The following is a 57,062-nucleotide window of genomic DNA, read 5'->3' as shown; positions in this document are numbered from 1 at the left end:
CGCTCGTAGGCGGCGCGGAAGGGGCCGTCGAGGGTGGCGGGAGCGCCGAGGCGGACCGCGGCGACCAGTTCGGCGATGATCTCGCGCTCGCGGGCCTGGTAGGCCACCGCCTCCGAGCGCGCCATGACGTAGTGGGCGGTCAGCGCCTTGAGCAGCGCGCATTCGAGCAGACTGCGGCGCGGGACGGCGAGGTCGGCGGCGTAGCGCGTGCCGGGTCCGGGCCCCCACGCGGCGCGGGTGGCCTGTTCGGCGGAGCGGCAGAGGCGCCCGATGAGCTCGCTGGTGAGGTTCTTCAGCGCCGCCAGCGAGCCGAGGTCGCCGGAGAACTCCTTGGGCCAGAACGCTTCGGCCATCAGCTCGGCGAAGACCTCCTCCAGTTCGCCCGCCCCGGCGTCGGTGTAGAGACCGGCGGCCACCGCGCACACCGCGTTGCGTTCGGCGGAGCTATGCAGCGCAGGCAGCCGGATCATGCCGGCATACAGCGCGTCCTCCAGGTCGTGCACCGAGTAGGCGACGTCGTCGGCCCAGTCCATCACCTGCGCCTCGAAGCAGATCGGCGGCGCGGCGCCTGCGGTGGCGGGCGGGGCGCCCGCGCGGATCCACTCGAAGACCGGCAGGTCGTCGGGGTAGCAGTTGAACTTCCCGCTGTCGCCGGCGCCGTCCCGGGCGTCGGCCGGACCGTCCAGACCGCTGCCGTGGCCGCCGCCTCCGTCCCGGGGCCAGGGGTACTTGAGGGTCGCGTCCAGTGTCGCCCGGGTGAGGTTGAGACCTGCGCTGGCCGGCTCGGCCGGCGGCGATCCGCCCGTCGGGCCGGCCGGGCCCGACCCGGCCGGGTCGGCGGCGCCGGCCACGACGATCTTGCCCTCCAGGCGGGTGAGCAACCGCAGGCTCTGCGCGTTGCCCTCGAAACCTCCGCAGGCCGCCGCGGCGGTGTCCAGCGCCCGCTCGCCGTTGTGGCCGAAGGGCGGGTGCCCGAGGTCGTGGGCCAGACAGGCGGCCTCGACCAGGTCGGGGTCGCAGCCCAGCGACCCGCCGAGCTCGCGGCCGATCTGGGCGCACTCCAGCGAGTGGGTCAGCCGCGTGCGCGGGAAGTCGCTTGCGCCCGGTTGCACCACCTGGGTCTTGGCGGCCAGCCGGCGCAGCGCGAAGCTGTGCAGCACGCGGGCGCGGTCACGCTCGAAGTGGCCGCGCGCGCGGCTCTTGGCGGGCTCGGGCGCCCAGCGCTGCAGGTCGCGGGCGGTGTAGCCGGGCGGTGGGGTCTCGTCGCTCGCTGACATGGTCACAGTCGACTCTACGCAACGGGAGCCCGGGACCGCCCCTGCCGGCACCGTGACCTGCCGGACTCCGCCGCGGGCGGCACCGGCCGCCCCGCCCGCACCGGCTTTACCGCCATCACACCGCGTCGACCTCGATGTCGCTGCTGTCGCCGAAGAGCCAGTAGTACCAGAGGGCGGCGGTCTCGCGGGTGATGTACCAGAGCTGGGTTTCGCGCTCGATCACCGCGGGTCCCGAGCGTGCCGGCGACGTGGCGGCCTCCAGGCCGCGGTCCTCGGCCATCAGGCGGGAGCGCAGGCTGTGCCAGGGGTCGCTGACGATCACCATGCTGGACCAGCCGTTCGCGTCGGCGACCGCGGAGACCGCCGCGATGCTCTGCAGGGTATCGTTGCCCTCCTCGACGGCGACGACGTCGCCGGCGGGCACGCCCTGTTCGACCAGCCAGGTCCGACCCGCCTCGCCTTCGGTGTGGTGGTCGGAGGGCTGGTTGCCGCCGACGGTGATGACGACGGGCGCCACGCCCTCGCGGTAGAGCTCCTCGGCGTGGGACAGCCGGGCCTCGAAGACCGGCGAGGGGCGGCCGTTGTACTGGGAGGCGCCCAGGACCAGGATCGCGTCGGATGCGGGGCGGTCGTCCATGCGCGCCGTGTACCACACCCACGCCCAGGTGGCGGGCGGAGTGCCCACCGCGAGCAGCAGCACGAGCGCCACGATCCAGCGGATGCGGACACGGCGGCGCCGACGGGGAGCCGGGGCGGGCGGGCCGTCGGGCGCATCACGGCCGCCTGGCTCGTCCGGGCCGTCCGATTCGCCGGATGTGCCGGCCCGGCCGGCCCGCCCAGGCCGACTGGGTTCCTCCGGCGGCCCGGGTTCCGTGGCCGGCGCCGGAGCGGGCCGCCGCAGAACGCGGGTCCGGTCGCCGCCGGTGCCCGCGGTCGCCGCTCCGCCCGCGCCGGTACCGCCACCGGATTCCGCGTGCGGTGAATCCGGGTGGTCCGACTGGTCCGGGTGGTCGGGGCGGTCGGGGCCGTCCGGGGCACCGTGTGCGGGTGCGTCCTCGGTGGTTGTGGCCGCGGCGCGGTCCCCGTGGAAGGGCCGGGTGTCGCCGGTGGAGACGCCCGGCTGTCCGGAGTGGGGCACGGAGCGGGCAAAGGCACGCGTGGCCTCGCCGCCGTTCCGTTCGTCCCCGTCCTGCCAGGCGGCACCGCGGCCGTCTCCCCCTGCTGGCACCTGTCACCCCCGGTTCGTGATCGTCGGACCTGCCTGACGATAATCGACTCCGGCGACCACCCAGCGCACACGCGCGGCCGTATCAGGACGGGGCCGCCGCAGGCCGCGCGCTGCGTTGCTCGCAACGCGGTGCGCGGCCTGCGGCGGCCATCCCCGGGGGCGGCAGGGGGCGTTGCCTCAGCCGCGGGCCGCCGCCCGGCCCGCCTCCAGCCGGGCGACGGGTACGCGGAACGGCGAGCACGATACGTAGTCGAGTCCGGCGCGGTGGAAAAAGTGCACCGAGTCGGGGTCGCCGCCGTGCTCGCCGCACACGCCCAGTTTGATGCCGGGCCGGGCGGCGCGCCCCTCGGCGGCGGCGATCTCGATCAGCCGGCCCACGCCCTCGATGTCCAACGACTCGAAAGGCGAGATTCCGAAGACGCCCTTCTCCAGGTAGGCGGAGAAGAACGAGGCTTCGACGTCGTCGCGGGAGAACCCCCACACGGTCTGCGTGAGGTCGTTGGTGCCGAACGAGAAGAACTCGGCGTTCTCGGCGATCTGCCCCGCCGTCAGCGCGGCGCGCGGCAGCTCGATCATCGTGCCCACAGGGAAGTCCAGCTCGACGCCGTAGGCGGCGCCGACCTCGCGCAGCACCTGTGTGGACTCCTCGCGGATGATCTCCAGCTCCTGGACGGTGCCCACCAGCGGGATCATCACCTCGGGGCGGGGGCGGCCGCCGTCGCGCAGCCGCTGGGCGGCGGCCTGGGCGATCGCGCGCACCTGCATGGTGAACAGGCCGGGCACCACCAGCCCCAGGCGCACCCCGCGCAGCCCGAGCATGGGGTTCTGCTCGTGCAGTTTGTGCACGGCCTGCAGCAGCCGCAGGTCGTTCTCGTGGCCCTCGCCGCGGGCCTCGGCGACGGCCACGCGCACCGACAGCTCGGTGATGTCGGGCAGGAACTCGTGCAGCGGCGGGTCGAGCAGCCGCACGGTCACCGGCAGGCCGTCCATGGCCGCGAAGGCCTCGGTGAAGTCGTCGCGCTGCAGCGGCAGCAGCCGGTCCAGGGCTTCCTGCTGCTCGGCATCGGTGTCGGCGAGGATGAGCTGCTCGACGAGCTGGCGGCGGTCGCCGAGGAACATGTGCTCGGTGCGGCACAGCCCGACGCCTTCTGCACCCATGCGCCGGGCGCGGGAGGCGTCCTCGGCATTGTCGGCGTTGGCGCGCACCCGCAGCCGCCGTGCGGCGTCGGCGTAGTGCATGATGCGGTCGACGGCGCGGACCAGGTCGTCGGCTTCGTCGGAGGCCGGATCGATCTCGCCTTCGAAGTAGCGCACCACCGGCGAGGCGACCACCGGCACCGCGCCGAGGTAGACCCGGCCGCTGGTGCCGTCGATGGAGATGACGTCGCCCTCTTCGACGACTTCGCCGCCGGGGGCGGTGAGCCGGCGGTTCTTGGTGTCGATGGAGAGTTCCTCGGCGCCGCACACGCACGTCTTGCCCATGCCGCGGGCGACGACGGCCGCGTGGCTGGTCTTGCCGCCGCGGCTGGTGAGGATGCCCGCGGCCGAGACCATGCCCTCCAGGTCGTCGGGGTTGGTCTCGCGGCGGCACAGCACGACGTCCTCGCCGCTGCGCGACCACTTGATGGCGGTGTAGGAGTCGAAGACGGCCTTGCCCACCGCGGCGCCGGGCGAGGCGTTCATGCCGGCACCCAGCAGGTGTCCCGCGGCGTCCTCGGCGAACCGGGGGAACATGAGCTGCGCGAGCTGGTCGCCGGTGACGCGCGAAATCGCCTCGTCCAGGCCGATCATGCCCTGGTCGATGAGCTGGTCGGCGATGCGGAAGGCCGCCGCGGCGGTGCGCTTGCCCACGCGTGTCTGCAGCATCCACAGCTTGCCGCGCTCGATGGTGAACTCGATGTCGCACAGGTCGCGGTAGTGGTTCTCCAGTTTCTCCATGATCGCCAGCAGCTCGGCGTAGCTGTCGGCGTCGAGGCGTTCCAGGTCGGCGAGCGGGACGGTGTTGCGGATGCCGGCCACGACGTCCTCGCCCTGGGCGTTTTGCAGGTAGTCGCCGTAGACGCCCTGGCGCCCGGATGCGGGGTCGCGGGTGAAGGCCACTCCGGTGCCGGAGTCCATGCCCAGGTTGCCGAACACCATGGCGCAGACGTTGACCGCCGTGCCCAGGTCGACCGGGATGCGTTCCTGGCGGCGGTAGAGCACGGCGCGCGGGGCGTTCCAGGATCCGAACACCGCCCGGACGGCCTGGTCCATCTGCTCGCGCGGGTCGGCGGGGAATTCCCGGCCGGTGTGCTCGGCGACGATGCCCTTGAAGACGTCGACCAGTTTGCGGTGGTCGGCGGCGTCCAGATCCAGGTCGCCGGTGACGCCCTTCTGCCGTTTGACCTCGTCGAAGGCGTCGTCGAACACTTCGCCGCCGATGCCTTGGACGGTTTTGCCGAACATCTGGATGAGCCGCCGGTAGGAGTCCCAGGCGAAGCGCTCGTCACCGGACTGGGCGGCCAGGCCGTGCACCGACTCGTCGTTCAGGCCGATGTTGAGGACGGTCTCCATCATCCCCGGCATGGAGAACTTGGCGCCGGAGCGCACGCTGACGAGCAGCGGGTCGTCGGCCTGGCCGAGCCGCTTGCCCATGGCCCGTTCCAGTGCATCGAGCTTGGCGGCGATCTCGGAGTCGAGCCCTTCGGGCATGTCGCCGTGGGTCAGGAAGTGCCGGCAGGCCTCGGTGGTGATCGTGAACCCCGGGGGCACCGGCAGGCCGAGGTTGGTCATCTCGGCGAGGTTGGCGCCCTTGCCGCCGAGAAGGTCCTTGTGGTCCTTGCTGCCCTCGGCGAATTCGTAAACGTACTTGGGCACGGTGGCTCCCTGCTGTCGGAAGGACCGGAAACGGCCGCTCGTCCTAGGATGCGCGCGACTCTACCCAGCGAACGCGTTCGGACCTCGCACCCCACCCTACAAACAGAGTTTTTGCAGGTAGAGTCATTCCAAAAGGTCTAAACCAATGGTCTGGACGAATATCGACGCTCCCTCGGACGAGACCGAACCGAAAGAGGCGCTACCAGGGACATAACCGCAGGTGGAAAAGGTATGCTCCGCTGCCGGACACGGCACCTGACGCGGTGGCGGGCGACGCGGCCGTTACTGGTCCAGTCGCCCGGGCCCCGGCCCCGCCGCTGCACCCCCGAACCCGGCGGGAAAAAAGTGACCAGTCGCACTATCCGCCCCGTGCCCAGCGGTGGTGTGCGGCGCCACAGTGCGCTGGGAGTATGTGGCCATGTCCGAATTCAACACACTGGTGCCAGTCTCGTCCGACTCCGAGCGCCAAGAGCAGATCACCGCAACCCTCGTCGACGCGTTCTCCGAGCTGATGGAGGCCGCACCGGACGCCTTCCGCACCAAGTTCCGCAAGATGGCGGCCGACCCCTTCGCCTTCTACCGCGGCAGCGCTTGCCTGTTCTACGCCGATGTCGACGGCCTCGAAGACCCGTGGGTGGACGAGCGCACCTCCCGGGTGTGGATCCAGGGCGACCTGCACGCCGAGAACTTCGGCACCTACATGGACTCCCAGGGCCGTCTCATCTTCGACGTCAACGACTTCGACGAGGCCTACCTGGGGCACTACACCTGGGACATCCGCCGGTTCGTGGCCAGTGTGGCCCTATTGAGCTGGCGCAAGGCGCTGTCCGACGAGGACATCAACGCGCTGGTGGGCACCTACGTGCGCGCCTATGTCGACCAGGTGCGCTGGTTCGCCGAGCACAGCGGCGACGAGGCGTTCTCGCTGCGGCTGGACACCACCGACGGCGCGATCCGCGAGGTGCTCCAGCACAGCAGGATGAACAGCCGCGTCGCGCTGCTGGACTCCATGACCCAGCTGGACAACTACGAGCGCCGCTTCCGCGACGGCTCGGGTGTGCGCCAACTGGACCCCGGCGAGCGCGACCGGGTGTGCGCGGCCTTTGACGCCTACCGCGCCACGATCCCCGACGACAAGCGCTACAACTCGATCGCCTACCGGGTGAAGGACGTCGTCGGCAAGAGCGGGTTCGGCATCGGCAGTGCCGGCCTGCCCGCCTACAACGTGCTGATCGAGGGCTTCAGCGAGGCCCTCGACAACGACATCGTGCTGTCGATGAAACAGGGCAACGTGGCCGCACCTTCCCGCGTGGTCACCGACCCCGAGATCAAGAACTACTTCCTGCACCACGGGCACCGCACCGCGGTGTCCCAGCGCGCGCTGCAGGCCCACGCCGACCCGCTGCTGGGCCACACCGAGATGGACGGCACCGGCTTCATCGTCAGCGAGCTCTCCCCCTACGTCTCCGACCTGGACTGGAGCGACCTGACCGAGCCCGACGAGATCGGCCCGGTCGTGGCCCACCTGGGCCGGGCCACGGCCAAGGCCCACTGCGTCTCCGACCGCGACTCCGACCAGTCGCTGGTGTCCTTCCAGACCGAGGAGGCCATCATCAACCTGCTCGACGGCCGCGAGGAGGAGTTCATCGCCTGGAACACCGCCTTCGCCCGCGAGTACGCCGAGCAGGCCCGCAAGGACCGCTCCCTGTTCGTCGACGCGTTCCGCAACAACGCCATCCCCGGCGTGAAGTCCACCCGCAGCGCGCGCAGCTACCTTTAGCTTCCCGCGCGCCGCAGGCCGGCCGGAGCCCCGTGGGCCCGGGTACCGGCCGGCCGCTGCGGAGCCCCCGGCCGGTACGGAGAGTGCAGAGAGCCACACCCCTACCCTTGGGTAACCTACGGTTGCGTAGGTTAGACTGACCAGCCAGGCGCCTACACCGCGGCGCGTCCGCCCGCACCGGCCCGCTGATCCCGGTTGGCTTGCACAGACGCCCGCGCCGCGGAGGGCACGAGGGAGGACGGAGCAGCCAGGTGTGCGCACAGCGGCCCGATGAGTCGGGGACGCGTCACGACCCCCGACCGCCCAGCCAGCAGCACGACGGCGCGATGGGGATCGCGGCCGACATCATGGAGGCGGTCAAGCCGCGGTTGCGCGGCTGGCTGCACCTGGGCACCGCACCGCCGGCACTCGCGGCGGGGATCGTCCTGGTCAGCCTGGCCCCCACCATGCCGGCCCGCATTGCGGCGGCCGTCTACGCCGCCACCGCGGTGCTGCTGTTCTCCACCTCGGCGATCTACCACGTGGGCCGCTGGTCCTCACGCGCGGTGGCGGTGCTGCGGCGGATGGACCACGCCAACATCTACTTGATCATCGCCGGCACCTACACACCGTTCGTGACCCTGGTACTCGGCGGCGGGCTGCGCACCGCGATGCTGACACTGATCTGGACCGGCGCCATTGCCGGGGTGCTGTTCAAGATGTTCTGGCTGAACGCGCCCCGCTGGCTGTCCACGGCGCTGTACCTGGCGATCGGCTGGGTGGCGGTGCTGTTCATCCCGCAGCTGATCGGCGGCACGCACCCGGCCGCCTGGATCCTCGTCCTGGTCGGCGGGCTGCTTTACAGCGCCGGCGCGGTGGTCTACGGCCTGAAGCGGCCCGATCCCTCGCCGCGGTGGTTCGGGTTCCACGAGGTCTTCCACTCGCTGACCATCGCCGCCTACATCTGCCAGTACATCGCCGTCTCGTTCGTCGTCTACACGGCGGGCTGAGCCGGTCTCCCGGCGGCGCGGCAGGGTTGCCGCGCGGGCCGGCGCGGGCGTGCGCCGACGGCGCCGGCGGCCGGTACGGCGCACGTCCGATCAATCACGATTCACTTACGGGAACGGACGAGCGGGCACGAAGTCCCCGCTCTGCCCGCATACCCGATATACCGTGAGAACCGGTACGCCGGGTGCAGGGCATCCGGCAGCCAGGATGAGGCGACCGGAGACCAATCCCCCCGGGTCCGGTCGCCTCTTCACGTTCTGCGGCCCGCCGCCGCACCGCCGCTGCGCCCCGGTCGGCGGGCAGCGGGGCGGCCGGGCGCCGCCCCGCGAACCGGACCGCGTCAGCAGCCGGGCAGGCGCTCCACCAGGTACATCTCGACCCGGTCCAGCGACACCCGCTCCTGGGACATGGTGTCGCGCTCCCGCACTGTGACCGCGTTGTCCTCAAGGGTGTCGAAGTCGACGGTCACGCAGAACGGGGTACCGATCTCGTCCTGGCGCCGGTAGCGGCGGCCGATCGCGCCGGCGTCGTCGAACTCGACGTTCCACCGCTTGCGCAGCGCCGCGGCAAGGTCGCGGGCCTTGGGCGAGAGATCGGTGTTGCGCGACAGCGGCAGCACGGCCGCCTTGACCGGCGCCAGGCGCGGGTCGAGGCGCATCACCGCGCGCTTCTCGAGCTTGCCCTTGGCGTTGGGGGCCTCGTCGACGTTGTAGGCGTCGAGCATGAACGTCAGCACCGCACGGTCGACACCGGCGGCCGGCTCGATGACGTAGGGCGTGTAGCGCTCCTCGGTCTCCTGATCGAAGTAGGTCAGGTCGGCGCCCGAGGCCCGGGAATGGGTGGTCAGATCGTAGTCGGTGCGGTTGGCGATACCTTCGAGCTCGCCCCACTCCGAACCGGTGAAGTTGAACCGGTACTCGATGTCGACCGTGCGCTTGGAGTAGTGCGACAGCTTGTCCTGCGGGTGCTCGTAAAGGCGCAGGTTGTCCTTTGAGATACCCAGGTCGGCGTACCACTGCATGCGGCCGTCGATCCAGTACTGGTGCCATTCCTCGTCGTCGCCCGGACGGACGAAGAACTCCATCTCCATCTGCTCGAACTCGCGGGTACGGAAGATGAAGTTGCCCGGCGTGATCTCGTTGCGGAACGACTTGCCGATCTGGCCGATACCGAACGGGATCTTCTTGCGCGAGCTCTGCTGCACGTTCAGGTAGTTGATGAAGATGCCCTGGGCGGTTTCGGGCCGCAGGAACGCCAGGCCCGACTCGTCGTCCTGCACGGCACCCAGATAGGTGCGCAGCATCGCGTTGAACATGCGCGGCTCGGTAAAGGACTTCTTCGCGCCGCAGTTGGGGCAGGCAAGGTCGTCGACGCCGTTCTCCGGCGGGTGGCCGTGCTTCTCCTCGTAGGCCTCGATGAGGTGGTCGGGGCGGAAGCGCTTGTGGCACGACTGGCACTCGGTGAGCGGGTCGACAAAGGCGTTTACGTGACCGGATGCCTCCCACACCTCGCGGGCGAGGATCACGCTGGAGTCCAGGCCCACGACGTCATCGCGCTCCTGGACCATCGAACGCCACCACTCGCGCTTGACGTTGCCCTTCAGCTCCACGCCCAACGGGCCGTAGTCCCACGAGGCGCGCAGGCCCCCGTAGATTTCGCTGGAGGGGTAGACCAGGCCCCGGCGCTTGGCGAGGTTGACGAGGGCGTCCAATGCCTCTGACTTGGCGGCCATAACTTCTCTCGATTCTCCATCCGGCTGGCGGTCGGCGGATCGCGCACAACGCGATGTACCTGGTGTACCTGGAATGCCTAAGGGTGAGTGCCCAGCTTAAGGGACTGGTGCGAGCGGGCGTGCACTAACGGCCATACGCGCCGCACCGGTATCGGCCGGGCCGGTATTCGGCCGGGGCCGATTCCCGCGGCGGCGGCTACCGTTCCGCGGGATCCCCGGGCCCGCCTTCGGCCGCCTCCGGGCCGCTGCGGGACGAGACCAGCTCGAAGGCGCTTGGCTCGTTGTGCGCCTCGGACAGCAGCGGTACCGCGGCAACACGCACGTCGAAGTTCGACAGCGCCCGGCGGTAGGCGCCGGGACCGTCCCATTCGGTCACCACCGACCACAGCTGCGGGTCGTCGGCGGCGCGGCCGATGCGCGAGGCGCGGAACCCGGGGCGCCGGGCGAGCGCCGCCACGGCGGTCTCGGCGCGGACGACGAAACCGTCCTCCTCGCCCGCTGGGACGGTGAAACGGGTGATGACGAACACCGGCACATCCTCTCACCCGCGGGCAGCCCCCGGAGCGGCGGCGCGGCCACCCGGCTCAGCCGGCGGCGCCGAAGACGCGGTCGGCCACGCGCGCAGCCGCGTTGCCGTCGTCCAAGGGGCAGAACCGGTCGGTGAAGGCCCGGTACTTGCCGCTGTAGGACTCGGCGACCCCGCCGGTGTCGAGCAGCGCGCCGATGACGTCGTCGGAGGTGGTCAGCAGCGGCCCCGGAGCGGTCTCCTCGAAGTCGAAGTAGAACCCGCGCAGGTTGTCGCGGTAGCCCTCGATGTCGTAGGTGAAGAACAGCATCGGGCGGCCGGTGTTGGCGAAGTCGAACATCATCGACGAGTAGTCGGTGACCAGCACATCGGTGATCAGGAACAGCTCCATGATCTCGGGGTAGAGCGACACATCGTAGACGAAGTCGCTGCCCACGGTCGGCACGCTGTCGACGACGCGCGGGTGGCGCCGCACCAGCAGCACGTGGTCGTCGCCGAGCTTTTCGTACATCCGGCGCAGGTCCAGGTGCAGGTCGAGCTTGTGCTTGCCGCGGGTGTAGTACTTGTCGTCGCGCCAGGTCGGTGCGTAGAGCACCACCTTCTTGCCTTCGGGCAGGCCCAGTCGGCGCCGGGTGCGTTCGGCGATGGCGCCGCGCTCGGGCGAGAAGAAGATGTCGTTGCGCGGGTAGCCGGTTTCGAGGATCTCGCCCTCGAAGCGGAACGCGCGCCGCAGGATGGGGGTCGCCCACGGGCTCGGTGAGACCAGGTAGTCCCACTGCTTGGTCTCCCAGGCCAGTTTCTCGTGGTAGTCGCGGGACTTGCCGCGGATGTTCTCGATGTCGAAGCCGATGCGCTTGAGCATCGAGCCGTGCCAGGTCTGCACGACCACCTGGCCGGGCCGGCGGGTGAACCACGACGGCTGGCGGGAGTTGGTGACCAGGTAGGAGCTGCGGGCCAGCGCCTCGTAGTAGTCGCGGCCGTTGTGGCGGACCTGGGCCAGGTCGCCGGGCAGGTTCACCTGGCCGTCCTTGACCAGCCACGACATCGGGTGGTCGGCCCAGTCGCCGCGGGAGCGGAGTTCGGCGTAGATGCTGTGCGGGCTGTCGGAGAGCTGGCGCCCGGTGTAGCTGTCGAACAGGATGCCCGGTTGCAGGGGTTCGCTGCGCAATGCCGGGTAGACGGTCTCGCGCAGCCGCTGCTGGGCGAAGGTGCCTTTCTCCTCGGGGCGGAGGTCGCTGCCGACCCGCAGCACGGGCATCTCGCTGCCGGAGTCCTCGAACGTGAAGGTGCGTTCGGGGGTCTCCATGCGCAGCGGCAGCCGCCGCAGCAGGTCGGAGGCGATCTCGCCGCCGATGTCGGTGGAGGTGCCGTCGTCGCGGCGCACCCGCGCCCACAGTTGGTAGCTGCCCGCGGGCAGCGGCAGTGTGCCCGAGAGCGTGGGGATGTCGGCAGGGGTGAAGTTCGCGCGGAACCCGCCGGCCTCGCGTTGGAGCGCAACCGGGTGCTCTTCGTCGCGTCCCAAGGCCTTGAACACGAGTTCGGCACGGGCATCGGCGCAGTAGCCGCCCTCGAGCACCAGGTTGCGGCCCGACCAGGACACGTCGCGCACCACGGGGTGGGCCCAGCCGCCGCGCAGGCGCAGGTAGCCGGTGCTGGTGCGCTGCACGGCGACCTCGTGGTAGCCGTCGACGGCCTCGTAGGCCGCGGACTCGATGGCGTCGGGCAGCACCACGGGAGCGGTGCGGCCGTCGGGCGTGACCAGCTCGGCGTGCCAGTGCTCCTGGCGCAGCAGCCGGGTGCCCTCGTCGACCGCGTTGTCGACCAGGTCGTCCATCGGCACCCGCGCGCTGAAACGCGCGCCGTCGACCTCCAGCGGGTACTCCAGCTGCGCCGTGCCGGGCGAGCGGACCAGCCGCAGCCGGCGGGTCTCGGCTGCGGGCGGTGCGACGAAGTCGCCGCTGAGCGCGAGTTCGGGCCCGGCGCCCACACGGGTGATGCGGTGTTCGGTCAGGCGGGCCTGCACCGGAGCGACCGCGATGGTGAGCTGCCGGCTCTGGTTCCAGCTGGGGCGGACCCAAACGTCCTCGGCCACCTGGTGGTAAGGCGGGCGCTCCGGGGGGCCGCTGACGGGGTTGCCCACAGTGCGCCGGCGCACCAGGCCGCGGTTGACCACGACCAGTTCCAGCCGCCAGTGGGCGGGTTCCCACCGCCCGCCGGTGCGCAGGCGTTGCGGGTCGACGCTGATCTCGAAGCCGCCGAAATCGTGCCGGGCGGCCGAGGGCAGGTCGGGCAGCCGGTACTCGGCGGCCCGGCGCACTTTCACGGGCACGGGGATGCGCCGCCCGGTGCCGCGGTCGACGGCAAAGGCGGCCACGTGCTGGTGCCAGCGGCGGGCCGCGCGCAGGTGCGGGATACCCAGCCGGCCGGAGACCACCAGCCGGCCGTCGCGCCATTCGATGGACTCGGTCTTCTGCCGGACCTTCAGCTCGGTATCGGCCCGGTAGATCTCCCGTGGCACGCCGGCGTCGGTGTCCTCGAAGAACGGGTAGCGCATGTAGTAGTGCAGCCCGCGCCGCACGACACGCGCCTTCTTCAGCTCGACGCTCTTCTGGAAGGTGACGGCCTCCAGCAGGCGGGCTTCTTGGCGCTTGCGGACCAGGAAGTAGTTGAGCCGGTGCAGCGGGGCGAGGGAGTCCAGGACGGTGCGCGAGACCGTGCCCAGGTAGGCGTTGGCCAGGTCCAGGAACAGTTTGCGGGCGGCGTCGTCGGCGTCGTCCAGCCGCAGCAGGACCGAGCGCACGTCGCTGCGCAGCGCCCGGGAGTCCCACAGGTCGCGGTCGGGGCCGCTGAGAGCGGCGGAGAGTTCGGTCAGCGCGGCGAGCCGGCGGGCGAGGGCCGGCGCCGAGCTGAGGTCGTCGGTGGCGGTGCGGTCGCGCAGCAGGTGGACCGGCGCGGCGAGCACGTCGACCGAGCGGGCGGCGAACAGCGCGCGGACCACGTCGAGGTCGGTGTCGTGGTCGGGGTCCTGGCCGGATTCGGGGGCTGGGGCGAACGTGCCGGCGGGCAGCCGGTCCCAGAACGACCGGCGCCACAGCTTGTTGCCGTGGCGCCGGTCGGACAGCAGCCCGGGCAGTTCGTGGGCGTCGACCCCGGTGCGGGTCGTGGCGAAGAGCTTGCGGTGGGCCGCCGACGGGCGGGTGCCCAGGTCGTTGAAGCGGTAGACCCCGCCGGCGGCGATATCGGAGCCGGAGGAGTCGAGGCTGCCCGCCAGGTAGGACAGCGCATAGCTGCTGAGGGTGTCGCCGCCGCGCACGAACATCAGGTATTCGCCGCTGGAGGCGGTTGCGCCCCGGCTGCGGGCCTCGCGGTGGGATCCGGCGGGGTCCTCGCGCAGCGACACCGCAAGCCCGGTGGGCGGGGCCGCGGCAAAGGCGCGTGCGGCGGCGAGCCCTTCGTCCCGGACGGTGTCGACGGCTTCGTCGCTGTCTTCGTCGGGGGTGTCCTGGAGGCGCTCGGCGTCCTCGCCGCCGTCGGTGTCGGCGGCGGCGTCGGTGTCGGGGTCTTCGTCGTCGGTGTCGTCGGCCTCGGCCGCGGGGGCGCCCGCGGGGTGGTCCGCGGCGCCGGCCGCGCCCTCGGCGGGCTCGCCCGAGGCCGCAGGCTCCACCGCGGCGCCGCCGGCGCCCGGACCGGTGTGGTGTGCAACCGGCACGAGGACGAGCTCGATGTCGTCGCGGCCCTGGTCCTGGCGCGCCAGGGAGTCGAGACTGTCCTGCAGATGCGGTTCGGTGACGTCGAAGGTCACGATGACACTGAACTTGGGCACGGAAAAACTACTCTCCCGACGTTGCTGCTGCGGAGCCCGAGGATTCGGACAACGGGTGTCCTGCGGCGGTGGAGGAGTCAAACCTAGGTCACCGTGCGTAAGTGACCGGTAAATCCGAGTCAGGTGAATCTCTACCGGGCCGCTGCCGCCGTTCCTGCGGTAGGCGCCCATACAAAATAACGCGGTCCGCGAGTCGGCACCGCACAGGCCGCCTGGTCGGTGCGGCGCAGCACCCGCCCGTCCCGCGCACCGCGGCGTCCCGCACATCCCGCGCGGGCACGCACGAGTGCGCCGCACGCTACGGACGGACCCGCCGCACACGCCCTAGGCTTCACCAAAGGAGCCGCCGCGGCAGGGCGCGGCGGCGGGGCGACGGCGGAGGAGACAGTGGCAGCCAAGCGCAAGAATCGGGCCGCGGGCCGGCCCCGCAGCAGTACGGCGGGCGCGGCCGGGGCATCGCGGCCCCTGCCCTCCGGTGACACGTTCTACACCCCCGGCGCGAGCCGGCTGCGCAGCGAGGTCGAACGCCGCAGCGCCGCCCCGCTGGTCTGGCTGCACAACGCGCCGCGCCTCCTGCTTCCGGCGGTCATGGGCGCGGTGCTCATAGCGGGCCTGGCGCTGGCTGGCGCGGTCGGCGCGGTGCTGCTGGTGCTGCTTGCGGCGTTCTTCGGCTGGCTGGCGTATCTGACCTGGCCCCGCCTGCGCACGGGCGAGCGGGCGATGCGTGCGGGGGCGGTCGCGGTCCTGCTGGGGCTGGGTGTGGTGCAGAGCGGGTTGTTCTGAGCCCTGTTTGATTATGTCGCGGGTTTCCGGCGATGATCATGGCGAAATGCCCATCTCAGCTTAGATTCTTGAGCATTTCCGCAGAGTCGGCCACCCGCCCCGGCCGCATGCGGCGGGAAGCCGGACCTGCCGCGCCGGGCACCGCCGGTCCGGGCACCGCGGCTGCCGGGCCGGGAGGCGCTCGGCTCAGGCGCGGCGGCGGTGCCAACCCCGCCGGTGTACCGCAAGGCCTGAGGGTCACATTTTGACAACCGTTTTCGTTTTCTTCCATACTTGGGGAGTGCCCACCCTTACCGCCACCGGCTCCGCCGCCGGCCGCACCTCCTCCGGTGCCGCGCCGGCCATCCGCGTGGTCGACGCCGCGGTCGCCTACGACCGCGTCCCCGTCCTCGACGGCCTGAGCCTGGAAGTCCCCGCGGGCCAGACCCTGGCCATCCTCGGCCCCAACGGCTCGGGCAAATCCACGCTGATGCGCGCGATGCTGGGCCTGGTCCCGCTCACCGCCGGCCGTGTCGACCTGCACGGCACCGCCCTGCGCCGCTTCCGCGACTGGCCCCGGATCGGCTATGTGCCCCAGCGGCTCTCCGCCGGCGGCGGCGTGCCCGCCACCGTGCGCGAGGTCGTGGCCTCCGGCCAGGTGTCGCGGCGGCGCCGGCTGCACCGCACCACCGCCGCCGACCGCACCGCGGCCGCCGAGGCGCTTGAGGCGGTCGACCTCGCCGACCGCGCCCGCGACTCCGTGCACGAACTCTCCGGCGGCCAGCAGCAGCGGGTGCTGATCGCCCGCGCCCTCGCCGCCAAGCCCGACACCTTCCTCATGGACGAACCCATGGCCGGGGTCGACTCCGCCAGCCAGCGGGCGCTCGCCAACACCATCACGCTGCTCGGCCGCCAGGGCGCCACCATCGTGCTGGTGCTGCACGAACTCGGCCCGCTGGAACCGCTCATCGAGCGCAGCATCACCCTTTCCGGCGGGCACATCACCCACGACGGCGCGCCTCCCCCGCCCGAGGGCGACTGCGCGCGGCCGGGCCACGAGCACGTGCACCCCCACGCCGATCCCCCGTCCGCGGCTGCGGCCCTGCCCGGCATCGAGGTCTCCCCCCGTGGCTGAGATGCTCCAGCTCGACTTCATGCGCAGGGCGCTGCTGGCTGCGGCACTGGTGGGCATGGTCGCGCCGATCATCGGCACGTTCCTGGTGCAGCGGCGGCTGGCGCTGCTCGGCGACGGCATCGGCCACGTCGCCCTCACCGGCGTCGCGCTCGGCTTTCTCACCAGCACCTCCCCGGTCGCCACCGCCGCGATCGTGGCCGCTGCGGGTGCGGCGCTGATCGAGCTCGTGCGGGTACGTGCGCGCACCAGCGGCGACCTCGCGCTGGCGCTGCTGTTCTACGGCGGCATCGCCGGCGGGGTGCTGCTGATCGGGCTCGCGCCGGGCGCCACCACCGCCACCCTGACCGCCTACCTGTTCGGATCGGTCAGCACGGTCAGCAGCGGCGACATCGTGCTGGTGATCGCGCTGGCGGTGCTGGTGCTGGGCACCATCGGCTACTTCGGCCGCGAACTGTTCGTGCTCTGCCAGGACGAAGAGGTCGCCCGCGCCCACGGCCTGCCGGTGCGCCTGCTGAGCCTGATCCTGGCCATCACCGCCGCCCTGACCGTGGTCCTTGCGATGCGGGTGGTGGGTGTGCTGCTGGTCAGCGCGCTCATGGTGGTGCCCGTGGCGGCCGCGCAGCAGCTCAGCCGCAGCTTCCGGGTCACCCTGGCGGTGGCCGTGGCCATCGGCACGGTTGCCGCGCTGAGCGGGCTCTCGACCGCCTACTACGTCGACGTCGCCCCCGGGGCCGCCATCGTGCTGATCGCGCTGGCCGTATTCGCGGTTGCGGTCGTCGGCGGGTACCTGCTCCGCAGTATGCGCGGAGCCGTCCGCGCCACAGGGCGGAGCGCCGACCCGCCGGATCCGGGTACCATTCCCCAGACCGATGAGGGGGGCGTAACACCATGAGCACACGACGCGAGACCGTACGCCAGGCCCTCAATGAGAGCACCGGGTTCCGCAGTGCCCAGGACCTTTACGCGGACCTGCGCTCCGAGGGCTCCAAGATCGGCCTGACCACCGTCTACCGGGCGCTGCAGGCCCTCAGCGACTCCGGCGAGATCGACGTCCTGCGCACCGACGACGGCGAGGCCGTTTACCGCGCCTGCATCACCGAGTCCCACCACCACCACTTGGTCTGCCGCAGCTGCGGCAAGGCCGTCGAGGTCGAGGGGCCGACCGTCGAACGGTGGGCCGAGACCGTGGGCACCCAGCACGGATTCACCGACGTCACCCACACCGTCGAGGTCTTCGGTACCTGCGGCGCCTGCGCCGCGCGCTGATCCCGCCGGCGCGGGCGGTTTTGCGCGGCGCCGCTAGGGCGCCCTGCCGGCCCGCCTGCAGAACCGGGCCGGCGGAACAAGTGCGGGCAGGTACGCCCACGGCCAAGGGCCGCGGGGCTCAGCCTGACCGCCGCGCGGGCTGCAGCCGCTCGAGTTCGGGGCGCTTGGCCGCACGGCCGTCGCCGGAGGAACGCCCGGTCAGCCGGCGGCCGATCCAGGGCACCAGGAACTCCCGGGCCCAGTGCAGGTCCTCCTGGCGGGCCGCGCTCCAGGGCCGCGGCTGCTCGGCGGGCCAGGGCTCGCGCCAGTCGGCGGTGGGGCAGGCGTCCAGCAGCTCGCAGACCCGCAGCGCGATGCGGCGGTGCCCCTCGGGCGAGAGGTGCAGCCGGTCGCCGCTCCAGGCGCGGCGGTCCTGCAGCACCCGCATTCCCCACAGGTCCACGACGTCGCAGCCGTGGTCGTCGGCGATCGCCCGCAGGTTCATGTTGTAGGTGGCGATCTTGCCGCGCAGGTGGCGCATCACCGGTTGGAAGCCGGTGTCCATCCCGGTGAAGATGACGATGTGCGCCCCGGTGGCGGCAAGCTGCTTTACCGCGGCCTCGAAGATCCGCGCGGTCAGGTCGGGGTCGCCGCCGGGGCGGATGATGTCGTTGCCGCCGGCGCACAGGGTGACCAGGTCGGGGCGCAGCTCCACGGCGCGCGGTACCTGCTGCTCGACGACCTGGCGGATGAGCCGCCCGCGCACGGCGAGGTTGGCGTAGCGGACCTCGCCGCAGGTGGTGGCCAGATGCTCGGCAAGGCGGTCGGCCCAGCCCCGGAAACGTGCCGGGTCGGTCTCGGCCGTGCCGGGGTAAGGGTCGTCCATGCCCTCGGTGAAGCTGTCGCCCAACGCGACGTAGGAGATGATGCCGCTCCCGTTCGCAAAACCGCTCATGTCAATCGATGATGCACCTCGGGCCTCGGGTTACGCGACGGTAGGTTCCGGGGTCGGGCGCATACTGTAACGACTCTCACGTGCGGTCGGGCGGTGGCCGCACCGGCGGCGGCTACTCGGTTCGGCGGTCCGTGCGGCCGCCCTCGGCGGCGGGCGCACCGGTGTGCTCGGGCGGGGCGACCGGCTCCAGATCGGGGCGCTTGGCCGCGACCGAGTCGCCGGAGGAGCGCCCGGTGAGCCGGCGCCCCACCCACGGCACCAAATGCTCGCGGGCCCACTGCACATCGGCGCGGCGCGCCGAACGGCGGTCCGGCGCAGGCGCCGGCGGCCAGGCATCGTCGCCGCTGCCCTCGACCGGGACACCGAGGGTCTCGCAGACCTTCAACGCCAGCCTGCGGTGGCCCTCGGGCGACATGTGCAGCCGGTCGGCGTCCCAGGCCCGGGGGTCGGTCAGCGCTTGCATGGACCACTGGTCGACCAGGTAGCAGCCGTTGCGGTCGGCGATGGCGCGGATGTTCAGATAGTAGCGGGCGAACATGCCGATGCGCAGCCGCATGTAGCCGGCGCTGAAGTTGACCCCGGTGAACAGCACGACGTCGGCTCCCGCGCCGCGCAGGCGCCGCACCGCCTGCTCCAGAACGCGGGCGAGCTGGTCGGGGTCGGCGCCGGGCCGCAGCAGGTCGTTGCCGCCGGCGGAGATGCTGGCCAGATCGGGGGCGAGTTCGGCGGCGCGGGGAAGCTGGTCGGCCACGACCTGGCGCATCACCTTGCCGCGCACGGCGAGGTTGGCATAACGCAGGCCCGGCACGCGCGCGGCCAGGTGTTCGGCGGTGCGGTCGGCCCAGCCGCGGTAATGCAGCGGCCCGCCGCCGGGCCCGCCCGGGTAGGGGTCGCCCACGCCTTCGGTGAAGCTGTCGCCCAACGCGACGTAGTCGAGGGTGCGGCGGCTGGGGTCGAGCAGGCTCATTGCGCGTCCTCAGCGCTCTGCGGCTGCGGTTCGACCGGGTTGGGCACGGCGCCGCCATAGCGGCGGTCGCGGCTGGCGTAGATTTCGCAGGCGTGCCAGAGGTGGCGCCGGTCGAAATCGGGCCAGAGGGTGTCCAGGAACACCATTTCGGCGTAGGCCGACTGCCACAGCAGGAAGTTGGAGATGCGCTGCTCGCCGGAGGAGCGCAGGAACAGGTCGACGTCGGGGATTCCGGGCTCGTCGAGCTGCTTGGCGAGCATGGACTCGGTGATGCGGTCGGGGTTCAGGCGGCCTTCGGCTGCCTTGCGGGCAAGAGCCGCCGCCGCGTCGGCGATTTCGGCGCGGCCGCCGTAGTTGACGCAGAACTGCAGGGTCAGCGCGGTGTTGTCCTTGGTCATCTCCTCGGCGTCCTCAAGCTCGGAGATGACGCTCTTCCACAGGCGCCCGCGCCGCCCGGCCCAGCGGACCCGCACCCCCATGGAGTGCAGCTCGTCGCGGCGGCGGCGGATCACCTCGCGGTTGAAGCCCATGAGGAAGCGGACCTCGTCGGGCGAGCGTTTCCAGTTCTCGGTGGAGAACGCATAGGCCGACAGGTTGCCGACGCCCAGTTCCAACGCGCCTTCGACGACGTCGAACAGCGAGCTTTCGCCGGCCCGGTGGCCCTCGGTGCGGGCGAGGCCGCGTTCCTTGGCCCAGCGGCCGTTGCCGTCCATGACGATCGCAACGTGGTCGGGTGTCAGCTCCTTGGGCAATTGCGGCGGCCGGACCCCGCTGGGATGCGGGTTGGGCGGCCGGTAGGCCCGGGCTGATGTATCGAACAGGCTCAAGAGCGCTCCACAAGACGCAGCGATCGGATTCCGTTCTCCAGGTGCCACTGGAGGTAAGCGGCCACCAGCCCGCTGCACTCGTTGCGGTGGCGCTCCTGGCTGGTGTCGGCCGCGGGCCAGTCGCCGCCGAGCAGGGCCAGCATCAGTTGGAGGGTCTCGCCGGCGGGGTGGGTGGCGCCGTGGGGACGGCACACCGAGCACACCGACCCGCCGGCGTGCACGGCAAAGGCGCGGTGCCGGCCGTGCGAACCGCACTGCGCGCACTCCTGCAGCGCGGGGGCGTAGCCGGCGACCGCGAGTGAACGCAGCAGGTAGGCGTCCAGGACCAGCCGGGAGTCGTGGGTGCCCTCGCCCAGGGTGCGCAGTGCCCCGATGAGCAGCAGGAACTGCCGCAGGGCGGGGTCCTTCTCGACCACGACGACCTTCTCGGCGGTCTCCAGCATGGCGGTGGCCGCGGTGTAGCGCGAGTAGTCGCTGACGATGGACTCGCCATAGGCACGCACGGTCTCGGCCTGAGTGATCACGTCGAGTGTGCGGCCGGTGTAGAGCTGCAGGTCGACGTGGCTGAAGGGCTCCAGGCGGGCGCCGAAGCGCGATTTGGTGCGCCGGACGCCCTTGCCCACCGCCCGGACCAGGCCGGTGCGCCGGGTCAGCAGCGTGACGATGCGGTCGGCCTCGCCCAGCTTCTGGGCGCGGAGGACGACTCCTTCGTCACGGTAAAGGCTCACCCTTCCATTGTCGCGGATCCGCGGGCCCGAACGTGCACGTCGGGCGGAACGGACGCGCCGCGGGCGCCGGAACGCGGGCCCGCGCGGCCGTTGCGGGCCGCGGGCGGCCGCCCGCGCACGAAACCGCCCCGCTTATCACCCGAGACAAGCGTAAATCCGGCAAATCACGGCTAATACTCCCCTTCTATCTCGATTTGCTCTACGATCACGGCCTGGCAGCTCACAATTCCCGACCGGACAGGGGCTCGACGCCATGGCACGAGGACGGCGCCGACAGCGCAGGACGAGTGGCAACCGGGACCACGAGCGGACCCCGCGCCGCCCTTCCGCACCGGAACCCCGCAGCGGGCGCGGCCTGCGGCGGCCGCTCATCGGAGCACTAGTGGCCGTACCGGTGGGCCTGGGACTCGCGGCCGCGCTGGTCATTGCCGCCGGGCCGCCCACCGCCAACCCGCTGACCCAGGGCGCCCAAGCCGGAGCGGGCGCGCCCAACGGGGCCGACGAGGCCCTGCCGCCGACCGCTCCGGACGACTTCTTCGATGACCGCGGCGACGGCGGCCAGAGCCCGGCACCGGGCGGCGGCGCGGGATCGGGCCCCGGTTCGGGCACCGGCGGTGGCGGATCCCCCACACCCGACGGGGTGGCCGAGGGCGGCGCCACCATCGCTCCCTCGCAGCAGCCCGACGGCGAGCAGGAGGACTCCGGTTCCGGGGACTCCCAGCAGGATTCCGGCGGCTCCCCGGGCTCCGGCGGCGGCCCCGGCGGCGGCTCATCGGCCTCGCCGCTGGCCAAGCAGGTCGTGGCCCTCGCCAACGACGAGCGCGCCGAGGCCGGGTGCGGGCCGCTGTCCCTGGATCCCAAACTGACCGCCGCATCCGAGGCCCACAGCCGCGACATGGCCGAGCACGACTACATGGCCCACGAGAGCCTCGACGGCGAGAGCCCCGCCGAGCGCGCCGCAGCGGTCGGCTACCAGGCGTGGTCCGGCGAGAACGTCGCCGCGGGCTACTCCTCGGCCGAAGCGGTGATGGAGGGGTGGATGAACAGCCCCGGCCACCGCGCCAACATCCTCAACTGCGACAACACCGAGGTGGGGGTCGGCGAAACCGACACCAAGTGGGCGCAGAACTTCGGCCGCGATTAAGTACCGGCCGGCGGCGCGGTGACCGTTTCCGCGGCGCTGCGGTGGCGCCGGCGCGGGCCGCCGGCGCCACCGTGCGGCGGATCGGCCTGCCGATCCCGCCGGATCAGCCCTGCCGGGTCTTGGCGGCTTCGGCGTGGGCCCGGCCGATGGCGCTGCACACCGCCTTCAGCGACGCCGTGGTGATGTTGTGGTGGATACCCACGCCCCACACGGTGCGCCCGTCGATCTCGGCCTCGACGTAGGCGGCGGCGCGCGCGTCGCTGCCCACGTCCAGCGAGTGCTCGACGTAGTCCAGCACCTGGACCTTGATGTCGACGTCGGTCAGCGCGTCGCAGAACGCCGAGATCGGCCCCTGGCCGGTACCGGCGACCTCGCGGATCTCATCGTGCACCCGCACGTCGGCGCTGATGCGGTAGGCGCCGTCGCCGGCCGGCTGCGAACGGTGCGCCAGCACGCCCACGGGCCCGTCGTCGCCGAGGTAGGTGGCCGAGAAGATCTCCCAGATCCGGTCGCCGGTGAACTCGCCGCCCTCGGCGTCGGTGAACTCCTGGACCTGGTGGGAGAACTCGATCTGCAGGCGGCGCGGCACCTCCAGCGCGTGGTCGCGGTACAGGATGTAGGACACCCCGCCCTTGCCCGACTGGCTGTTGACCCGGATGACGGCCTCGTAGTCGCGGCCCACGTCCTTGGGGTCGATGGGCAGGTAGGGCACCTGCCACGGGTGGTCGGCCACCGGGGTGCCCGCGGCGGCCGCGTCGTCCTCCAGCGCGCTCAGGCCCTTCTTGATGGCGTCCTGGTGGGAGCCGGAGAAGGCGGTGTAGACCAGGTCGCCGCCGTAGGGGTGGCGCGGCGCGACGGGCAGTTGGGTGCAGTGCTCGACGGTGCGCCGCACGGAGTCCAGGTCGGAGAAGTCGATCATGGGGTCGACGCCCTGGCTGAACAGGTTCATGCCCAGGGTGATCAGGTCGACGTTGCCGGTGCGCTCGCCGTGGCCGAACAGGCAGCCCTCGACCCGGTCGGCGCCGGCCATCACGCCCAGCTCGGCCGATGCGATGCCGGTGCCCCGGTCGTTGTGCGGGTGCACCGACAGGCACACGTGCTCGCGCCGCGACAGGTTGCGGCTCATCCACTCGATCTGGTCGGCGTAGACGTTGGGGGTCGCCCGTTCGACGGTCGCCGGGAGGTTGAGGATGATCTCGCGGCCGGGTCCGGGCCGCCACACGTCCATGACGGCCTCGCAGACCTCCAGGGCGAAGTCCAGCTCGGTGTCGATGAAGATCTCGGGCGAGTACTCGTAGCCAACGTAGGCGGAGTCGCCCAGGTAGCGCTCGATGCAGTCCATGACCGCGCGGGTTCCGTCGACGGCGATGGCCTTGCAGGCGTCGCGGTCGACGCCGAAGACGACGCGGCGGAACTCCGGTGCGGTGGCGTTGTACAGGTGCACGGTCGAGCGCTCGGCGCCCACCAGGCTCTGCACGGTGCGTTCGATCAGGTCGGGGCGGGCCTGGGTCAGCACCGAGATCTGCACGTCATCGGGGATGAGGTCGCCCTCGATCAGGCTGCGTACAAAGTCGAAGTCGGTCTGGCTGGCGGCCGGGAAGCCGACCTCGATCTCCTTGTATCCCATGCTGACCAGCAGCGCGAACATCTCGTGTTTGCGCTGGGGATCCATCGGTTCGATCAGCGCTTGGTTGCCGTCGCGCAGGTCGGTCGACAGCCAGCGCGGGGCGGCGGAGATGGTCTTGGCCGGCCAGGCGCGGTCGGGCAGATCGACCGCGGGGAAAGGGCGGTAGCGCTGGAAAGGCATGGAACTGGGTTGCTGCTGCGGGACCATGGAAAAGGCTCCTTGCGAGGGCTCGCGGTGTGACGGCCGACCTGAACACGCCAAAGCTCCGCGGCGAGGGAGCCGACCTGTCTACCGACCCCCGCCGCGGCCACTAAGGAGGAGCAGCTCACGCAGCATAGTGCCCGCCACACTAGCAGACCCCCGGGCGCCGCTTCGCCGACCGGGGGCCGCTGCGCCTGCTGCGCCCGCCAACGGGGGTTCCGGCCGCGGCCCGCTCGCCGTTCGGGCCGCGGCCGGACCGCGGTCAGCCGGCGGCGCCCGGCAGCGGTTCGAACTCGCTGACGGCGTCGATGGCCGGTCCGTGCGGCGTGTTGGCCTCGCGCTCGATCATGACCTCCACCAGCACCGGCCGCGACGTGCGCCGGGCCTCCTTGCGCGCCCAGTCGATCGCGCCGCGGATGGCGCCGGGCTCGGTGACCCGGCACCCGGTGCACCCGTAGGCCGCCATGATCGCGACGTTGTCGGTGCCGTGGGTGTCGTAGTGGATGTCGACCTGGTAATTCATGCCGTAGGGGATCTCGGCCTGGCGGATCAGCCCGAGGTATTCGTTGTTGAGCATGATGACCACGAACGGCACGTCGTACTGGGCGGCAACCGCCAACTCCTCCACTGTGTACTGGAAGCTGTAGTCGCCGACGACCCCGACCACCTCGGCTTCGGGATCGGTGCGCGCCAGCGCCTTCTGCACGCCGATGGCCGCGGGGATCTCCCAGCCCAGCGGACCGGCCTGGCCGCACACCTGGTAGTGGCGCGGCAGGTGGGCCTTCTGGTGCTGGCCGCCCCAAATCTGGTACAGGCCGATCGCGGTGACGAAGTAGGTCTCCGGCCCGAACGCCTCGTTGATCTCCTTGTAGACCCGCGGCGCCTTGATGGGGACCGAGTCGAAGTCCTCGCGGCGGCCCAGTTCCGCCTTGAGCCGGCCGACCCGCTGCACCCACCGACCGGACTCGCGGGCGCAGCCGCGCCGGGCGGCGCTGCGGGCCAACTCCCGCAGGAACACCCCGGCGTCGGAGACCACGCCCAGGTCGGGCTCGAAGACCCGGCCGATCTGGGTGGGTTCGACGTCGACGTGGATGAACGCCCGCTCGCCGCGGTACACGTCCAGCGTGCCGGTGTGGCGGTCGCCGAAACGCGCGCCCACCGCCAGGACCAGGTCCGACTCCAGGAACGAGGCGTTGCCGTAGCGCTGCGACGTCTGGATCCCGGCCATGCCGGCGAACAGCGGGCTGTCCTCGTCGAAGGCGCCCTTGCCCATGAGCGTGGTCTGTACGGGCACGCTCAAGTACTCGGCGACCGCGCGCAGCGCGTCGGCGGCCTCGGCGATGACCACGCCGCCGCCGGCCAGGATGAGCGGCCGTTCGGCGGCCAGCAGCATGTCCAGGGCGCGTTCGACGCGCGGCGGGTGCGGCAGCACCGGGTGCAGCCCCAGGGGCGCGTCGATGGCCGGGTCGTAGGTGATGGTCTGCTGCGCGATGTCCAGCGGCAGGTCGACCAGCACCGGCCCGGGGCGCCCCTGGCGGGCGATCCGGAACGCCTCGCGGAAAATCCACGGTGCCTGGCCCGCTTCCTTGAGCTGGACCGCCCACTTGGTCACCGGAGCGGCGATCGCGGTGATGTCGACCGCCTGGAAGGCCTCCTGGTGCAGTTTGGTCGAGACGTTCTGGCCGGTGATGCAGACCATCGGGACGGAGTCGGCCATCGCGGTGTAAAGGCCGGTGATCATGTTGGTCCCGGCGGGACCGGAGGTGCCGATGGCCACCCCGACACCGCCGGTGGTGCGTGCCCAACCGTCGGCCATGTGGGTGGCGCCCTCCTCGTGGCGGACGGTCAGGTGCTCGATACCGCCCACCTCTTCGAGTGCCTTGTAGAGCGGCAGGACGGCTGCTCCCGGACAACCGAACGCGGTGTCGACGCCCTCGGACTTGAGGACTTCGACCACGGCGTTCATCGCGGGCATCTGTACCATGGTTTGCTGCGCCTCTCTGTTGCCAGTGGTTCTGTTCAGTGGGGGTGCCGGGGCCGCCGGCGGATCACCGGGTGCGGCCAACACCCGGGGCGCCCGGCCGCGGACACCGCGGCACGGGTCCGCTCCTGCCGGCGGCCCTGTCCGTACTGCTGCTTCTGCTACTGCTGCTATTTCTGCTCGGCTGCGAGCTGGTCGACCACCTTGAGCAGCGCCGAGTGGTCCAGGCCGCCGTGGCCCTGGGCCTTCAGCGCGCCGATGAACTGCGCCACCAGCGAACCCATCGGCACGGGCACGCCGGCCGCGCGTGCGGCGGCGGTGACGATGCCCATGTCCTTGTCGTGCAGCTCGATGCGGAATCCCGGTTCGAACCGGCGGTGGCGCATGGCCTCGCCCTTGCGGGTGAGCACGGTGCTGCCCGCCAGTCCCCCGTTGAGGACGCGCAGGCCGGCCTCTGTCTCGACACCGTGCGCCTCCAGGAACACCAGCGCCTCGGCGACGAGCTGGATGTTGCCGGCGACGACGAGCTGGTTGGCCGCCTTGACGGTCTGCCCGGCGCCTGCCGGACCCACCAGCACGGCGGTGCCCAGCGGGGCGAACACCTCCGCAGCGGCGCCGAAGTCGGCCGGGTCGCCTCCGGCCATGATCGACAGCACTCCTTCGACCGCCCCGGCCTCGCCGCCGCTGACGGGCGCGTCCAGCACCCGCAGGCCGCGCTCGGCGCCCTGGGCGGCCACGGCGCGCGCCGTGTCGGGTCGGATGGTGCTCATATCGACGACCAGCGTGCCGGGGGCCGCGCTGTCGAAGACGCCGCCCGCGGCGAACATGGCCGCTTCGACATCGGGCGAGTCGGGGACCATGGTGATGACGGTGCCGGCGCCGGCGACCGCTTCGGCGGGAGTCCGGGCCGGGGTGCCGCCCTTGGCGGCGAGGCGGTCGGCCTGTTGAGGGTTGCGGTCGTAGCCGCGTACGTCGAACCCGGCCGCGGCCAGGTTGGCGGCCATGGGCAGGCCCATGATGCCGAGCCCGATGAATGCGATGGTGCGGGATTGGGACATGGCTGTTCCTCGCCTTTCTCCTGCGCAGAAGCGCCGGGGGTGGGGGTGGGAGCGGCGGCGGGCGGTGCCGGGCTCAGCCGCGCAGCCAGCCGAAGCTTTCGGCGGTGGCGACCGTGGGCTTGTACTCCAGGCCCACGTGCCCGCTGTAGCCGTTCTCCTGCGCCACCGCCAGCAGGTCCATGAGCGGCAATTCGCCGCTGCCGGGCTCGCCGCGTCCGGGCACGTCGGCAATCTGGATGTGGCCGAATGCGGCGGCGTGGTCGCGCACGACGGCCGCGACGTTGTCGCCGTTGACCGCGAGGTGGAACAGGTCGGCCAGCAGCGCGACGTTGGCCGCGCCGGATTCGCGCGCGGCGGCCGCAAAGGCGAGCCCTGCGACGGCGGTGGTCAGGGGGTAGTCGGCGGCGCCGCTGATGGGCTCGATGAGGACGGTGCCGCCGGCGGCCGCCAGGGTCTTGGCCGCGGCGGCGGTGTTCTGCAGTGCGGTCTCGGTGTGTTCGGCGGGGTCGACGCCCTCCTGGCGCAGACCGTAGAGCGCGTTGAAGGCCGTTGTCCCGGTGCGTTCGGCGATGCCGGCGACGACGTCGAGGTTGTCGCGGAACTCGGCCACCCGGTCGGGATGGCTGAGGATCCCGCGATCGGGCCCGGGCAGGCGCCCGGCGAACAGGTTCAGCCCGGTGAGGCGGACGCCGGCGTCCTCGATGGCGGCGACGAACCCGTCGACCTCGGCGTCGGGGGGCACGGCGGTCTCGAAGGGCCACCAGAACTCGACGGCTTCGAACCCCGCTTGCCGGGCGGCGGCCGGCCGCCGGTGCAGCGGGAGTTCGGTGAACAGCAGCGAACAGTTGACGGTGTAGGACAGCGAGTGGCTCATCGCCCGCCTCCTCGAATGGGCATCCGGGGCAATCATTGATTCCTTGTTAGTTTTCGTAATGTGGAATTCACTTTTCACTTCAAGGAATCAATCGGAGTTTGCGGCACGCCCGCAGGGTTGTCAACCATCCGCGGTGGTTTCCGCGGCGCCCGATCCGTCCCGCCACCGGCAGGCGCCTCCGCCCGACCGCCTGCCCGCCCGGACCGCCCGCAGCGCCTGATCCGGCCGATCCGCGTGACGGCACACGGCCGGGACTCCTAGGGTCGCGACCGGCCGCCACCGGATCCGCGGGCGGACTCGGGCGGACACCGGCAGGCCAAGGGGCCGCTAGAGAGGCCGGTTGGCGCCCCGCTTCCATATGGCGAACGGCGGCTTTTACAATTCGAAAAGGATCGAACTGCGCAACAGACACAGCGGCCGGCGGGCCCTCGCTGCGCACCGGGCGCCGCGACCGCCGGCACCGAGCGGATGGGAGCAGCAACGTGGCTACGTCACAGGCGGCGGCCGGCGCCGACCCCGAACCCAAGGTGCGCTCGGGCGGTGTGCAGTCGCTGGACCGCGCGTTCGCCCTGCTGGAGATCATGGCCGATGCCGGCGGCGAGGTCTCGCTCAGCCAGCTCGCCGAAACGTCCGGGCTGCCGCTGCCCACCATCCACCGCATCATCCGCACCCTGCTCACCAACGGGTACGTGCGCCAGCTCCCGTCGCGGCGCTACGCGCTGGGGCCGCGCCTGATCGGGCTGGGCGACAGCGCCTCGCGGATGCTGGGCACCTGGGCGCGGCCGCATCTGAGCCACCTCGTCGACGAACTCGGCGAAACCGCCAACCTCGCCATGCTCGACGGCGACAAGGTCGTCTACGTCGCCCAAGCGCCGTCCCCGCACGCGATGCGGATGTTCACCGAGGTCGGCAGACGCGTGCCGGTGCACTCGGCGGGCGTGGGCAAGGCGCTGCTCGCCCAGCTCCCCGAGCAGGAGGCGCTGGCGGCCCTGCGCCGCACCGGCATGCCCGCCGCCACCGACCGCACCATCACCACCGCCGACACCTTCCTCGCCGAGATGCACCGCATCCGCGAGCGGGGATATGCCATCGACGACGGCGAACAGGAGATCGGGGTGCGCTGCGTCGCCGTTCCGGTGCAGGGCGGCCCGGCGATGATGGCGGTCTCCATTTCGGGACCCGAAGCCCGGGTGAGCTGGGATTTCGTCGACCGGGCCGCGCCGATCGTGCGCCGGGCCGCACTGGCCCTGGCCGGCGACCTCGACCACCGCGATTGACCGCGGCGCCCTGGCCCCAAGTCCAAAGAGTCGGCGGAGCGCCCGACCAGAGGTACGGCGCCGCCCGCCCCCAGCCGGCCGCGCCCGGCCGCGAAGGACCGAGCCCCGCAGCGGTGCCGCCCTGCCGGCGGCTCAAGCGGCTCAACCGGCCGGGCCGGCGCGCGGCCCGGCGCTCAGGTCTGCTGGTCGAACCCGAGCCGCCGCAACTGCTTGGGGTCGCGCTGCCAGTCCTTGGCCACCCGCACCCGCAGGTCCAGGTACACCTTGCAGCCCAGGAGCGCCTCGATGTGGCGGCGCGCGACCGAACCGACCTCGCGCAGCCGCGCCCCTTTCGCGCCGATCACGATCGCCTTCTGGCTGGGGCGCTCGACGTACAGCGACGCATAGATGTCGACCATCTCGCGCCCCGGGCGGGTGTCGGCGCGCATCGCCATTTCCTCCACCACGACCGCGATGGAGTGCGGCAGCTCGTCGCGGACGCCCTCCAGCGAGGCCTCGCGGATCAGCTCGGCCACCAGCATTTCGTCGGGTTCGTCGGTGAGGTCGCCGCCGGGGTAGAGCGGCGGCCCCTCGGGCAGGTGCCCGCAGAGCACGTCGGCGACCGTGTCGGTCTGGAAACCGGACTCGGCCGAGACCGGCACGATGTCGGCCCACTCGCCGAGCTGCGACACGGCCAGCAGCTGCGCGGAGACCGCCGCCCGGTCGGTGCGGTCGGTCTTGGTGACCAGCGCGACCACCGGGGTCCGCCGCTGCGCCGCGAGTTCGCGGGCGATGTAGGTGTCACCCCGCCCGATCGGTTCGTCGGCGGGGATGCAGAACCCGATCACGTCGACCTCGACCAGCGTCGACCGCGCCAGGCTGTCCAGCCGCTCCCCCAGCAGCGTGCGCGGCTTGTGCAGTCCGGGGGTGTCCACGACGATGAGCTGGGCGTCGTCGCGGTGCACGATCCCGCGCACGGTGCGGCGGGTGGTCTGCGGCTGGGTACTGGTGATGGCCACTTTCTGGCCCACCAGCGCGTTCATCAGGGTCGACTTGCCCACATTGGGCCGGCCGACGAAGCAGGCGAACCCGCTGCGGAAGCCCTCGGGGTAAGAGGGCATCTCCAGCGGGGTCCGCAGCTTCTCCAGGTCGAGGTCGTCCATCTCTCCAGTCTCGTCTGCTACCGCGGCGGACGCCACCGCCGCGGGTCGGGCGCCGGTGCGCTCAGGTGCGCAGGGCGGCGGTGGGTGTGCCGTCGGGGGCGGCGAGGACGACCAGGGGCGTCTTCATGTCGGCTGCCGCCGCCCGATCGGCGTCGGCGACTTCGGTGGCCTGGGTGACCACGGCCGCGGCCTCCAGTGCGCCGGCCTCGCTGGAGACGGCAGCGGCGATGGCGGCCTGCAGCGCGGTCAGTTTCAGCGACGGCAGCGCAACCGTGCACGCCGTGTAGGTGCGGCCGGTCTCGTCGCGCACGGCGGCGCCTTCGACGGCCTGGGTGCGGGCGCGGGAGCTGCGCGCGAGGGTGATCAGCTTCTCGTCCTCGGGGCCGATTTCATCGGGGACGGCGGTTTCGGTCACGGTCTGCACTCTCCTTGCAGCGGGTTCGCGGTCACGGGGCGGCGGTTGGCGGGCCCGCGGGTGCACCCGGTTTGCACCGGCCCGTACGGGCCTGCCGGTTGCACCGATACGGGCGCGGTCGGAAACGTTGGCGCCCCGCACGGCGGCACCGCCGGCGGCGGTAGGACGCCGCAGGCGGCGGGAGCCGGTCTCACTCCTCTTCGGTGTGCGCGGGCTCCAGTTCCTCGACCAGGACGGTGGCGGTCTGGTTGCGGCGTCCCACCGTGTCCTCGGCGGTCAGCCGCAACCCAGCGTAGACGGCCTGGGACCCGGTGATGGGCACCCGCCCCAGGGCATAGGCCAGCAGCCCGCCGACGGTCTCGACGTCGGGCGCATCGAGCTCGGTCCCGTACAGCTCGGCCAGTTCGCCCAGCGGCAGGCGGGCGGTGACGCGGGTGCGGCGCTCGTCCAGGCGCTCGATGGGCGGGACCTCGTCGTCGTACTCGTCGGTGATCTCGCCGACGATCTCCTCGACGATGTCCTCGATGGTGACCAGTCCGGCCGTGCCGCCGTACTCGTCGATGACCACCGCGACGTGGATGCGCCGCTGCTGCATGTCGCGCAGCAGTTCGTCGATGGGCTTGGTGTCGGGCACGTAGGAGGCGGCGCGCATCACTTCGCCGACCGTTTCGGTGCCGCCTGCGGCGCCGGGGTACTCCCCGGCCGGGGCCGCCGGCTCCGGGACGGTCCCGCGCCCCCACTCCCGGCGCAGCCGGGCGATCACGTCTTTGAGGTAGACGATGCCGACGACGTCGTCCTCGTCTTCGCCGGTGACCGGGATCCGGGAGAACCCGCTGCGCAGCGCCAGGGAGAGCCCTTCGTCCAGGGACGCGCCGCGTTCGACGAAGACGATGTCGGTGCGCGGCACCATGACCTCGCGCACCGAGGTGTCGTCGAGTTTGAACACCGAATGGATCATCTGGCGTTCGTCGGCGTCGATGACGTGGCCGCGCTCGGCCAGGTCGACCAGGCGGCGCAGTTCGCTCTCGCTGGTGAATGGGCCGCTGCGGTCGCCGATGTTGCGCGGCGTCAGCGAGCGCCCCACCTTGACCAGGCCCTGTGCGAGGGGCCCCACCACCGGTGCGGCGGGGGCGAGGACGTTCACGCTGGCCGCCGCCACCGAGGCGGCGAACTGCCGGCCCAGGATGCGCGGGGTGACCGCGACGAACACGTAGTCGACGACGATCATCAGCAGCACCGTGCACAGCGCCGCCGCCCAGCCCGCGCCCAGCCAGCCGATGAAGCCCACTGCGAGCGAAACCGCCGCCAGTACCTCGCAGGCCACCCGCAGCAGCAGCACCGTGTTCAGGTGCGCGGTGGGGTCGGCGGCGACCTTGCGCAGCCGGCGGGCGCCTGCGCTGTCGTCGTCGGGGGTCTCGCTCTCCATCCCGGCGGTGCGGGTGACGGCCACTTCGGCGCTCACGAAGAACGCGGCGGCCAGGGCGAACACCGCCGCGGCCGGAAACGCGTAGACCGGGTCGAACGGAGCCTGCGCCGCGGCTGCGGCCAGGTGTCCCGGGCCGGCCGCAGCGGCCGGCCCCGGTGATCCGGGGATCATCGGGCGGTGTCTTCCCTCTCCTGCTCTCGATCGGCCGCGGCGGTGTCAGCGGCCCGCCAACCCGTCAGCAGTTCGGCCTGCAGCCCGAACATCTCCTTGTGCTCGTCGGGTTCTGCGTGGTCGTAGCCGAGAAGGTGCAGGATGCCGTGCGTGCACAGCAGGTCGATCTCCTCCTGCGTGCTGTGGCCGGCCTTGTCGGCCTGGCGCTCGGCGACCTGCGGGCAGATGATGACATCGCCCAGCACGCCCGGCTCGGAGACGCGCTCCTGCCCGCCGGGGCGCAGCTCGTCCATTGCGAACGAGAGCACATCGGTGGGGCCGGGCTCCTGCATCCAGCGCACGTGCAGCTCCGTCATCGGTTCCTCGTCGACGAGGACGAGCGACAGCTCCGCCAGCGGGTGGATCCGCATGGCGTCCAGGACGTAGCGGGCCAACCGGGCCAGCCGCTCCTCGTCGGCGGGGACGCCGGACTCGTTCGCGACGTCAATACTCATTGCTCAGTGCGCCTTCGTTTCGTGGTCGGTACCGCAGACGGGAACGCGTGGGCGCCCCGACCGCGCTGTGCGGCGGGGCGCCCGCGCCGGTCACCCCGGGGTGCCGGTGCTCGGTTGGGACCGGGCCGCGCCTGTGCGCCCGCGCGCGCCCTGGGAGCCGTTCTGCTGGCTGTCATACCGACCATAGGCGTCGACGATGGCGCTGACCAGCTTGTTCCGCACCACGTCCGTGCTGTTCAGCCGGCAGAACCCGATGTCGTCGACACCGTGCAGGATGTGCTCGATCGTGCGCAGCCCGCTGGAGGTTCCGTTGGGCAGGTCGACCTGCGTGACGTCGCCGGTCACCACGATCTTGGAGTCGAAGCCCAGGCGTGTCAGGAACATCTTCATCTGCTCGGGCGAGGTGTTCTGCGCCTCGTCGAGGATGATGAAGGAGTCGTTGAGCGTGCGCCCGCGCATGTAGGCCAACGGTGCGACCTCGATCGTGCCCGCCGACATCAGCTTGGGGATCGACTCCGGCGCCAGCATGTCGTGCAGGGCGTCGTAGAGCGGCCGCAGGTAGGGGTCGATCTTCTCGTAGAGCGTGCCCGGCAGGAACCCCAGCCGCTCGCCGGCCTCGACGGCCGGCCGGGTCAGGATGATCCGGTTGACCTGCTTGTTCTGCAGCGCCTTGACCGCCTTGGCCATGGCCAGGTAGGTCTTTCCGGTACCGGCCGGGCCGATGCCGAAGACCACCGTGTGGCGGTCGATGGCGTCGACGTAGTGCTTCTGGTTGAGGGTTTTGGGACGGATGGTGCGCCCGCGCGCCGAGAGGATGTCGTGCGTGAGCACGTCAGCGGGGCGTTCGCCGCCGCCTGGGGACCGCAGCATGCCCAGTGTGCGGTCGATGGCATCGGGGGTGACCACGGTGCCGTTCTTCACGAGTTCGAGCAGCTCCTCGATCAGCCGCACCACAACCGAGGTCTCCTCGGGACTGCCGCTGATCGTGATCTCGTTGCCGCGAACATGGATGTCGCTGTCGAACGAACGCTCCACGGTGCGGAGCAGCTCATCGCCCGAGCCCAGCAGGTTGACCATCATGTGCTCTTCGGGCACCGCGATCTTGACCTGCGTGCTCTGTTGTGTTGACTCGACCATGATGTGGCCTTGCGGCCGTCTCGCCCCTGCCTCTCGCGATCTGGAGTCGGTTCGCCCCGTCGCACGGCCCCGTTGTGCGGGGGACGTGACCACCGTGGCCGCAGTGATCGCAGCGAACTCTGTCGTCGTATCCGAGTCTACCAACGGCGCCGCAACGCTCCCGAGCGGTTTATCCGGGGGGCCATTCCATCCCGCGGCCGCCGAGCAGGTGGCAGTGGAGGTGGAATACGGTCTGCCCGGAACCGGGCCCGGTGTTGAAGACAAGGCGGTAGCCGGTCGAGTCGATGCCCTCGGCCGCGGCGATGGCGTGGGCCTCGCGGGCGATCTCGTCCATGACGCCGGTGTCCTCCCGCGCCGCCGAGACCGCGTCGGGATAGTGCCGGCGCGGAATGACCAGCACGTGCGTGGGCGCCTGCGGGTTGATGTCGCGGAACGCCAGGACTCGTTCGCCCTCGCGGACGATCTCGGCGGGCACTTCGCCTGCGGCGATCTTGCAGAACAGGCAGTCGGGCTCGGTCGTGGTCACCGTTGGGCCTTTCCGTGGTCTGGGTGCAATCTACGGCCACTGGCCGCCGGGCGTTCGCCGCCGCCGGTGCGGCCGGGCTGCGCCCGGGCGTGCAGGCCGCGCCTCCATGATGCCCCAGCAGGGGGTGGTGCACAGCGCACCAGGTGCTGCGGCCGGGTTCCGTTCCCGCGGCCGGCGCCCCCGTTGGCGGCCCTGTTCGACGGTCCTGCTGCCAAGCGCGTGCACGATCTTCTACGGTGTGCGTCGTGCCGTCGTCCCCTCAACAGCCGTCCCCTCGGCCAGGTGGTGCTTCCGTGAGGCCTCCCCGCACGCCCGCCCGTCCACCCGTCCGCTCCCCCGCCGGCGCGGGCGAGCGGCCGGACGCCCGGCCGCGCCGCAGCCGCCGGGGCTCGGGCTATTCTGTTGCTCCGCGCAACTTCGGGTGCAGCCGCCCGTACGGTCGGCGGTTCGGTGGAGGGACTCAGGCGGTGGGGCGATGTCGTGCCGCGTGCCAAGGACAGGATGCGGTGGCCGGTCGACGGCACCGCGTCTCGGCGACAACGAGGCGGAACGAGAAGTACAGGTATGCCCTTTCGTAAACCGGACGACAAGGGCGCGCGTCAAACGGACGTGACTGAAACAATGGTCGCAGGGGCCCCCGCAGCGCCGGTAGCGGTCGATTGGGATGCCGACCAAGCCGTCACCCAGCTCTACAGCACGCAGTACCGCCCGCTGGTCCGGCTCGCCACCCTGCTCGTTCGCGACATCGCCACCGCCGAGGAAGTCGTCCAGGACGCCTTCGTCGCGATGCACGGCGCGTGGCGGCGGCTGCGCGACCCGAACAAGGCCCTGTCGTATCTGCGCCAATCGGTCGTCAACCGGGCCAGGTCTGTGCTCCGGCACCGGGCCGTGGTAGAAAAGCACGCGCCCAAAGCCATGCCCGACGCTCCCAGCGCCGAACAGGGCGCCATGGGCGAACTGGAGCGAGCGGCCGTCATCGACGCTCTGCGCGACCTGCCCACCCGCCAGCGTGAGGCGATCGTGCTCCGGTACTACGGCGACCTCTCCGAGGCGCAGATCGCCGATGCGATGGGCATCAGCCGCGGCGCAGTCAAGAGTCATACCGCACGGGGGATAGCCGCGCTCCGCTCGGTTCTGGAGCAGACGACATGACCGAACCACCCGACGACTCCATCGAAGAACGGCTCCGCGCCATCCTGCGCGCCGAGGCCGGTTCCGTCGATTCCTCCCCGGAGGCGCTGAACGCGATCCGGGCCCGCACCCAGCAGCGCAGCGGCTGGTTCGCCGCGCTGTTCAACGCCCCGTGGCTGCGCCCTTCGCTCGCGGTGGGGGCCGCTGCGCTGATCGTCGGCTCGGTGCTGATGGGCGCGCCGCAGGTTCGCGACCAGATCCTGCCGCAGTCGCTGACCTCACCGGCCCAAAGCGGCCAGGGCGGCTCGGGCGGCGGCGACAACGGCGCCAGCGACAAGGACGCCCTCACCGGCGAAACCCCGCCCGAGCAGGAAGACCCCGCCGACCGCCCCAGCGGCGGCGCCGAACCCACCGCCGACCCCGGCACACCCGCTGATCCCGACGACGAAACGCAGTCCTACGGAACCACCGAGCACTGCATCTCGGGCACCGAACCCACGCACAACCCGAAACCCACGTCGTCGGCAGGCGGCACGGCAACGGGCGGTCCCGGCGGGGGATCCGGCACGTCCGGCTCCCGCTCCGGGTGCGGCCCTAGCGGCCGGCCCACCGCCCCCGGCGAGCACCCCCCGCCGGAGCAGCCCGGCGACGGCTCCACCGGCGACTCCACCACACCGCCCGGCGACACCTCCGGCGAGGACGACTCCGCCGGCGATGGCGGCACGCCCACCACCGGCCCCGACGACACCGCCACCGGCGACGACCCGATCCTCGACACCGAGTGACCCCCCGGACCGCCGCGCCCCGCCGGAACGCGGTGCATGCGGGGCACGCGGCGACGACCGAACGGTTGTCCGCCGGCTAAGCGGGCGGCGCGCGGCCGCGTGTGCTGCGGCCGACCGGGCCGGTGTCACCACCGGCCGCAGCGGGCCTGCAGCACGGCCAAGGCGGCCACCCCCGCTGTCGAGGTGCGCAGCACCGTCGGGCCCAGCAAGGCGCGCATCGCTCCGGCGGTGTCCAACGCGCGCAGTTCGCCCTCAGCGAAACCGCCTTCGGGGCCGACCACCACGACGATCTCATCGGCAACCGGATCGCCGCCGCTTCCCGGGCCCTCCGGCGCGACCAGCGGATCGGGCAGCGGCACGCCCGACAGCCGGCTGCCGGCGTCCTCGTGCAGCACGATCCCGGCTCCGGCCGCCGCCACCCGCGCACAGACCTCGCCGATCCCGGCCGGCTCGGCCACCTCGGGGATCCGGCTGCGCCGCGACTGCTTGGCGGCCTCGCGGGCCGTGGAGCGCCACTTGGCCAGCGACTTGGCCGCGCGCTCCGGTTTCCAGCGCGTGATGCACCGCTCGGCGGCCCAAGGCACGATGCGGTCGACGCCCGCTTCGGTCATGACCTCGACCGCGAGTTCCCCCCGGTCGCCCTTTGGCAGCGCCTGGACCACGGTCAGGCTCGGACTGGGCCGGGGGTCGGCACCGCGCTCCTGGACCGCGCAGACCACGCGGTCGCCGCCGGCCTCGACCACCCGGCAGCGCGCCCGGGTGCCCGCGCCGTCGACCAGGTGGATGGTCTCGCCCGCCGCGACACGGCGCACCGCAGCGGCGTGCCTGCCCTCGGGTCCGGACAGCACAACGGTGTCGCCGGCCAGTTCACCGGGCTCGCTGAGGAAGACCGGAGGTGTCACGCTTACCCCGATTCCACTGACGGGCGCTCCTGCCGGGCGCAACGGCCCGGCACAAGTGCGGGCCGGCGCCGCGCGAAGGGCGGCACCGGCCCGCTGTAGTCGGCAACCCGGCAGCAGGTCGCTGCTGTTGTGGCGGGCAGATGGTCAGCGCGCGCCGAAGGCGTCGCGCAGCTTGGAGAACAGGCCGCCGTGGCCGGGGCTGAACTTGCCGGGCGGCTGGTCCTCGCCGCGAAGCTCGGCGAACTTGCGCAGCAGCGCCTCCTGCTCCTCGTCCAGCTTGGCGGGGGTCTCGACGTCGACCTGGATCATCAGGTCGCCGCGCCCGCTGGAGTCGAGGTGGCGCGTACCGCGGCCCGGCAGCGTGATGACGTGCCCGGAACCGGTACCCGGCCGCAGGTCGATCTGCTCGGTGCCGTCAAGGGTGTCGAAGGTGAACGAGGCGCCCAGGGCCGCCGCGGTCATCGGCACCGTGATGGTGCAGTGCAGATCGTCGCCGCGCCGTTCGAAGGTCGGGTGCGGCCGCTGCACGATCTCCAGGAAGATGTCGCCGCGCGGGCCGCCGTTGGGTCCGACCTCGCCCTCGCCGGCGAGCTGGATCTGGGTGCCGTCCTCGACACCCGCAGGGATCTGCACCTTGCGGGTGACCTTCTCGCGCTGCCGGCCCTCGCCGGAGCAATCAGCGCAGGGGTCGGTGATGATCGTGCCCTGGCCGGAGCACTGCGGGCACGGCCGCGTGGTCATGACCTGGCCCAGGAAGGAACGCGCGACCTGCGAGACCTCGCCGCGGCCCTGGCACATGTCGCATGTCTTGCGCTGGCTGCCCTTGGCCGTGCCCTCGCCCTGGCAGGTGTTGCACAACACCGCTGTGGGGAAGGTGACGTCCTTGGTCACGCCGAACGCGGTCTCGGAGAGGTCCATCTCGATGCGGACCTTGATGCTGCGCCCGCGCCGCGCCCGGTCGCGGGGGCTGCGCCCGGCACCGCCGGGCTGGCCACCGCCGCCGAAGAAGGCGTTCATGATGTCGTCGAAGGGGAATCCGCCCGCGGCGCCGAACCCGCCGGCGCCTGCGCCGCCACCCCCGCCGGAGGGCGCGAAGGGGTCGGCGCCCATGTCGAACATCCGGCGCTTGCTGTCGTCGGAGAGGACCTCGTAGGCCTGGGTCACTTCCTTGAAGCGATCCTGCGTGGCCGGGTCCGGGTTGACGTCCGGGTGGAGTTCGCGGGCGAGCCGCCGATACGCCTTTTTGATCTCGTCCTTGGATGCGTCGCGCCGCACCCCGAGGATCTCGTAGTAGTCTCTCGCCACTTACTGCCCCGCAAGTATCTGTCCGAGGTACCGAGCCACAGCGCGTACCGCTCCCATCGTTCCTGGATAGTCCATTCGGGTCGGGCCCACCACACCGATCTTGGCCAGAGGCTGGTCGCCGATTCCGTAATCGGCGGAGACGATCGACGTGGTCCGCAGACCCTCGTGAGAGTTCTCGGCGCCAATGCGCACTGTCAGCATGGATGATGCGTCGCCCATCTCCCCGAGCAAACGGAGCAGGACGACGTTTTCTTCCAATGCCTCGAGTACTCCCCGCAGGCTAGCCGAGAAATCCATCGCGGCGAGATTCGAAGTCCCGCCTAGCACGATCTTCTCGTCGTGACGCTCGACCAGACTCTCCAGCAGTACCGAAAGCACGGCGACCGCAAGCGCGCGGTCGTCCGGCGGTACCTGAGCAGGCAGGTCCTCGACCGCGAACGGGACGTCGGTGAGCCATTTGCCCACCAGCGCCCGGTTGAGCATTTGGCGGAGGCTGTCGACGGCCTCCTCGCCGACTCCCTCCAAACCGTCGATCACCCGCTGCTCGACCCGGCCGGTGTCTGTGATGAGAACCATCATCACGCGCTGGCGGCCCAGCGGGACGAGCTCCACGTGCTGCACTGAAGAGCGGGTGAGGGACGGGTACTGGACCACCGCCACCTGGCGGGTGAGCTGTGCCAGCAGGCGCACGGTGCGCCCCACGATCTCGTCGAGGTCGACCGCACCGCCGAGGAAGGTCTCGATGGCGCGGCGCTCGGCGCCGGAGAGCGGCTTGACCGTCGACAACCGGTCGACGAACAACCGGTAGCCCTTGTCGGTGGGGATCCGGCCTGCGCTGGTGTGCGGCTGGGCTATGTAGCCGTCCTCCTCCAGCGCCACCATGTCGTTGCGGATGGTGGCGGGGGAGACACCGAGCGTGTGCCGATCCGAGAGCGCCTTCGACCCAACGGGCTCGTTCGTGGACACGTAATCCTCGACGATCGCCCGCAGCACAGACAGCTTCCGGTCGTCGAGCACGCACTCACCTCCTGGCACTCCATGGTCTCAAGTGCTAATTCTATGCCGTTCCGCAAGGCGGCCGGGAAAGCAGGTCGCCGGAAGCCGCGGCGCGCCGGGGGTGTGCGGGGGCTGGTCGGGCACGGCCCGCGGCCCGGAACGCGCCGGCGGCACCCGGCGCACCGGCACCTGCACCGGTACACTCCCGCCGTGCGCACCAATTCCGGCAAGGGTGACGACGGTTCAACCGGCAGCCCGGGCAAACGGTACAGCGGCGATGTCCTGGCGCAGGACTGGCGCCGGCCTCGCAAAGGGGCCGTCGCCGAGGTGGCCCTGGAGCGCGGACTCGTCCTGGAGTCCGCCGACGAAGGGTTCTGCGGCGCGGTCGTCAGCTGGGACAAGCGGACGGTGACCCTGGAGGACCGCAACGGCCGCCACCGCGTCTTCGACCTGGAACCCGCCGGGTTCCTCGTCGACGGCCGCCCGGTCACCGCGGTGCGGCCGTCGGCGGCGCCCGCGCGCCCTGCCCGCAGCGCCTCGGGCTCGATCGCCGTGCGGGGGGCGCGCTCGCGCGTGGCCCGCGAGAGCCGCATCTACGTCGAGGGGGTCCACGACGCCGAACTCGTCGAGCAGGTGTGGGGACACGACCTGCGCGTCGAGGGCGTGGTCGTGGAATATCTGGAAGGCGTGGACAACCTGCCCGCGATCGTCGCGGATTTCGAGCCGGGTCCGCAGCGCCGGCTGGGGGTCCTGGTGGACCATCTGGTGCCGGGCACCAAGGAGAGCCGGATCGCCGAGCAGATCTCTTCGCCCCATGTACTGGTCACCGGCCACCCCTTCGTCGATGTCTGGCAGGCGGTCAAGCCGGCGGCTCTGGGAATCACGGCGTGGCCGCAGGTGCCGCGCGGCATCCCGTGGAAAGAGGGTGTGCTGCAGGCGCTGGGGAGCAGCGAGGAACCCGGCGAGGCATGGCGGCGGATCCTGGGTTGCGTGCGCAGCTTCGCCGACCTCGAACCGGAGCTCCTCGGCCGGGTCGAAGAGCTCATCGACTTCGTCACGGCGGCGCAGGGGGTGCAAGACTAGGCGTGTCCGGAGAGTACCGCGCGCCCCGGGCGCGGGGTGGCCTGCAGGGGCACAGGATGGCACTATCAGCCCAACGCAATCGGCACAGCCAAGGGACAAGATGAGCGAGACCCCGCCCAACCGACCACAGCCCCAGGAGGGGCCCTCCGGTGAACAGCCGGCGCCCGGCCGCGCTCCCTCTGACGGGCAGCCCGGCCAGGGGCAGGCGGGCACCGAAGAACAGCCGCCCGGATATGAACGGCCCGGTTACGGACAGCCTGGATACGACCAGGCGGCCGGATACGACCAAGCGAGCGGCGGCCAGCCGGGATACGCGCAGCCCGGGTACGGCCAACCCAGCGGCAGCCAACCCGGATACGGACAACCGGATTACGGCCAACCGAGTGGCGGGCAGCCCGGGTACGGCCAGCCTGCATTCGACCAGCCCAGTGGCGGGCAGCCCGGATACCAGCAGCCGCAGCAGCCCCCACCCGGGTACGGCCAACCCAGCGGCGGCCAACCCGGATACGGACAACCGGATTACGGCCAGCCGGACTACAGACAGCCCAGCGGCGGCCAACCCGGATACCAGCAGCCGCAGCAGCCCCCACCCGGGTACGGCCAGCCCAGCGGCGGCCAACCCGGATACGGACAACCGGATTACGGGCAACCGGACTACAGACAGCCCAGCGGCGGCCAGCCCGGATACGGGCAGCCGAGCGGTGCCCAGCCCGGCTACGGCCAACCCACGGGCGGCCAGCCCGGGTACCAACCGCAGCAGCCCCCGCCCGGCTACGCGCCCGAGCAGGCGCCGCAGCCCGGCTATGCGCCGCCCGGCTACGGCCAGGCGCCCTATCAGCAGCAGCAACAGCCGCCCGCGGGATACGGACAGCCCCAGCCCGGCTACGCGCCGCAGCAGCCGCAACAACAACCGGGCGCGCCGCAGTCCCCCCAGCAGGGCTATGAGCAGCAGCAGGGCGGTTTCCCCGGCGCTCCGCAGGGCGCGGCGCCCGGCGCCATGCCCGGCCAACCCGGCCAACCCGGTGGTCACCCCGGCCAGCACGGCTACCCCGGCGCCCCGCAGGGCTACCCGCCGCAGTCCGGCGCCTCCGACGATGCAACCTGGGCGATGATCGCCCACCTCTCCGGCGTCATCCTCTCGTGCTTCGGCTGGCTGCCCGCCCTCATCATCTTCGCGGTGAAGCGCAACGACTCCCCGTTCGTCCGCAGCCAGGCCAGCGAGGCGCTGAACTTCCAGCTCACCCTGCTTATCCCCTACCTCATAGCCTGGGTGGTCTACATCGGGCTCGGCGTGTTCGTACCCGGGATTTCCTGGATCGGTTCCGTCGTGATCGCCGTGATCTGGGTAGCCTCGATCGTGTTCGGCGCCTTGGCCGCGCTGAGCGTCAACCGGGGAGTCCAGTACCGCTACCCGGTGTCGATCCGCATGGTGAAATAACCCGCTGGGACAGGCGGCCGGCTGAGTCTTCGTCCGCCCCGCAGCGGAACCGCGGCCCCCGTGGAAGCGTCTCACCAGCGAGACCTCCAGCAGCCGGGGTGTTCGGGCAGCGACGGGAGAGCCCGCTGCCGGATGCCCCGGCCGCATCGCCCCGGCGGCCGCTGGGGCAGACCCGACAGAGGAGACCATGAGCTACCCACCTCAGCCCAACCAGCCCAACGGCGGCCAAGGCGACTACCAGAACTACCCCGGCGGTTACGGCCCGCCTCCCGGGGTCGACCCCAACTACGGCCCCCAGTCGGGGCCCCAGCCCGGCTACGGCCCGGGCTACCCCGGCCAGCAGTCCGGGCCGCAACCCGGCTACGGCCAGCACCCCGGCTACGGCCAGCAGCCGGGTTACCCGCCGGTGCCGGCGGCCGGCTACCAGCAGCCCTACGGACAGCCCGGCGGCGAGTACCCGCCCAACTCCGAAGAGCGCACCATGGCGCTCATCGCCCACCTGGGCGGGCTGTTCACCACCTGGCTGCTGCCGCTGATCCTCTACTTGGTGAAGAAGGACGAGTCGCCCTTCGTCCGCAATCAGGCGGCCCAGGCGTTCAACTTCCAGATGACCATGTTCATCGGACAGGTCGTCTCGTGGGTGCTGATGTTCGTCATCATCGGCATCTTCACCTGGCTGGCGGTGATCGTGGTCGCGATCATCTTCAGCATCATGGCCGCCGTGGCCGCCAACAAGGGCGAGTGGTACAAGTACCCGATGACCATCCCGATGCTGAAATAGCACCCGGCACCGCCGCCGAGCGGGGGGGACGCCGCGGCCTGCCCGGGCCGCGGCACCGGCCCGGATCCCGGGCGCGGTCAGGTGAGGTCGCGCACCACGGCGTCGGCCAGTAGGCGTCCGCGCCGCGTGAGGACGGCGCGGCCGTCGGCGTGTGCGGCCGCATCGAGCAGTCCGTCGCCCACCGCCCGTTCCGCGGCGGCCCGCCCCTGCGCGTCGAGCAGGTCCAGCGGGCACCCTTCGGCCAGGCGCAGCTCGAGCATGATCCGCTCGAAGCGGCGGTCGGCGGCGCCGAGGATCTCGCGGGCGTGGCCGGGCGAGCGGTCCTCGGCCAGCCGGGCCGCGTAGGCGGCCGGGTGCTTGACGTTCCACCAGCGGGTGCCGCCGACATGGCTGTGGGCGCCCGGCCCAACGCCCCACCAGTCGCCGCCGGTCCAGTAGAGGCGGTTGTGGCGGCTGCGGGCGGTGTCGCCGCGGGCCCAGTTGGAGACCTCGTAGGGATGCAGCCCGGCGGCGCCGAGCATGTCGTCGGCCATGGTGTAGCGGTCGGCCAGCACGTCTTCGTCGGGCCCGTGCAGCTCGCCGCGGCGCACCCGCGCCGCCAGCCGGGTGCCGTCCTCGACGATCAGCGAATAGGCAGAGACGTGGTCGACCCCGGCCTCGACCGCCGCTTCCAGCGACCCCTTCCAGTCGGCGTCGGTCTCGCCGGGCGTGCCGTAGATCAGGTCGAGGTTGACGTGGTCGAACCCGGCCTCGCGCGCCCACTGCGCGCACTGCTGGGGGCGGCCCGGGGTGTGGGCGCGCTCCAGCACGGCCAGCACGTGCTGCTGCGCGCTCTGCATGCCGAAGGAGATCCGGTTGAACCCCTGCTCGCGCAGCCGTGCGAGGACGCCGGGGTCGACGGTCTCGGGGTTGGCCTCGGTGGTGACCTCGGCGCCGGGTTCCAGGCCGAACTCGGTGCCGACGGCGGCGAGGATGCGCCCCAGATCCTCGGGCGGCAGCAGCGTGGGGGTGCCCCCGCCGAAGAAGACGGTGCTGACGGGGATGCCGGCGGCGCCCAGTACGCGGCGGGCCAGGCGGATCTCGGCGACGGCAAGGTCGGCGTAGCCCTCGCGGGTGGCGGCGTGGCCGCCTTCGCGCGAACGCAGTTCGGCGGCGGTGTAGGTGTTGAAGTCGCAGTAGCCGCAGCGGGTGGCGCAGAATGGCACGTGCACGTAAACGCCGAAGGGGCGGGTGCCCGCACCTGCGGCGGCGCCGGCAGGCAGGGCGCCGTCAGCGGGTACGGGATCGCCGTCGAGAGACACGGAAGGCATGTACCCAGTGTCGGCGATGGCGCCGACCGGACGGGTCGCCGCCGCCGCGGCTCAGTCCGCGGTCGGCCCCGCTCCAACGTAGGCGGCCGACTTCTCCCACACCGCCGAGCGGCCCGGGATTTCCAGGATGCGGCGTAGATCTCCGGCTTCCGGTACTCACCGATCGGCGTCGGAGAAAGAGCCCGCAGCGGTTGCGACCGAGCCTCACTCAGGGCCCGTTCAGCCGAAACCGGGTGAGGCTGATCGACTGGGCTTCTCCGGCCCCGCGTATACGAGTTGTTATATACTTTCCGTATGTCGGCTGATCCGGACGTGCCCAGCGGTGTCGATGTCGCGATGCTGCTGCGGCGGGCACAGATGCGCAAGCAGATGGCCTGCGAAGCCGCGCTCGCTCAGGTCGGGTTGACATTGCCGCAGTGGGGCATGCTGTACGCCGTCGCAACCGAGCCTGATTCCTCGACCCACGCGCTTGCCCTGTTCATCGGGCAGTCCGATCAGTCCGCGGGCGCAGTGGTCGCCCGTCTGGAACAGCGCGGGTTGCTCGAACGCCGGCCCGGAGCCGGCAAGGCGATTCTGCATCGGATCACGCCGGACGGCGAGAGGCTCGTGCGACGCTGCGACACCCTGGTCGAGGACGTGATGACCCAGCTGCTCGCCGGCCTGTCCGATCGGGACCTCCGGGCACTGCGGGCCTCGTTGCAGTCGATCGCGGAGGCCGCCCTCCCGGCATGACCAGGCCGGGCGCCTGAGATCTCAGCGGTCCGCCCTGGCTCCGCTCCGCCACACGTCCCTGATCGACAGGGTGTCGGCGATCCTGCGGGTGGGATCGCCGTCGACCAGCAGCAGATCCGCGCGCGCACCCGGGGTGATGCGGCCGCGGTCGTGCAGGCCGAACGTCGCCGCGGGCACGCTGGTGGCGGCCCGCAGCGCCTCGGTCGGAGTGAGGCCGGCCCGCACGAGCAGCCGCAGTTCGCCGTGCAGGCTCGCACCGTGGGCCATGCCGAGCGCACCGAAATGGTGGTTGGCGTCCGAGCCGGCCAGGATCGGCACGCCGGCCGCATGCATCGCCTTCACCGCGGCCAGGGCGGCGTCGAAGTCGCCGTCCGGGAACGTGTTGAACTCACGGCCGAGGTTATCCAGCCAGGGCTGCGGTAGACGACCGGCGACCCGGGCATCGCCCGCCAGCTCGGCGCCGATGTGCTGGTTGGTGAGCGAAGCCAGCAGGTTCAGCGTCGGGGTCAGGTACACCCCTCCCGCACGGAACGCCTCGATCAGATCGGGCGTGCACGGACCGTCGATGAACAGGTGGGCGAACCCGTCGACACCGGCGGCCAGCGCCTGCTGGGTCGCCTCGATGGTCAGCGCGTGGGCGATCACCATGCGGTCGCGCTCGTGTGCGGCGGCCACCGCTGCCCCGACGATGCGCACATCGACGACGGGGACGTTCTTGCCGAGTGTCGAGCCGCTCTCGATGAGCACCTTGATGTAGTCGGCGCCTTCCGCGATCCGTTCGTCGACGAAGCGGGCGGCGTCTTCGGGCCGGCCGACCGTCGGCAGCTCGGGGTCGTTCAGGCCGCCGTGCAACTGGGTCGGATGCCCGTCAGGTGCCGTCAGACCCATCGAGGACGAACGGACATCCGCGATGTCGGTCCGTTCCGCGGCGGCGCGGCGAACCTCCGCCATCTTTTGCGGGAACGAGAACAGGTCGAACTCGGTGGTCACGCCGAACCGCACGGCATGGCCGAGTGTGTCCAGGTCGGCGTGGGTGTGCGCGTCGATCAGGCCGGGCAGCAAGGTGGCACCGCGGCCGTCCACCCGCTCGGCCGCCGCGGACACCGGCGCGCCGACCGCGACGATCCGCGAATCCTCCACTTCCACGCTCCGCACGCCGATCGGCTGCTCGCCGTCGAACACCCGGGCGCCCTCGATGGCATATCGCGCCATGACCCCTCCTTTATACGTGTTCGTATATACTAACCCATATACGAAGACGTATGGTGCCAAAGTGACACGGCAAGGTCCGGTCCGAGCAATGAAAGGTGTGCGCTGCCCATGCCCGAGAGCGACTCCGACCTCGTGAACGTGCTGGCCCTGGTCGCCCACGAGCGGCGGGCCCGTGACCGGGGCTGGTGGTCCAGCCTCGCGCGGTGCTACACGCCGGAGGCGACAATCCAGACAAGCTGGTTCGACGGCACCGCGGTGGAGTACATCGAGTCGTCCAAGCGAGTGTTCGGCCACACCCCGTCCAACCACCGCCTCGGACTGCCCGTCATCGACGTCAGCGCCCCCCGCGCGATCGCCGAGGTGCCGATGACCATCGAGATGCGGGGCACTTTCCGCGGCGTCGGGGCCGACCTCACCGCGCACCTGCGGATGCTGCACCGCGCCGAGAAGAGGGACGGCGGCTGGCGGTTCGCCGCGTCCGTCGCGATCTTCGAACACGACACGTTGACCCCGGCCGTCCCCGGAACCGCGCCGGCGCCGACCCCGGACGACCTTGAGGGCACTCGGCCCTCCTACCGCATGTTGAGCCTGTGGATGAGGGAGCGGGGTTACACCGTCGCGGCCGATCGCTACGGCGTCGACCGGCCCGCCGAACTCGCCGCACTGTACGAGGACGCCTACGCCTGGGCCGCCCTGCCACGCTGACCCGGCCTGTTGCGTCCCGGGCCCCGTCCACACGGGACCGCGCTGACCTTGCGCCCCGGAACGCGCCCGGACGGCGGACATAGCGGCCCGGGGTGAGCCGAGGGCGTTTACATGGCGGTGCACCGCCCCGAGCCGCAGGCCGCGGCGGCTCAGTCCGCGGTCGGCCCCGCTCCAACGTAGGCGGCCGACTTCTCCCATACCGCCGAGCGGCCCGGGATTTCCAGGATGCGGCGCAGCAGTTCGCGGTCGCGCTCGTAGTTCGCCCGGAAACCGGCGGCGATGGTGATTCCGTGGTCGGGCCGGTGCTGCACGCTGATGCCGTCGCCCGCACTGATTTCGCCTTCGGCCAAAACACGCAGGTAAACGCCGGTGCGCCCCTCGTTGGTGAAGCGCTTGACCCAGCCGGTCTCGTCCATCCACGCCTTGAACACCCCGCAGGGGCTGCGCGGCAGCGCCGCCTCCAGCAGCACCGTGCCGGCGCGCCAGCGTTCGCCGATCAGCACCGCGTTGAGGTCGATGCCGCGTGTGGTCAGGTTCTCACCGAAGGCGCCGTCGCGCAGCGGCCTGCCCAACCGGTCCTGCCACAGGTCCAGGTCCTCGCGGGAGTAGGCGTAGACGGCCTTGTCGGCGCCGCCGTGGTTGTCGAGGTCGGCCTGGTCATCGCCTGCCAGGCCGAGGGAGTGCACTGCGACCGGGCCGATGGCCGGGCGCTTGTCGATACCGGTGCGCTTCAGCCGTCCCGCCCAGTCGGCGGGGACGGCGCGGCCGGTGTTGACCGAGGCGATGCAGGGCGCGGGAGTGGGCATGGACGCCAGATTAGACGATCGGGGTACCGGCGCTGCGGCGCGGGCGGGCCGGGAGGAGGCCCGCCAAGGTGTCAGGAAGCGGCGAGCGGGCCGGGGCGGGCGGGGGCTGCCTGCGCGGATACCGCCGGCGCGGCGGGTACGGCCGGTGCTGCGGCGGTGGAGCCGCGCACGACCAGTTCGGGATCGAAGAGGTACTCGGTGTGCGAGACGCTGTGGCCGGCGATCTCGTCGCAGAGCGTGCGCACGGTGGCCGCGGCCATGGCCGCAACGGGCTGGCGCAGGGTGGTCAGCGGCGGGTCGGTGAAGGCGATGAGCTGGGAGTCGTCGTAGCCCACCACCGAGAAGTCGCCCGGCACCGCAAGCCCGCGCTGGCGAGCCGCCCGCACCGCGCCCAGCGCCATGAGGTCGGATCCGCAGACCACGGCGGTCACGCCGCGGTCCAGCAGCTTGGCGGCGGCGGCGTGGCCGCCTTCGACACCGAACAGCGACAGCTCGACCAGGCCGTCGCAGTCGAGGCCGTGCGCCGCCATTGCCGAGCGGTATCCGGTGAGCTTGCGCCGCACCGGCACGTAGCGCTCCGGTCCGCTGGTGAACCCGATGCGGGTGTGGCCGAGTGCGGCGAGGTGGTGCACTGCCAGCCGGCCGGCTTCGCGGTCGTCGCAGGAGACGAATGCGGCCGGGACCTCCTCGGCGTAGCCGTTGACCAGCACGATCGGTAGTTTCTGGCTGATCAGGCGGTGGTAGCGGCCGTGGTCGGCGGTGGCGTCGGCGTGCAGCCCGGAGACGAAGATGATTCCCGAGACGTTGCGTTCCAGCAGCAGCTCGACGTACTCGTCCTCGACGATGCCGCCGGGCGGGCGGGTGCACAGCACGGGGGTGTAGCCCTGGCGGGCCAGCGCGCCCTCGGCCGCCTGGGCGAACATCGGAAAGACCGGGTTCTCCAGTTCGGGCACGACCATGCCGACCAGTCCGGCGGAGCGGCGGCGCAGGCGTTCGGGGCGTTCGTAGCCAAGCACGTCGAGCGCGGTGAGGACGGCCGAGCGGGTGTCGGCGCCGACACCGGACTTGTTGTTCAGCACTCGGGAGACCGTTGCCTCGCTCACGTCGGCATGGCGGGCTATGTCGGCCAAACGTGGACCCATGTGGGCACTCTAATGCAGTTCCCCGCACTTCAATTGCAACCGGTGGGTAATCTTGCGCAAGAGTTTGCAGCCCGCTTAGGCACATGGAGGGACCGACGCCTATGCCAAACCCCCCTTATCCTCCCGAGCCCGCACCGGCCCCGGCCCCCGCAGCGAGGCAGCCCAGGCAGTGGTGGCGCGATGCCGTGATCTACCAGGTCTATGTCCGCAGCTTCGCCGACGCGGACGGCGACGGCGAGGGCGACCTCGCGGGCGTGCGCAGCAAGCTGCCCGAGCTGGCCGCGCTGGGCGTCGACGCCGTCTGGCTGACCCCGTTCTACGTCTCGCCGCTGGCCGATGGCGGCTACGACGTGGCCGACTACCGCGACGTCGACCCCCGCTTCGGTACGCTCGCCGATTTCGACGGGCTCATCGCCCGCGCCCACGAGCTGGGGCTGCGGGTCATCATCGACATCGTGCCCAACCACACCTCCTCGGCCCATGCCTGGTTCCGCGCCGCAACGGCCGCGCCGCCCGGTGACCCGGCGCGGTCGCGCTACGTCTTCCGGCCCGGGCGCGGTCCGCAGGGCGAGCTACCGCCCAACAACTGGCGGTCGGTCTTCGGCGGGCCGGCCTGGACCCGGCTCAAGCGGCCCGACGGGACGCCTGAGGAGTGGTACCTGCACCTGTTCGACGCCGAGCAGCCCGATCTGGACTGGACCAGCCCCGAGGTGCACGCGGAGTTCGACGACGTGCTGCGCTTCTGGCTCGACCGCGGGGCCGACGGGTTCCGTATCGATGTCGCCCACGGCATGGTCAAGGACCCTGCGCTGCCCGACCTGCCCGAGGGCCAAAAGGCCGACCTGCTCGACGGCTCCACCCGACTGCCCTATTTCGACCAGGACGGCGTGCACGACATCTACCGCAGGTGGAACGCCATTGCGAGCGCCTATCCCGGCGATCGGGCGCTGGTGGCCGAGGCCTGGGTCGAGGACGCGCAGCGGGTGGCGCGCTACCTGCGGCCCGGCGAACTGCACCAGGCGTTCAACTTCCAGTACCTGACCGCCGGCTGGGATGCCGCGGCGCTGCGGCGCGTCATCGACGACTCGCTGGCGGCCAACGGGGCCGTGGGGGCGCCCACCACGTGGGTGCTGTCCAACCACGATGTCGTGCGGCACGTCACCCGGTTCGGCGGGGGCGAGCGCGGGCTGCGCCGGGCGCGCGCGGGCGCCCTGCTCACCCTGGCGCTACCGGGGTCGGCCTACCTGTACCAGGGCGAGGAGCTGGGCCTGCCCGAGGTCGACGACCTGCCCGAGGATGCGCTGCAGGACCCCACCTGGGAGCGTTCCGGGCGCACCGAGCGCGGGCGCGACGGTTGCCGGGTGCCGCTGCCCTGGGAGGGCACGCGGCCGCCCTTCGGTTTCAGCCCCGAGGGCGGCTCGCCCTGGCTGCCGGTGCCCGCCGAGTGGGCGCGCTACACCCGCGAGGCGCAGCGGGCCGATCCGGATTCCACCCTGGCGCTGTACACCGCGGCGCTGGCGCACCGGCGCGCGGCCATCGACCCGGCGGCGGAGCCGTCCTGGGTGGATACGCCTGCGGGGGTGCTTGCGTTCCGCCGCGGCGCGGGGTTCGGCTGCGCGGTGAACCTCACCGGTGCGCCCGCGGAGGTCGCCGCCGGCGCGTTCGGACCCGGCGCTCGGGTGCTGCTCGCCAGCGGCCCGGTGCAGCAGCGGGCGGGGACGCTGGTGCTGCCGCCCGATACGGCGGTGTGGCTGGTGTCGGCGGAGGACTGAGCGCCCGCCGGGCCGCCGCAGGCGCGTCCGGCGGGCTCGGCGGGTGAAGGCGGACGGCGGTCCGGATGCCGCGGCGGCGGCGCCGGGCCGCCGTTTGGTATGTCCGCGTATATCCGCGTATATCCGCGGCTGTCCGGCCGCAGGCGGCGACCCGCGGGAGGCGGGACCGCGAGCGCCCGCATCACGGCGGATGCGGGAGCCGCGGGGCGGACCGGTGCGGTCCGCGGGTATGGGCGCGCCGCGGTGCTGTGCGGGTTTCCGCCGCGTTTCCACATCGTGACCGGTTTTCACTGCAAACTCTTTCAGACTTTGCAAAGTGTTGCTAACGTCACCTCACTCGCTACGACCGATAAGCCCGGACAGAACGGGGGAACGTCCGCGGCCCCACGCCCGAGAGGGAGCCACATGAGAATCCGCAGCGCCGGCCTGCTGGCCGCAACCGCCGCCCTCGCGCTTGCCACGGCGTGCGGAGGCGGCGGCGAGTCCGCCGGAACGCCCCGGGCGAACATGGTGATCTGGGCCGACCCGGAGCGCACCAAAGCCCTGCAGCCCTTCGCCGACGAGTTCGGCACCGCCAACGGAATCACCGTCGAGGTCCGCGAGGTCCCTGCCGATACCATCCAGGCCGACTTCCTCACCGCCCACGAAGGCGGTTCGGGGCCCGATGTGGTCGTGGGCGCCCACGACTGGATCGGCAACCTGGTGCAGAACGGCGCCATCGACCCGGTCCGGCTTCCCCAGGCCAAGACGAGTGCCTTCAACGAACTCGCGATCGAGGCCACCACCTACGACGGCAGGCTCTACGGCGTCCCCTACGCCATGGAGAACCTGGCGCTGATCCGCAACACCGAACTGGTGCCCGAGGCGCCCGGAACCGTCGAGGAACTCGTCGAGACCGGCGCGCAGCTCAAGGACGCAGGCAAGGTCGAAGAGATCCTCGGCATGCAGGTCAGCCAGACCGGCGACCCGTACCACATGCAGCCGTTCTACACCTCTGCCGGCGGCCGCCTCTTCGGTACCGACGGCGAGGGCAACCCCGACCCCGCCGACCTCGGTGTCGGCACCCCCGAGTCCGTCGCGGCGTTCCAACGCATCGCCGAGCTCGGCGAGAAAGGCGAGGGCGCCTTCAAGCGCTCGATCGACGCCGAAAACGTCACCAACCTGTTCAACCAGGCCAAGACCGCCTACTTCGTCACCGGCCCCTGGTCGCTGGGCCCCGTGCAGGAAGCGGGCGTCGACTACGGGATCTCGCCCGTGCCCGGATTCGCAGACGGCGAGGAACCGGCACCCTTCGTCGGCGTGCAGGCGTTCTTCGTGGCATCCGGCAGCACGAACAAGGTGCTGGCCGAAGAATTCGTCACCAACTACGTCACCGATCCCGAACTGGCCACCGCACTGTACGAGGCCGACCCGCGCCCGCCGGCACTGACCGGGGTCAGCGAACAGGTCGGCAAGGACGACCCGGCCGTCGCCGCCTTCCTGAAGGCCGGAGCCCACGGCCGGCCCATGCCCGCCATCCCCGAGATGGACGCGATCTGGGACCCGTTCGGCAAGGCCCAGGCCGCAGTCGTCGGCGGCGCCTCCCCCGAGGAGGCCGTGGAATCGGCCGCCGAGACCATCGCCGCAGAGATCGGCTGACCGTGGCACCCGAACGCCGCCGCGGTGCGGCGGGCGCCTCGGACGGGGCGCCCGCACGCCCGCCGCTGCCCGGCGGCTCCCTCGCCCCCGGCGGGTCGGCGGCCGGGCAGGCCGCCAAGACCGGCATGCTCGCCATAGCCGCGGCCATCGCCCTGTGGGCGGTGTTCCCGCTGTATGCGGCCGGGCAGTGGATCGGTGTCGGAGCGGTCGTCGCCGCCACCGCGCTGATCTTCCACGTCTACCTGTCCAGACGCGCCGTACCCGCCAAGTACCTCGTTCCCGGCACCCTGTTCCTGGTCGCGTTCCAGATCGTCCCGGTGCTCTACACGCTCAGCACCTCGGTGACCAACTACAGCGACGGGCACCGCGGGACCAAACAGCAGGCGATCGAGCAGATCGAGGCGTCCTCGGTCGAGCAGACCGCCGACTCCGCCGCCTACACGCTGACCGTGGCCGCACGCGGCTCCTCGGCAGAGGGCGAACTGGTGTTCCTGCTGACCGCACCCGACGGCACCGCCTACGCCGGCGATGCGGCAGGGCTGTCCCGGCTCACCGGTGCCGAGGCCGGCCCCGCCGGCAAGGTCACCGCCGCCCCCGGATACACCGTCATGCCGCCGAGCGCGGCCAACGCCCGCAGCGACGAAATCACCGGGCTGGCGGTGCCCACCGGACCGGGAACCGGGATCCGCTCCAGCGGGTACTCCACCGCCTACGAGGGCACCGCCGGGCGAACCTACGACTCCGGCTGCGACTGCATCACCGACTCCGCCACCGGCCGGACCTACACCGCCGACGACCAGCGCGGCGCGTTCGTCGCCGGCAACGGCGAGCGGCTTGCGCAGGGCTGGCGGGTCGGGGTCGGCCTCGACAACTTCCTGCGCTTTGTCGGCGACCCGGCCACCAGCTCGTCGTTCTTCTCGATCCTGACCTGGAACACCGCTTTTGCGGCGGGCACGACGGCGATGGTCTTCGTGCTGGGCTTGAGCGTGGCGCTGACCCTGCACACCCGGCACCCCTTCGCCGGGCGCACCGCCTACCGGCTGCTGGTGGTGCTGCCCTACGCCATGCCCTCGTTTGCGATGTTCCTGCTGTGGCGGTCGATGTTCAACGCCGACTTCGGCCTGCTCAACCGGCTGCTCGGGCTGGAGGCCGACTGGTTCGGCCAACCCTGGACCGCCCGCGCCGCGGTGCTGGTGGTCAACATCTGGTTGGGCTTTCCCTACATGTTCCTGGTGGCCACCGGCGCCCTGCAGTCGATCCCGCGCGAACTGGAGCAGGCCGCCCGCATCGACGGCGCCGGCGCCTGGCAGGCCTTCCGCCGGGTCACCTTCCCGCTGCTGATGGTCGCCATGGCGCCGATCCTGGTGGCCACCTTCGCGTTCAACTTCAACAACTTCAATGCGGTGTGGCTAACGACCGAAGGCGGCCCCTTCGCCGCCGGCAACCCGATGGCCGGGGCGACCGACCTGCTGATCACCTACACCTACCGGCTGGCGTTCGGGGGCAGCGGCGCGCAGTACGGTTACGCGGCCGCGCTGTCGGTGTTCATCTTCCTGATCGTCACCGTCATGTCCGTGGTCAGCCTGCGCAGAAGCGCGTCCCTGGAAGAGGTGCACCGATGACGGCCCGATCCGGCCCAGCCGCCCCGCGCCGCGGCGCCGCCCGCCGGGCGGTGCTGTGGGCGCGCCGCACCGGGTGGCGGCACCTGGTGATGCTGCTGTTCCTCGCCTTTGCGCTGTTCCCGATCCTGTTCGTGGTCTCGGCGGCGCTGAACCCGCTGGGCACGCTCAGCAGCTCCACCCTGGTCCCCCGCGCCGCCGGGGTGCAGAACTTCGTGCAACTGCTCACCGGAACCGCCTTCGGGCGGTGGTACGCGAACTCGCTGCTGATCGCCCTTGGCAACGCCGCGGCAACGGTGTTCCTCTCGGCCCTGGCGGCCTACGCCTTCAGCCGGTTCCGCTTCGCCGGGCGCCGACTGGGGCTCTACGGGCTGCTGGTGATCCAGATGTTCCCGCAGTTCCTGGCGATCGTGGCGATCTATCTGATGTTCAGCACGGTCGGCGACTACTGGCCGCCCCTGGGGTTCAACGCGCCCTGGGGCCTGATGCTGGTGTACCTCGGCGGCGCGCTGAGCATCAACACCTGGCTGATGAAGGGCTTCTTCGACACCATTCCCCCGGCGCTGGACGAGTCGGCCCAGGTCGACGGCGCCACCCACGCCCAGTCGTTCTTCCGGATCATGCTGCCGCTGGTGACCCCGGTGCTGGCGGTGGTGGGGCTGCTGGTGTTCATCGCCACCGTGAACGAGTTCCTGATCGCCGGCGTGTTCCTGCGCGACCCCGCGGTCAAGACGGTGGCGGTCGGGTTGTACGGCATGGTCGCCGACCAGCGCGACGCCAACTTCGGCATGTTCTCCGCGGGCACGCTGCTGCTGGCCGTACCCGTGCTGACGGTGTTCTGGTTCCTGCAGCGCTACATCGCCGAAGGCCTGACCAGCGGGGCGGTCAAAGGCTGATCCCGCATCGGGCGGCGCCGCCGGCCGCCCGCCGCTGCCGGCGGGCGGAGGGGTGCGGCCGGGCGCGAGCGGGCCTTCGGGGTGCGGCCGAAGGCCCTGGCTCAGCGCTTCTTGGCGTCCTTGTCGGCGGCGGAGTCGTCGGTGGACAGCGCGGAGATGAACGCCTCCTGGGGAACCTCGACCCGGCCGACCATCTTCATCTTGCGCTTGCCCTCCTTCTGCTTCTCCAGCAGCTTGCGCTTGCGGCTGATGTCGCCGCCGTAGCACTTGGACAGCACGTCCTTGCGGATGGCGCGGATGTTCTCGCGGGCGATCACCCGGGAACCGATGGCGGCCTGCACCGGGACCTCGAAGTGCTGGCGCGGGATCAGCTCGCGCAGCTTCTTGGTCATCTCGACGCCGTAGGTGTAGGACTTCTCGCGGTGCACGATCGCCGAGAACGCGTCGACGGTCTCGCCCTGCAGCAGGATGTCGACCTTGACCAGGTCGGCCGCCTGGTCGCCGGAGGGCTCGTAGTCGAGTGAGGCAAAGCCCTTGGTGCGCGACTTGAGCTGGTCGAAGAAGTCGAACACGATCTCGGCCAGCGGCAGGACATAGCGCATCTCGACGCGGTCCTCGGAGAGGTAGTCCATGCCCTGCAGCGCACCGCGGCGGCCCTGGCACAGCTCCATGATCTGGCCGACGAACTCGGCAGGGGCCAGCAGTGTGCCCTTGACCATGGGCTCGTGCACCTCTGCGATCTTGCCCTCGGGGAACTCGCTGGGGTTGGTGACCGTGTGTTCGGTGCCGTCCTCCATGACGACCTGGTAGATCACGTTGGGCGCGGTCGAGATCAGGTCCAGGCCGAACTCGCGTTCCAACCGGGCGCGGGTGATCTCCAGGTGCAGCAGGCCCAGGAAACCGCAGCGGAACCCGAAGCCCAGCGCCGCGGAGGTCTCGGGTTCGAATGCCAGGGCGGCGTCGTTGAGCTGCAGTTTCTCCAGGGCGTCGCGCAGCACCGGATAGTCGCTGCCGTCGATGGGATACAGCCCGGAGAACACCATCGGCTTGGGGTCCTGGTAGCCGGGCAGCATCTCGGTGGCGCCCTTGGTCGCCGAGGTGACCGTGTCGCCGACGCGGGACTGGCGCACGTCCTTGACCCCGGTGATGAGGTAGCCGACCTCGCCGACACCCAGCCCTTCGACCTTCGTGGGCTCGGGCGAGATCACCCCCACTTCGAGCATCTCGTGGGTGGCGGAGGTCGCCATCATCGCGATGCGTTGGCGGGTGCCCAGGTGGCCGTCGATCACCCGCACGTAGGTGACCACGCCGCGGTAGGTGTCGTAGACCGAGTCGAAGATCATCGCCCGCGGGGGCGCGTCGGCGTCGCCGACCGGCGCCGGCACCTGGGCCACGATCTCGTTGAGGAGTTCGGCGACGCCCATCCCGGTCTTGGCGCTGACCTTGAGCACGTCGGAGGGATCGCAGCCGATGATCCCGGCCAGTTCGGCGGCGTACTTCTCGGGCATGGCGGCCGGCAGGTCGATCTTGTTCAGCACCGGGATGATGGCCAGGTCGTGCTCAAGCGCCAGGTAGAGGTTGGCCAGGGTCTGGGCCTCGATGCCCTGGGCCGCATCGACCAGCAGGATCGCGCCTTCGCAGGCGGCCAGCGACCGGGAGACCTCGTAGGTGAAGTCGACGTGGCCGGGGGTGTCGATGAGGTTGAGCATGTAGGTGGTGTCGTCGAGCGCGGTGAACGGCAGCCGCACCGCCTGGGACTTGATGGTGATGCCGCGCTCGCGCTCGATGTCCATGCGGTCGAGGTACTGCGCACGCATCTGGCGGTCTTCAACGATGCCGGTCAGTTGAAGCATGCGGTCGGCCAGCGTCGACTTGCCATGGTCGATGTGCGCGATGATGCAGAAGTTGCGGATCAGCGCGGGATCGGTCCGGTTCGGCTGAGGCACCGTGCTCCGTTCGGATAGCTCGCGGGTTGGCCAGGATGGCAGGGGCGCCGGCCGCGGCGTTGCGGCCGAGCTGCGCAGTGGTGCCGTTGATGATCCCATCCGCTTGGGGCGGCGCTTGAAGGCGCGGTCGGGCGAGAATGGCTCACACGGCATGTATCAGGTTATGCGAGATCGGAGGACGGCCGTGAAATGGTTCCTGCAGCGCGTGCTCGCGGCGCTGGCCGCCGTACTGGTCGTGGCGCTGGGTGCGGCGCTGCTGGTACGTGTGCAGTACACCGGCGAACCGGCCGGCTGGGCGGTCTCCAACGGCACCAACGCCCTGTGGATGGGCCATCCCTGGGTCGACGGCCGCTACGGCGAAAAGGAGCTCGCCGCGTTGGCGCCCCGCATCACCGAGGGCGGGATCAGCGACGTGTACGTGCATGTGGGACCGCTCGGCTACGACGGGCGGCTCGACCCGGACAAACACCCGGAGCTGCAAGGGTTCCTGCGGATGTTCCGCGCCGAGTTCCCGGATGTGCGGATCTCGGCGTGGCTGGGCCAGCGCGTCGAAGAAGGCGAA

48 protein-coding genes (2 of these 48 cut by a window edge) are annotated in these 57,062 nt (G+C 71.4%); 20 read left to right on the top strand and 28 right to left on the bottom strand.

From position 1 onward, the window contains the following. The 3 genes from ACYVD5_RS21880 to ppdK form a co-directional block, all read right to left on the bottom strand. Nucleotides 1–1,277: the 5' portion of a deoxyguanosinetriphosphate triphosphohydrolase gene (locus tag ACYVD5_RS21880; protein ID WP_461002984.1), read on the bottom strand. It extends 100 nt beyond the left edge of the window; 1,277 of the gene's 1,377 nt are visible here — the first part of the coding sequence; it begins with the start codon at nt 1,275–1,277; its stop codon lies off the left edge, out of view. 115 nt (nt 1,278–1,392) lie between these two features. Next, nucleotides 1,393–2,505: a YdcF family protein gene (locus ACYVD5_RS21875; protein ID WP_461002983.1), complete on the bottom strand. Its 1,113-nt coding sequence runs from the start codon at nt 2,503–2,505 to the stop codon at nt 1,393–1,395. A gap of 177 nt (nt 2,506–2,682) precedes the next feature. Then, nucleotides 2,683–5,361: a pyruvate, phosphate dikinase gene (gene ppdK, locus ACYVD5_RS21870; protein WP_461002982.1), complete on the bottom strand. Its 2,679-nt coding sequence runs from the start codon at nt 5,359–5,361 to the stop codon at nt 2,683–2,685. Nucleotides 5,362–5,779: 418 nt separating this feature from the next. Here ppdK and ACYVD5_RS21865 point away from each other — a divergent pair, with 418 nt between their 5' ends. Further along, nucleotides 5,780–7,141: a DUF2252 domain-containing protein gene (locus ACYVD5_RS21865; protein WP_461002981.1), complete on the top strand. Its 1,362-nt coding sequence runs from the start codon at nt 5,780–5,782 to the stop codon at nt 7,139–7,141. A 326-nt stretch (nt 7,142–7,467) separates the two neighbouring features. Beyond that, a complete protein-coding gene (gene trhA / locus ACYVD5_RS21860; RefSeq protein ID WP_461003001.1) occupies nt 7,468–8,130 on the top strand; it encodes a PAQR family membrane homeostasis protein TrhA in 663 nt (220 codons plus the stop codon). A 338-nt stretch (nt 8,131–8,468) separates the two neighbouring features. Here trhA and ACYVD5_RS21855 read toward each other — a convergent pair whose 3' ends face one another. From ACYVD5_RS21855 to ACYVD5_RS21845, 3 genes are all read right to left on the bottom strand, one after another. Next, nucleotides 8,469–9,860 (bottom strand): glycine--tRNA ligase, encoded by a 1,392-nt coding sequence (locus tag ACYVD5_RS21855; RefSeq protein WP_461002980.1) that lies wholly within the window; start codon nt 9,858–9,860, stop codon nt 8,469–8,471. 196 nt (nt 9,861–10,056) lie between these two features. After that, a complete protein-coding gene (locus ACYVD5_RS21850; RefSeq protein WP_461002979.1) occupies nt 10,057–10,389 on the bottom strand; it encodes an antibiotic biosynthesis monooxygenase family protein in 333 nt (110 codons plus the stop codon). 55 nt (nt 10,390–10,444) lie between these two features. Then, the gene (locus ACYVD5_RS21845; protein ID WP_461002978.1) at nt 10,445–14,209 is read right to left on the bottom strand and encodes a CDP-glycerol glycerophosphotransferase family protein; all 3,765 of its coding nucleotides are present in this window, start codon (nt 14,207–14,209) and stop codon (nt 10,445–10,447) included. A gap of 387 nt (nt 14,210–14,596) precedes the next feature. On the opposite strand from ACYVD5_RS21845, the gene ACYVD5_RS21840 reads away from it, so the two are divergent. From ACYVD5_RS21840 to ACYVD5_RS21825, 4 genes are all read left to right on the top strand, one after another. Beyond that, nucleotides 14,597–14,992, top strand: coding sequence for a DUF6703 family protein (locus tag ACYVD5_RS21840; RefSeq protein WP_461002977.1), 396 nt, complete (start codon nt 14,597–14,599; stop codon nt 14,990–14,992). A 280-nt stretch (nt 14,993–15,272) separates the two neighbouring features. Further along, a complete protein-coding gene (locus tag ACYVD5_RS21835; RefSeq protein ID WP_461002976.1) occupies nt 15,273–16,106 on the top strand; it encodes a metal ABC transporter ATP-binding protein in 834 nt (277 codons plus the stop codon). Next, the gene (locus tag ACYVD5_RS21830; protein ID WP_461002975.1) at nt 16,099–16,998 is read left to right on the top strand and encodes a metal ABC transporter permease; all 900 of its coding nucleotides are present in this window, start codon (nt 16,099–16,101) and stop codon (nt 16,996–16,998) included. The genes ACYVD5_RS21835 and ACYVD5_RS21830 overlap by 8 nt, the downstream gene beginning before the upstream one ends. Further along, nucleotides 16,995–17,372 carry a Fur family transcriptional regulator gene (locus ACYVD5_RS21825; RefSeq protein ID WP_461002974.1) on the top strand — a complete coding sequence of 126 codons (378 nt, stop codon included), beginning with the start codon at nt 16,995–16,997 and terminating at the stop codon, nt 17,370–17,372. The genes ACYVD5_RS21830 and ACYVD5_RS21825 overlap by 4 nt, the downstream gene beginning before the upstream one ends. Before the next feature lie 118 nt (nt 17,373–17,490). On the opposite strand, the gene ACYVD5_RS21820 is transcribed toward ACYVD5_RS21825, so the two are convergent. The 4 genes from ACYVD5_RS21820 to recO form a co-directional block, all read right to left on the bottom strand. Then, nucleotides 17,491–18,306, bottom strand: coding sequence for an SGNH/GDSL hydrolase family protein (locus tag ACYVD5_RS21820; RefSeq protein ID WP_461002973.1), 816 nt, complete (start codon nt 18,304–18,306; stop codon nt 17,491–17,493). 112 nt (nt 18,307–18,418) lie between these two features. After that, the gene (locus ACYVD5_RS21815) at nt 18,419–19,273 is read right to left on the bottom strand and encodes an SGNH/GDSL hydrolase family protein (RefSeq protein ID WP_461002972.1); all 855 of its coding nucleotides are present in this window, start codon (nt 19,271–19,273) and stop codon (nt 18,419–18,421) included. Continuing rightward, nucleotides 19,270–20,100 carry an isoprenyl transferase gene (locus ACYVD5_RS21810; RefSeq protein WP_461002971.1) on the bottom strand — a complete coding sequence of 277 codons (831 nt, stop codon included), beginning with the start codon at nt 20,098–20,100 and terminating at the stop codon, nt 19,270–19,272. The genes ACYVD5_RS21815 and ACYVD5_RS21810 overlap by 4 nt, the downstream gene beginning before the upstream one ends. Continuing rightward, nucleotides 20,097–20,828 (bottom strand): DNA repair protein RecO, encoded by a 732-nt coding sequence (recO, locus tag ACYVD5_RS21805; RefSeq protein ID WP_461002970.1) that lies wholly within the window; start codon nt 20,826–20,828, stop codon nt 20,097–20,099. Before recO ends, ACYVD5_RS21810 begins: the two co-directional genes overlap by 4 nt. Nucleotides 20,829–21,210: 382 nt before the next feature. On the opposite strand from recO, the gene ACYVD5_RS21800 reads away from it, so the two are divergent. Next, on the top strand, nt 21,211–21,972 hold the full coding sequence (locus ACYVD5_RS21800) for a CAP domain-containing protein (RefSeq protein WP_461002969.1): 762 nt from the start codon (nt 21,211–21,213) through the stop codon (nt 21,970–21,972). Between the two features lie 103 nt (nt 21,973–22,075). Here the strand turns inward: ACYVD5_RS21800 and leuA are convergent, their stop codons facing one another. The 4 genes from leuA to ACYVD5_RS21780 form a co-directional block, all read right to left on the bottom strand. Beyond that, on the bottom strand, nt 22,076–23,806 hold the full coding sequence (gene leuA, locus ACYVD5_RS21795; protein WP_461002968.1) for a 2-isopropylmalate synthase: 1,731 nt from the start codon (nt 23,804–23,806) through the stop codon (nt 22,076–22,078). A 256-nt stretch (nt 23,807–24,062) separates the two neighbouring features. Further along, nucleotides 24,063–25,784 (bottom strand): glyoxylate carboligase, encoded by a 1,722-nt coding sequence (gene gcl / locus ACYVD5_RS21790; protein WP_461002967.1) that lies wholly within the window; start codon nt 25,782–25,784, stop codon nt 24,063–24,065. Nucleotides 25,785–25,951: 167 nt separating this feature from the next. Continuing rightward, a complete protein-coding gene (locus ACYVD5_RS21785) occupies nt 25,952–26,839 on the bottom strand; it encodes an NAD(P)-dependent oxidoreductase (protein WP_461002966.1) in 888 nt (295 codons plus the stop codon). Between the two features lie 73 nt (nt 26,840–26,912). Further along, entirely contained in the window at nt 26,913–27,713 is an 801-nt protein-coding gene (locus ACYVD5_RS21780; protein ID WP_461002965.1) for a hydroxypyruvate isomerase family protein, read from the bottom strand. A 482-nt stretch (nt 27,714–28,195) separates the two neighbouring features. Between ACYVD5_RS21780 and ACYVD5_RS21775 the strand changes: the two genes are divergently transcribed. Beyond that, nucleotides 28,196–28,990 (top strand): IclR family transcriptional regulator, encoded by a 795-nt coding sequence (locus ACYVD5_RS21775; protein WP_461002964.1) that lies wholly within the window; start codon nt 28,196–28,198, stop codon nt 28,988–28,990. 173 nt (nt 28,991–29,163) lie between these two features. Here the strand turns inward: ACYVD5_RS21775 and era are convergent, their stop codons facing one another. From era to ACYVD5_RS21745, 6 genes are all read right to left on the bottom strand, one after another. Continuing rightward, nucleotides 29,164–30,132: a GTPase Era gene (gene era / locus ACYVD5_RS21770; RefSeq protein ID WP_461002963.1), complete on the bottom strand. Its 969-nt coding sequence runs from the start codon at nt 30,130–30,132 to the stop codon at nt 29,164–29,166. A 61-nt stretch (nt 30,133–30,193) separates the two neighbouring features. Beyond that, nucleotides 30,194–30,547: a cytidine deaminase gene (locus ACYVD5_RS21765; RefSeq protein ID WP_461002962.1), complete on the bottom strand. Its 354-nt coding sequence runs from the start codon at nt 30,545–30,547 to the stop codon at nt 30,194–30,196. 190 nt (nt 30,548–30,737) lie between these two features. Beyond that, nucleotides 30,738–32,144 carry a hemolysin family protein gene (locus ACYVD5_RS21760; RefSeq protein WP_461002961.1) on the bottom strand — a complete coding sequence of 469 codons (1,407 nt, stop codon included), beginning with the start codon at nt 32,142–32,144 and terminating at the stop codon, nt 30,738–30,740. Next, a complete protein-coding gene (gene ybeY, locus ACYVD5_RS21755) occupies nt 32,141–32,638 on the bottom strand; it encodes an rRNA maturation RNase YbeY (RefSeq protein ID WP_461002960.1) in 498 nt (165 codons plus the stop codon). Before ybeY ends, ACYVD5_RS21760 begins: the two co-directional genes overlap by 4 nt. Before the next feature lie 90 nt (nt 32,639–32,728). Beyond that, nucleotides 32,729–33,775, bottom strand: coding sequence for a PhoH family protein (locus ACYVD5_RS21750; RefSeq protein WP_461002959.1), 1,047 nt, complete (start codon nt 33,773–33,775; stop codon nt 32,729–32,731). A gap of 169 nt (nt 33,776–33,944) precedes the next feature. Next, entirely contained in the window at nt 33,945–34,301 is a 357-nt protein-coding gene (locus ACYVD5_RS21745) for a histidine triad nucleotide-binding protein (protein ID WP_461002958.1), read from the bottom strand. A gap of 621 nt (nt 34,302–34,922) precedes the next feature. Between ACYVD5_RS21745 and ACYVD5_RS21740 the strand changes: the two genes are divergently transcribed. Beyond that, entirely contained in the window at nt 34,923–35,453 is a 531-nt protein-coding gene (locus tag ACYVD5_RS21740; RefSeq protein ID WP_461003000.1) for a SigE family RNA polymerase sigma factor, read from the top strand. Further along, the gene (locus ACYVD5_RS21735; protein WP_461002957.1) at nt 35,450–36,217 is read left to right on the top strand and encodes a hypothetical protein; all 768 of its coding nucleotides are present in this window, start codon (nt 35,450–35,452) and stop codon (nt 36,215–36,217) included. The genes ACYVD5_RS21740 and ACYVD5_RS21735 overlap by 4 nt, the downstream gene beginning before the upstream one ends. Nucleotides 36,218–36,342: 125 nt before the next feature. Here the strand turns inward: ACYVD5_RS21735 and ACYVD5_RS21730 are convergent, their stop codons facing one another. From ACYVD5_RS21730 to hrcA, 3 genes are all read right to left on the bottom strand, one after another. Next, nucleotides 36,343–37,119, bottom strand: a complete 777-nt coding sequence (locus ACYVD5_RS21730; protein ID WP_461002956.1) for a 16S rRNA (uracil(1498)-N(3))-methyltransferase — start codon at nt 37,117–37,119, stop codon at nt 36,343–36,345. A gap of 144 nt (nt 37,120–37,263) precedes the next feature. Continuing rightward, nucleotides 37,264–38,424 (bottom strand): molecular chaperone DnaJ, encoded by a 1,161-nt coding sequence (dnaJ, locus tag ACYVD5_RS21725; RefSeq protein WP_461002955.1) that lies wholly within the window; start codon nt 38,422–38,424, stop codon nt 37,264–37,266. After that, on the bottom strand, nt 38,425–39,441 hold the full coding sequence (gene hrcA, locus ACYVD5_RS21720; RefSeq protein ID WP_461002954.1) for a heat-inducible transcriptional repressor HrcA: 1,017 nt from the start codon (nt 39,439–39,441) through the stop codon (nt 38,425–38,427). A 261-nt stretch (nt 39,442–39,702) separates the two neighbouring features. On the opposite strand from hrcA, the gene ACYVD5_RS21715 reads away from it, so the two are divergent. The 3 genes from ACYVD5_RS21715 (at nt 39,703) to ACYVD5_RS21705 (ending at nt 42,722) form a co-directional block, all read left to right on the top strand. Beyond that, nucleotides 39,703–40,503, top strand: coding sequence for a DUF3097 domain-containing protein (locus ACYVD5_RS21715; protein ID WP_461002999.1), 801 nt, complete (start codon nt 39,703–39,705; stop codon nt 40,501–40,503). 100 nt (nt 40,504–40,603) lie between these two features. Continuing rightward, nucleotides 40,604–41,941, top strand: a complete 1,338-nt coding sequence (locus ACYVD5_RS21710; protein WP_461002953.1) for a DUF4870 domain-containing protein — start codon at nt 40,604–40,606, stop codon at nt 41,939–41,941. A 187-nt stretch (nt 41,942–42,128) separates the two neighbouring features. Next, on the top strand, nt 42,129–42,722 hold the full coding sequence (locus ACYVD5_RS21705; protein ID WP_461002952.1) for a DUF4870 domain-containing protein: 594 nt from the start codon (nt 42,129–42,131) through the stop codon (nt 42,720–42,722). 77 nt (nt 42,723–42,799) lie between these two features. Here the strand turns inward: ACYVD5_RS21705 and hemW are convergent, their stop codons facing one another. Next, nucleotides 42,800–44,032, bottom strand: coding sequence for a radical SAM family heme chaperone HemW (hemW, locus tag ACYVD5_RS21700; protein ID WP_461002951.1), 1,233 nt, complete (start codon nt 44,030–44,032; stop codon nt 42,800–42,802). A 294-nt stretch (nt 44,033–44,326) separates the two neighbouring features. Here hemW and ACYVD5_RS21695 point away from each other — a divergent pair, with 294 nt between their 5' ends. Beyond that, the gene (locus ACYVD5_RS21695; protein WP_461002950.1) at nt 44,327–44,764 is read left to right on the top strand and encodes a MarR family winged helix-turn-helix transcriptional regulator; all 438 of its coding nucleotides are present in this window, start codon (nt 44,327–44,329) and stop codon (nt 44,762–44,764) included. Between the two features lie 21 nt (nt 44,765–44,785). On the opposite strand, the gene ACYVD5_RS21690 is transcribed toward ACYVD5_RS21695, so the two are convergent. Continuing rightward, nucleotides 44,786–45,976, bottom strand: coding sequence for an amidohydrolase family protein (locus ACYVD5_RS21690; protein WP_461002949.1), 1,191 nt, complete (start codon nt 45,974–45,976; stop codon nt 44,786–44,788). 108 nt (nt 45,977–46,084) lie between these two features. Between ACYVD5_RS21690 and ACYVD5_RS21685 the strand changes: the two genes are divergently transcribed. Beyond that, nucleotides 46,085–46,681, top strand: coding sequence for a nuclear transport factor 2 family protein (locus ACYVD5_RS21685; RefSeq protein WP_461002948.1), 597 nt, complete (start codon nt 46,085–46,087; stop codon nt 46,679–46,681). A 149-nt stretch (nt 46,682–46,830) separates the two neighbouring features. Here ACYVD5_RS21685 and ACYVD5_RS21680 read toward each other — a convergent pair whose 3' ends face one another. Together ACYVD5_RS21680 and ACYVD5_RS21675 are read right to left on the bottom strand one after the other, a co-directional pair. After that, nucleotides 46,831–47,487 (bottom strand): MOSC domain-containing protein, encoded by a 657-nt coding sequence (locus tag ACYVD5_RS21680; protein WP_461002947.1) that lies wholly within the window; start codon nt 47,485–47,487, stop codon nt 46,831–46,833. A 71-nt stretch (nt 47,488–47,558) separates the two neighbouring features. Further along, the gene (locus ACYVD5_RS21675) at nt 47,559–48,629 is read right to left on the bottom strand and encodes a LacI family DNA-binding transcriptional regulator (RefSeq protein WP_461002946.1); all 1,071 of its coding nucleotides are present in this window, start codon (nt 48,627–48,629) and stop codon (nt 47,559–47,561) included. Nucleotides 48,630–48,730: 101 nt separating this feature from the next. Here ACYVD5_RS21675 and ACYVD5_RS21670 point away from each other — a divergent pair, with 101 nt between their 5' ends. From ACYVD5_RS21670 to ACYVD5_RS21655, 4 genes are all read left to right on the top strand, one after another. Next, nucleotides 48,731–50,401, top strand: a complete 1,671-nt coding sequence (locus tag ACYVD5_RS21670) for a glycoside hydrolase family 13 protein (protein ID WP_461002945.1) — start codon at nt 48,731–48,733, stop codon at nt 50,399–50,401. Between the two features lie 405 nt (nt 50,402–50,806). Continuing rightward, nucleotides 50,807–52,039, top strand: coding sequence for a sugar ABC transporter substrate-binding protein (locus ACYVD5_RS21665; RefSeq protein WP_461002944.1), 1,233 nt, complete (start codon nt 50,807–50,809; stop codon nt 52,037–52,039). 2 nt (nt 52,040–52,041) lie between these two features. Then, nucleotides 52,042–53,661 (top strand): ABC transporter permease subunit, encoded by a 1,620-nt coding sequence (locus ACYVD5_RS21660; RefSeq protein WP_461002943.1) that lies wholly within the window; start codon nt 52,042–52,044, stop codon nt 53,659–53,661. Further along, a complete protein-coding gene (locus ACYVD5_RS21655; protein WP_461002942.1) occupies nt 53,658–54,554 on the top strand; it encodes a sugar ABC transporter permease in 897 nt (298 codons plus the stop codon). Before ACYVD5_RS21660 ends, ACYVD5_RS21655 begins: the two co-directional genes overlap by 4 nt. Nucleotides 54,555–54,655: 101 nt before the next feature. Here ACYVD5_RS21655 and lepA read toward each other — a convergent pair whose 3' ends face one another. Continuing rightward, nucleotides 54,656–56,500, bottom strand: a complete 1,845-nt coding sequence (gene lepA / locus ACYVD5_RS21650; RefSeq protein ID WP_461002941.1) for a translation elongation factor 4 — start codon at nt 56,498–56,500, stop codon at nt 54,656–54,658. 184 nt (nt 56,501–56,684) lie between these two features. On the opposite strand from lepA, the gene ACYVD5_RS21645 reads away from it, so the two are divergent. Beyond that, on the top strand, nt 56,685–57,062 hold the 5' portion of the coding sequence (locus ACYVD5_RS21645) for a glycoside hydrolase family 18 protein (protein WP_461002940.1). It continues 630 nt past the right edge of the window; only the first 378 of its 1,008 coding nucleotides appear in the window; the start codon lies at nt 56,685–56,687; its stop codon lies beyond the right edge, outside the window.

The organism is Streptomonospora sediminis (assembly GCF_054778995.1).
This window is presented reverse-complemented; position numbering and strand designations above follow the sequence as displayed.

Excerpts from the sequence above, each read along its gene's own strand:
- ACYVD5_RS21825 (WP_461002974.1), top strand. The coding sequence starts at position 16,995 with ATGAGCACACGACGCGAGACCGTACGCCAGGCCCTCAATGAGAGCACC.
- gcl (WP_461002967.1), bottom strand. The coding sequence starts at position 25,784 with ATGGTACAGATGCCCGCGATGAACGCCGTGGTCGAAGTCCTCAAGTCC.
- era (WP_461002963.1), bottom strand. The coding sequence starts at position 30,132 with ATGGACGACCTCGACCTGGAGAAGCTGCGGACCCCGCTGGAGATGCCC.
- ACYVD5_RS21680 (WP_461002947.1), bottom strand. The coding sequence starts at position 47,487 with ATGCCCACTCCCGCGCCCTGCATCGCCTCGGTCAACACCGGCCGCGCC.
- ACYVD5_RS21750 (WP_461002959.1), bottom strand. The coding sequence starts at position 33,775 with ATGGTCGAGTCAACACAACAGAGCACGCAGGTCAAGATCGCGGTGCCC.
- hemW (WP_461002951.1), bottom strand. The coding sequence starts at position 44,032 with ATGCCTTCCGTGTCTCTCGACGGCGATCCCGTACCCGCTGACGGCGCC.
- ACYVD5_RS21710 (WP_461002953.1), top strand. The coding sequence starts at position 40,604 with ATGAGCGAGACCCCGCCCAACCGACCACAGCCCCAGGAGGGGCCCTCC.
- ACYVD5_RS21655 (WP_461002942.1), top strand. The coding sequence starts at position 53,658 with ATGACGGCCCGATCCGGCCCAGCCGCCCCGCGCCGCGGCGCCGCCCGC.
- ACYVD5_RS21815 (WP_461002972.1), bottom strand. The coding sequence starts at position 19,273 with ATGAGCCTGCTCGACCCCAGCCGCCGCACCCTCGACTACGTCGCGTTG.
- ACYVD5_RS21675 (WP_461002946.1), bottom strand. The coding sequence starts at position 48,629 with ATGGGTCCACGTTTGGCCGACATAGCCCGCCATGCCGACGTGAGCGAG.
- ACYVD5_RS21760 (WP_461002961.1), bottom strand. The coding sequence starts at position 32,144 with ATGATCCCCGGATCACCGGGGCCGGCCGCTGCGGCCGGCCCGGGACAC.
- ACYVD5_RS21820 (WP_461002973.1), bottom strand. The coding sequence starts at position 18,306 with ATGAGCGGTTTTGCGAACGGGAGCGGCATCATCTCCTACGTCGCGTTG.
- leuA (WP_461002968.1), bottom strand. The coding sequence starts at position 23,806 with ATGGTCCCGCAGCAGCAACCCAGTTCCATGCCTTTCCAGCGCTACCGC.
- ACYVD5_RS21785 (WP_461002966.1), bottom strand. The coding sequence starts at position 26,839 with ATGTCCCAATCCCGCACCATCGCATTCATCGGGCTCGGCATCATGGGC.
- ACYVD5_RS21780 (WP_461002965.1), bottom strand. The coding sequence starts at position 27,713 with ATGAGCCACTCGCTGTCCTACACCGTCAACTGTTCGCTGCTGTTCACC.
- ACYVD5_RS21690 (WP_461002949.1), bottom strand. The coding sequence starts at position 45,976 with ATGGCGCGATATGCCATCGAGGGCGCCCGGGTGTTCGACGGCGAGCAG.
- ACYVD5_RS21665 (WP_461002944.1), top strand. The coding sequence starts at position 50,807 with ATGAGAATCCGCAGCGCCGGCCTGCTGGCCGCAACCGCCGCCCTCGCG.
- ACYVD5_RS21685 (WP_461002948.1), top strand. The coding sequence starts at position 46,085 with ATGCCCGAGAGCGACTCCGACCTCGTGAACGTGCTGGCCCTGGTCGCC.
- ACYVD5_RS21740 (WP_461003000.1), top strand. The coding sequence starts at position 34,923 with ATGGTCGCAGGGGCCCCCGCAGCGCCGGTAGCGGTCGATTGGGATGCC.
- ACYVD5_RS21670 (WP_461002945.1), top strand. The coding sequence starts at position 48,731 with ATGCCAAACCCCCCTTATCCTCCCGAGCCCGCACCGGCCCCGGCCCCC.
- ACYVD5_RS21855 (WP_461002980.1), bottom strand. The coding sequence starts at position 9,860 with ATGGCCGCCAAGTCAGAGGCATTGGACGCCCTCGTCAACCTCGCCAAG.
- ACYVD5_RS21695 (WP_461002950.1), top strand. The coding sequence starts at position 44,327 with ATGTCGGCTGATCCGGACGTGCCCAGCGGTGTCGATGTCGCGATGCTG.
- ACYVD5_RS21865 (WP_461002981.1), top strand. The coding sequence starts at position 5,780 with ATGTCCGAATTCAACACACTGGTGCCAGTCTCGTCCGACTCCGAGCGC.
- trhA (WP_461003001.1), top strand. The coding sequence starts at position 7,468 with ATGGGGATCGCGGCCGACATCATGGAGGCGGTCAAGCCGCGGTTGCGC.
- ACYVD5_RS21735 (WP_461002957.1), top strand. The coding sequence starts at position 35,450 with ATGACCGAACCACCCGACGACTCCATCGAAGAACGGCTCCGCGCCATC.
- ybeY (WP_461002960.1), bottom strand. The coding sequence starts at position 32,638 with ATGAGTATTGACGTCGCGAACGAGTCCGGCGTCCCCGCCGACGAGGAG.
- ACYVD5_RS21705 (WP_461002952.1), top strand. The coding sequence starts at position 42,129 with ATGAGCTACCCACCTCAGCCCAACCAGCCCAACGGCGGCCAAGGCGAC.